Annotated in this window: 54 protein-coding genes, 2 tRNA genes and 1 pseudogene (2 of these 57 running past the window's edge); 28 read left to right on the forward strand and 29 right to left on the reverse strand. The window is 39.9% G+C overall.

Annotation, left to right across the window (positions count from 1 at the left end; translation table 11 throughout):
- Window positions 1-483, reverse strand: the 5' portion of a protein-coding gene (locus GY065_RS09165; protein ID WP_202984080.1) for a nucleoid-associated protein. The gene continues 573 nt to the left of window position 1, outside the view; 483 of the gene's 1,056 nt are visible here — the first part of the coding sequence; it begins with the start codon at window positions 481-483; its stop codon lies beyond the left edge, outside the window.
- A 58-nt stretch (window positions 484-541) separates the two neighbouring features.
- A complete protein-coding gene (locus tag GY065_RS09170) occupies window positions 542-1,705 on the reverse strand; it encodes a sugar transporter (protein WP_174833875.1) in 1,164 nt (387 codons plus the stop codon).
- A 553-nt stretch (window positions 1,706-2,258) separates the two neighbouring features.
- Here GY065_RS09170 and GY065_RS09175 point away from each other — a divergent pair.
- Window positions 2,259-3,035, forward strand: a complete 777-nt coding sequence (locus GY065_RS09175) for a hypothetical protein (protein ID WP_174833876.1) — start codon at window positions 2,259-2,261, stop codon at window positions 3,033-3,035.
- Between the two features lie 172 nt (window positions 3,036-3,207).
- Here GY065_RS09175 and GY065_RS09180 read toward each other — a convergent pair whose 3' ends face one another.
- Window positions 3,208-4,011, reverse strand: a complete 804-nt coding sequence (locus GY065_RS09180) for a PoNe immunity protein domain-containing protein (RefSeq protein ID WP_174833877.1) — start codon at window positions 4,009-4,011, stop codon at window positions 3,208-3,210.
- Window positions 4,012-4,091: 80 nt separating this feature from the next.
- A complete protein-coding gene (locus GY065_RS09185) occupies window positions 4,092-5,957 on the reverse strand; it encodes an NACHT domain-containing NTPase (protein ID WP_174833878.1) in 1,866 nt (621 codons plus the stop codon).
- A 193-nt stretch (window positions 5,958-6,150) separates the two neighbouring features.
- On the opposite strand from GY065_RS09185, the gene GY065_RS09190 reads away from it, so the two are divergent.
- Window positions 6,151-7,848: a formate--tetrahydrofolate ligase gene (locus tag GY065_RS09190; RefSeq protein ID WP_084547645.1), complete on the forward strand. Its 1,698-nt coding sequence runs from the start codon at window positions 6,151-6,153 to the stop codon at window positions 7,846-7,848.
- A gap of 505 nt (window positions 7,849-8,353) precedes the next feature.
- Here GY065_RS09190 and tal read toward each other — a convergent pair.
- The gene (gene tal / locus GY065_RS09195) at window positions 8,354-9,409 is read right to left on the reverse strand and encodes a transaldolase (protein WP_174833879.1); all 1,056 of its coding nucleotides are present in this window, start codon (window positions 9,407-9,409) and stop codon (window positions 8,354-8,356) included.
- Window positions 9,410-9,615: 206 nt separating this feature from the next.
- Between tal and GY065_RS09200 the strand changes: the two genes are divergently transcribed.
- The 8 genes from GY065_RS09200 to GY065_RS09235 all read left to right on the forward strand — a co-directional run bounded on the left by GY065_RS09200 (window position 9,616) and on the right by GY065_RS09235 (window position 15,152).
- Window positions 9,616-10,590: an SIS domain-containing protein gene (locus GY065_RS09200; RefSeq protein WP_174834002.1), complete on the forward strand. Its 975-nt coding sequence runs from the start codon at window positions 9,616-9,618 to the stop codon at window positions 10,588-10,590.
- Between the two features lie 41 nt (window positions 10,591-10,631).
- On the forward strand, window positions 10,632-11,165 hold the full coding sequence (gene kdsC / locus GY065_RS09205; RefSeq protein WP_174834003.1) for a 3-deoxy-manno-octulosonate-8-phosphatase KdsC: 534 nt from the start codon (window positions 10,632-10,634) through the stop codon (window positions 11,163-11,165).
- Window positions 11,162-11,746 carry an LPS export ABC transporter periplasmic protein LptC gene (gene lptC / locus GY065_RS09210; RefSeq protein ID WP_174833880.1) on the forward strand — a complete coding sequence of 195 codons (585 nt, stop codon included), beginning with the start codon at window positions 11,162-11,164 and terminating at the stop codon, window positions 11,744-11,746. The genes kdsC and lptC overlap by 4 nt, the downstream gene beginning before the upstream one ends.
- A gap of 40 nt (window positions 11,747-11,786) precedes the next feature.
- On the forward strand, window positions 11,787-12,230 hold the full coding sequence (lptA, locus tag GY065_RS09215) for a lipopolysaccharide transport periplasmic protein LptA (protein WP_244621519.1): 444 nt from the start codon (window positions 11,787-11,789) through the stop codon (window positions 12,228-12,230).
- A 9-nt stretch (window positions 12,231-12,239) separates the two neighbouring features.
- Window positions 12,240-12,983, forward strand: a complete 744-nt coding sequence (gene lptB / locus GY065_RS09220; RefSeq protein ID WP_174833882.1) for an LPS export ABC transporter ATP-binding protein — start codon at window positions 12,240-12,242, stop codon at window positions 12,981-12,983.
- A gap of 6 nt (window positions 12,984-12,989) precedes the next feature.
- On the forward strand, window positions 12,990-14,366 hold the full coding sequence (rpoN, locus tag GY065_RS09225; RefSeq protein WP_174833883.1) for an RNA polymerase factor sigma-54: 1,377 nt from the start codon (window positions 12,990-12,992) through the stop codon (window positions 14,364-14,366).
- 64 nt (window positions 14,367-14,430) lie between these two features.
- Window positions 14,431-14,763: a ribosome hibernation-promoting factor, HPF/YfiA family gene (gene hpf / locus GY065_RS09230; protein ID WP_100116024.1), complete on the forward strand. Its 333-nt coding sequence runs from the start codon at window positions 14,431-14,433 to the stop codon at window positions 14,761-14,763.
- Window positions 14,764-14,948: 185 nt separating this feature from the next.
- Window positions 14,949-15,152, forward strand: coding sequence for a glycine zipper 2TM domain-containing protein (locus GY065_RS09235; protein ID WP_174833884.1), 204 nt, complete (start codon window positions 14,949-14,951; stop codon window positions 15,150-15,152).
- A gap of 64 nt (window positions 15,153-15,216) precedes the next feature.
- Here the strand turns inward: GY065_RS09235 and GY065_RS09240 are convergent, their stop codons facing one another.
- Window positions 15,217-16,782, reverse strand: a complete 1,566-nt coding sequence (locus GY065_RS09240) for a TerC family protein (RefSeq protein ID WP_174833885.1) — start codon at window positions 16,780-16,782, stop codon at window positions 15,217-15,219.
- A 277-nt stretch (window positions 16,783-17,059) separates the two neighbouring features.
- On the opposite strand from GY065_RS09240, the gene yihA reads away from it, so the two are divergent.
- Complete coding sequence (yihA, locus tag GY065_RS09245; protein WP_174834004.1) at window positions 17,060-17,707, forward strand: ribosome biogenesis GTP-binding protein YihA/YsxC; 648 nt, start codon at window positions 17,060-17,062, stop codon at window positions 17,705-17,707.
- A gap of 132 nt (window positions 17,708-17,839) precedes the next feature.
- Here yihA and GY065_RS09250 read toward each other — a convergent pair whose 3' ends face one another.
- The 13 genes and pseudogenes from GY065_RS09250 to hisB all read right to left on the reverse strand — a co-directional run.
- Window positions 17,840-19,270, reverse strand: coding sequence for a cell wall metabolism sensor histidine kinase WalK (locus tag GY065_RS09250; RefSeq protein WP_084553809.1), 1,431 nt, complete (start codon window positions 19,268-19,270; stop codon window positions 17,840-17,842).
- Between the two features lie 42 nt (window positions 19,271-19,312).
- A complete protein-coding gene (locus tag GY065_RS09255) occupies window positions 19,313-19,996 on the reverse strand; it encodes a response regulator transcription factor (RefSeq protein WP_100116019.1) in 684 nt (227 codons plus the stop codon).
- A 163-nt stretch (window positions 19,997-20,159) separates the two neighbouring features.
- Window positions 20,160-21,968 (reverse strand): PglL family O-oligosaccharyltransferase, encoded by a 1,809-nt coding sequence (locus tag GY065_RS09260; protein ID WP_174833886.1) that lies wholly within the window; start codon window positions 21,966-21,968, stop codon window positions 20,160-20,162.
- 103 nt (window positions 21,969-22,071) lie between these two features.
- Window positions 22,072-22,839 (reverse strand): twin-arginine translocase subunit TatC, encoded by a 768-nt coding sequence (gene tatC, locus GY065_RS09265; RefSeq protein ID WP_303831950.1) that lies wholly within the window; start codon window positions 22,837-22,839, stop codon window positions 22,072-22,074.
- A gap of 13 nt (window positions 22,840-22,852) precedes the next feature.
- The gene (gene tatB / locus GY065_RS09270) at window positions 22,853-23,329 is read right to left on the reverse strand and encodes a Sec-independent protein translocase protein TatB (protein ID WP_174833887.1); all 477 of its coding nucleotides are present in this window, start codon (window positions 23,327-23,329) and stop codon (window positions 22,853-22,855) included.
- A 9-nt stretch (window positions 23,330-23,338) separates the two neighbouring features.
- A complete protein-coding gene (tatA, locus tag GY065_RS09275) occupies window positions 23,339-23,539 on the reverse strand; it encodes a Sec-independent protein translocase subunit TatA (RefSeq protein ID WP_174833888.1) in 201 nt (66 codons plus the stop codon).
- A gap of 84 nt (window positions 23,540-23,623) precedes the next feature.
- Window positions 23,624-23,971, reverse strand: a complete 348-nt coding sequence (locus GY065_RS09280) for a phosphoribosyl-ATP diphosphatase (protein ID WP_174833889.1) — start codon at window positions 23,969-23,971, stop codon at window positions 23,624-23,626.
- Window positions 23,972-23,983: 12 nt separating this feature from the next.
- Window positions 23,984-24,400 (reverse strand): phosphoribosyl-AMP cyclohydrolase, encoded by a 417-nt coding sequence (gene hisI / locus GY065_RS09285; protein ID WP_174833890.1) that lies wholly within the window; start codon window positions 24,398-24,400, stop codon window positions 23,984-23,986.
- Window positions 24,401-24,451: 51 nt separating this feature from the next.
- Window positions 24,452-25,219 (reverse strand): imidazole glycerol phosphate synthase subunit HisF, encoded by a 768-nt coding sequence (gene hisF / locus GY065_RS09290; protein ID WP_174833891.1) that lies wholly within the window; start codon window positions 25,217-25,219, stop codon window positions 24,452-24,454.
- Window positions 25,220-25,250: 31 nt separating this feature from the next.
- Complete coding sequence (locus GY065_RS09295; protein WP_174833892.1) at window positions 25,251-25,529, reverse strand: hypothetical protein; 279 nt, start codon at window positions 25,527-25,529, stop codon at window positions 25,251-25,253.
- A gap of 202 nt (window positions 25,530-25,731) precedes the next feature.
- The gene (gene hisA / locus GY065_RS09300; RefSeq protein ID WP_174833893.1) at window positions 25,732-26,469 is read right to left on the reverse strand and encodes a 1-(5-phosphoribosyl)-5-[(5-phosphoribosylamino)methylideneamino]imidazole-4-carboxamide isomerase; all 738 of its coding nucleotides are present in this window, start codon (window positions 26,467-26,469) and stop codon (window positions 25,732-25,734) included.
- A 49-nt stretch (window positions 26,470-26,518) separates the two neighbouring features.
- Window positions 26,519-27,166 (reverse strand): imidazole glycerol phosphate synthase subunit HisH, encoded by a 648-nt coding sequence (gene hisH, locus GY065_RS09305; RefSeq protein ID WP_174833894.1) that lies wholly within the window; start codon window positions 27,164-27,166, stop codon window positions 26,519-26,521.
- 540 nt (window positions 27,167-27,706) lie between these two features.
- Window positions 27,707-28,297 (reverse strand): annotated as a pseudogene (gene hisB, locus GY065_RS09310) (imidazoleglycerol-phosphate dehydratase HisB); the annotation flags it as partial.
- A 243-nt stretch (window positions 28,298-28,540) separates the two neighbouring features.
- Between hisB and GY065_RS09315 the strand changes: the two are divergent.
- The 5 genes from GY065_RS09315 to GY065_RS09335 all read left to right on the forward strand — a co-directional run bounded on the left by GY065_RS09315 (window position 28,541) and on the right by GY065_RS09335 (window position 33,658).
- A complete protein-coding gene (locus GY065_RS09315; protein ID WP_174833895.1) occupies window positions 28,541-29,500 on the forward strand; it encodes a PhoH family protein in 960 nt (319 codons plus the stop codon).
- A 205-nt stretch (window positions 29,501-29,705) separates the two neighbouring features.
- Window positions 29,706-30,548: an SDR family NAD(P)-dependent oxidoreductase gene (locus GY065_RS09320; protein ID WP_174834006.1), complete on the forward strand. Its 843-nt coding sequence runs from the start codon at window positions 29,706-29,708 to the stop codon at window positions 30,546-30,548.
- Between the two features lie 49 nt (window positions 30,549-30,597).
- Complete coding sequence (locus tag GY065_RS09325; RefSeq protein WP_174833896.1) at window positions 30,598-31,218, forward strand: TetR/AcrR family transcriptional regulator; 621 nt, start codon at window positions 30,598-30,600, stop codon at window positions 31,216-31,218.
- Between the two features lie 170 nt (window positions 31,219-31,388).
- Entirely contained in the window at window positions 31,389-32,381 is a 993-nt protein-coding gene (locus GY065_RS09330) for an MDR family oxidoreductase (protein WP_174833897.1), read from the forward strand.
- Between the two features lie 278 nt (window positions 32,382-32,659).
- Entirely contained in the window at window positions 32,660-33,658 is a 999-nt protein-coding gene (locus GY065_RS09335; RefSeq protein ID WP_174833898.1) for a hypothetical protein, read from the forward strand.
- A 381-nt stretch (window positions 33,659-34,039) separates the two neighbouring features.
- On the opposite strand, the gene GY065_RS09340 is transcribed toward GY065_RS09335, so the two are convergent.
- Window positions 34,040-35,098, reverse strand: a complete 1,059-nt coding sequence (locus GY065_RS09340; protein ID WP_174833899.1) for a hypothetical protein — start codon at window positions 35,096-35,098, stop codon at window positions 34,040-34,042.
- A gap of 316 nt (window positions 35,099-35,414) precedes the next feature.
- On the opposite strand from GY065_RS09340, the gene GY065_RS09345 reads away from it, so the two are divergent.
- The 5 genes from GY065_RS09345 to GY065_RS09365 all read left to right on the forward strand — a co-directional run bounded on the left by GY065_RS09345 (window position 35,415) and on the right by GY065_RS09365 (window position 39,784).
- Window positions 35,415-36,020, forward strand: coding sequence for a nucleoside triphosphate pyrophosphatase (locus GY065_RS09345; RefSeq protein WP_174833900.1), 606 nt, complete (start codon window positions 35,415-35,417; stop codon window positions 36,018-36,020).
- Between the two features lie 34 nt (window positions 36,021-36,054).
- Window positions 36,055-36,297 (forward strand): hypothetical protein, encoded by a 243-nt coding sequence (locus tag GY065_RS09350; RefSeq protein WP_174833901.1) that lies wholly within the window; start codon window positions 36,055-36,057, stop codon window positions 36,295-36,297.
- 209 nt (window positions 36,298-36,506) lie between these two features.
- A complete protein-coding gene (locus GY065_RS09355) occupies window positions 36,507-37,130 on the forward strand; it encodes a LexA family transcriptional regulator (RefSeq protein WP_174833902.1) in 624 nt (207 codons plus the stop codon).
- 10 nt (window positions 37,131-37,140) lie between these two features.
- The gene (locus GY065_RS09360; RefSeq protein ID WP_174833903.1) at window positions 37,141-38,538 is read left to right on the forward strand and encodes a 3'-5' exonuclease family protein; all 1,398 of its coding nucleotides are present in this window, start codon (window positions 37,141-37,143) and stop codon (window positions 38,536-38,538) included.
- Window positions 38,522-39,784 (forward strand): Y-family DNA polymerase, encoded by a 1,263-nt coding sequence (locus GY065_RS09365; RefSeq protein ID WP_174833904.1) that lies wholly within the window; start codon window positions 38,522-38,524, stop codon window positions 39,782-39,784. The genes GY065_RS09360 and GY065_RS09365 overlap by 17 nt, the downstream gene beginning before the upstream one ends.
- A 223-nt stretch (window positions 39,785-40,007) precedes the next feature.
- On the opposite strand, the gene GY065_RS09370 is transcribed toward GY065_RS09365, so the two are convergent.
- Genes GY065_RS09370 through GY065_RS09380 form a run of 3 tightly spaced genes read right to left on the reverse strand, consistent with a single transcriptional unit; the run spans window position 40,008 to window position 46,043 of the window.
- Window positions 40,008-43,334: a DEAD/DEAH box helicase family protein gene (locus tag GY065_RS09370; RefSeq protein WP_174833905.1), complete on the reverse strand. Its 3,327-nt coding sequence runs from the start codon at window positions 43,332-43,334 to the stop codon at window positions 40,008-40,010.
- A 28-nt stretch (window positions 43,335-43,362) separates the two neighbouring features.
- Window positions 43,363-44,547: a restriction endonuclease subunit S gene (locus GY065_RS09375; protein WP_174833906.1), complete on the reverse strand. Its 1,185-nt coding sequence runs from the start codon at window positions 44,545-44,547 to the stop codon at window positions 43,363-43,365.
- Window positions 44,544-46,043 carry a class I SAM-dependent DNA methyltransferase gene (locus GY065_RS09380; protein ID WP_174833907.1) on the reverse strand — a complete coding sequence of 500 codons (1,500 nt, stop codon included), beginning with the start codon at window positions 46,041-46,043 and terminating at the stop codon, window positions 44,544-44,546. The genes GY065_RS09375 and GY065_RS09380 overlap by 4 nt, the downstream gene beginning before the upstream one ends.
- A gap of 892 nt (window positions 46,044-46,935) precedes the next feature.
- On the opposite strand from GY065_RS09380, the gene GY065_RS09385 reads away from it, so the two are divergent.
- Window positions 46,936-47,481 carry a cysteine hydrolase family protein gene (locus tag GY065_RS09385; protein ID WP_100116470.1) on the forward strand — a complete coding sequence of 182 codons (546 nt, stop codon included), beginning with the start codon at window positions 46,936-46,938 and terminating at the stop codon, window positions 47,479-47,481.
- A gap of 326 nt (window positions 47,482-47,807) precedes the next feature.
- Here GY065_RS09385 and GY065_RS09390 read toward each other — a convergent pair whose 3' ends face one another.
- The 6 genes from GY065_RS09390 to GY065_RS09415 all read right to left on the reverse strand — a co-directional run bounded on the left by GY065_RS09390 (window position 47,808) and on the right by GY065_RS09415 (window position 51,137).
- Window positions 47,808-48,431: a YiiX/YebB-like N1pC/P60 family cysteine hydrolase gene (locus tag GY065_RS09390; RefSeq protein ID WP_174833908.1), complete on the reverse strand. Its 624-nt coding sequence runs from the start codon at window positions 48,429-48,431 to the stop codon at window positions 47,808-47,810.
- Between the two features lie 32 nt (window positions 48,432-48,463).
- Window positions 48,464-48,871 carry a DUF4878 domain-containing protein gene (locus GY065_RS09395; protein ID WP_174833909.1) on the reverse strand — a complete coding sequence of 136 codons (408 nt, stop codon included), beginning with the start codon at window positions 48,869-48,871 and terminating at the stop codon, window positions 48,464-48,466.
- Window positions 48,872-49,559: 688 nt separating this feature from the next.
- Window positions 49,560-49,635: transfer RNA gene (locus tag GY065_RS09400), tRNA-Lys, on the reverse strand.
- Between the two features lie 2 nt (window positions 49,636-49,637).
- Window positions 49,638-49,713, reverse strand: a tRNA-Asn gene (locus GY065_RS09405).
- Window positions 49,714-49,938: 225 nt separating this feature from the next.
- The gene (locus GY065_RS09410) at window positions 49,939-50,130 is read right to left on the reverse strand and encodes a hypothetical protein (RefSeq protein WP_174833910.1); all 192 of its coding nucleotides are present in this window, start codon (window positions 50,128-50,130) and stop codon (window positions 49,939-49,941) included.
- A 320-nt stretch (window positions 50,131-50,450) separates the two neighbouring features.
- Window positions 50,451-51,137, reverse strand: a complete 687-nt coding sequence (locus GY065_RS09415; protein ID WP_174833911.1) for a hypothetical protein — start codon at window positions 51,135-51,137, stop codon at window positions 50,451-50,453.
- Between the two features lie 255 nt (window positions 51,138-51,392).
- On the opposite strand from GY065_RS09415, the gene GY065_RS13630 reads away from it, so the two are divergent.
- From GY065_RS13630 to atoS, 6 genes are all read left to right on the forward strand, one after another.
- Window positions 51,393-51,524 carry a hypothetical protein gene (locus GY065_RS13630; RefSeq protein ID WP_371731958.1) on the forward strand — a complete coding sequence of 44 codons (132 nt, stop codon included), beginning with the start codon at window positions 51,393-51,395 and terminating at the stop codon, window positions 51,522-51,524.
- 261 nt (window positions 51,525-51,785) lie between these two features.
- Entirely contained in the window at window positions 51,786-52,442 is a 657-nt protein-coding gene (gene atoD / locus GY065_RS09425; protein WP_025331310.1) for an acetate CoA-transferase subunit alpha, read from the forward strand.
- Window positions 52,443-52,454: 12 nt separating this feature from the next.
- Entirely contained in the window at window positions 52,455-53,111 is a 657-nt protein-coding gene (locus GY065_RS09430) for a 3-oxoacid CoA-transferase subunit B (protein ID WP_025331311.1), read from the forward strand.
- Between the two features lie 5 nt (window positions 53,112-53,116).
- Window positions 53,117-54,463 carry a TIGR00366 family protein gene (locus GY065_RS09435; protein ID WP_084565342.1) on the forward strand — a complete coding sequence of 449 codons (1,347 nt, stop codon included), beginning with the start codon at window positions 53,117-53,119 and terminating at the stop codon, window positions 54,461-54,463.
- 19 nt (window positions 54,464-54,482) lie between these two features.
- Window positions 54,483-55,664 carry an acetyl-CoA C-acetyltransferase gene (locus GY065_RS09440; RefSeq protein WP_174833912.1) on the forward strand — a complete coding sequence of 394 codons (1,182 nt, stop codon included), beginning with the start codon at window positions 54,483-54,485 and terminating at the stop codon, window positions 55,662-55,664.
- A gap of 212 nt (window positions 55,665-55,876) precedes the next feature.
- On the forward strand, window positions 55,877-57,671 hold the 5' portion of the coding sequence (gene atoS / locus GY065_RS09445; protein WP_174833913.1) for a two-component system sensor histidine kinase AtoS. Its footprint extends 26 nt past the window's final position; only the first 1,795 of its 1,821 coding nucleotides appear in the window; its start codon is at window positions 55,877-55,879; the stop codon falls past the right edge of the window.

Below are 57,671 nucleotides of genomic sequence, written 5' to 3' on the forward strand. Positions count from 1 at the left end.
TAATCCTTCAATATCAGCTAAATCATAACCATTCTGCCGGTCTTCAACTTTCAGAATTTTCTGCTTGTTTTCTGATTTAAAGATACCAATACAATCCACTACTTCATCATCTACCGTACAGTCAGCAAGATAAAATACGCCCAATTCTCCGGGCTTAATTTGCGGATGGTTACTTTTATCATACAGATAACGCCCCATGTTTTTAGACTGATTAATAAAATCATCAATATCTGTATGCTCAAACATGGCTTTGATAATGGTATAAACCGGATTGAGCTCTAAATCAGGAAAAAAATGAAACTGATACAACTCATCAAATTTAAAATTGGAAGTAATTAATTTATTAAGTGTTTCTTCCACATTTTCATAATTACTTAATTTATCACACAGCCGCACACCATCCGCAGTACTTTTGTTGCCAACACTGTGTATGATCAATCTACTAATCTTTCCAAGAACAAATTTCGGCATAGATTCAAACATTCTTATAATCAATAAACAAAATTAATAAGCGCTGGTTATACCTGCGCTTATTTGCTTTTTACCAAGCTTTTCTGGATAACAAGAAAAAAAGTATTAACGCAAGGAGAACAAAAATAGCACCAACCAACCCAATATAATGAGTTGACAGTTTCACTAATACCTGGCTGCCGACAAAGGCACCTCCACCAATACCTATATTATAAATGCCTGAATAAACAGACGTGGCAATGTCAGTCGCATCAGGCGCTGCATCGATCACTTTACTTTGCATGACCATACCAATAATGGTAATGGCTAATCCCCATATCACCCCTTGTATCATCGCGGTGTAGAGACTAAATGAGCTAAAATAGAGTGATAATAAGCACGCCATCAATAATATCACGGGGACAACTAATATCGCTGTTGGATATTTACTTGCGTATCGAGTAAAAATAACACTACCAATCATGCCCGAAAATCCAATAACCAATAAAAGATGGACAACAATTTCCTGACTGAATCCGCCCACTTTCATCATAAATGGTGTGATGTAAGTATAGGCAGTAAAATGTCCTGTGATAATAATAGCTGTTAATAAGTAAATATTGAGTAAGGCCGGGCGTTTTAACACTTTTGGCAGATTTTTGATTGAAATGGTATTAATACTGGGGACTTTAGGAAGTAAGTAAATCAATAAAACTAAAATACCAAAGGCAATGCCGCCAATACATAAAAACGTCACACGCCAACCGACTAATTCCCCTATTTTGGTACCAATAGGAATACCGAGCACCGTTGCCATTGATGTGCCAACTACAATAAAACTCATTGCTTTGGCTTTTTTGCCATTCGGTGCCAATTGTACAGCCAAAGGCGTGGTAATAGCCCAAAATACAGCATGTGCACAAGCGATACCAATACGAGCTGTCATTAAGCTATAAAAATTCCAAGCAAAGCCAGCTAATATATGACTGCCAATAAATAAACAAAACAGCAAAATAAGGAGTTTGCGACGCTCCATTTTGGATGTTAATACGGTTAAAGGTAAAGATAGTAATGATACCGCCCAAGCATATATCGTTAATAACAACCCTGCATGAGCGACATCCATCGAAAAGCTTTCTGCAATATTAGGCAGTAAACCAACCGGTACAAATTCGGTAGTATTGAAAATAAATCCAGCAAAAGCTAAACAAAAAATCGACGACCATATCTGAGAGCGCTTTTTAGCATTGTTCATGATTTTACTTAACGACGGGATAAATTAATTGTTGGTAATTATAACTGGAGATTAACCATTAAAAGCTCAATTGGTATGCTAGCATTAACGCCAGCAATAAACTTATCAATCAATTAAAATTCAGTAATTTATCCTTGTCACTTAGTAATACATAATTTTTAAAATTGTTTGAAACAAATTTTGTTGTCAAAAACTATTAAATCAATAAAAGAATTAATCATATTAAATATTATTTTTAACATTTCTTGATTTCTTTATAAGTTTTATAGATTAACCTTGATATTATTAATTTTATGTAATTATAATACCGATGAGTTCACGAGCAATGATCACAGGGTCTCTTGCTGCTTCTGATAAATTCGATTTTGAGGTTAAGAAATCAAATCTTGAGCTATCTGAGATTGCATCAATCTAAATATTTAAATGACTTGAGAGATGATTTTGAAATGGACCTTGCGAATTCGCCACAAAAGAGAGATTGAAAAATATCTTAAGCTAAAAAATTGATAATATAGATTTTGGAAGTTCTTTTTTTAATTAATGAAAAACGACAATGAAATTTAAACTAATATTAATTACCTTGTGCATTATTTTTTTCGGAACTTCATCTGCTGAAAAATTAAATTTTAATATTGATCATAAAGTCATTAACAGTGCAAAATTTGATAATGGATTTGGCGCTCAAAACGACAGAAATTTCATTCAAAAAGACAGAGATTTCATTGAACTTTATCAAGATAATAATCTTATTACCAAAATTCCAAGTTTTGATGAAGATGGAGGAAATCGTTTTAAGAAGATATTAACCCGCTACGAAGGGAATAATATCATCAGGGTAATTACTTATTTCCCTGATAGAGGTCATTTTAGAATATATTACGATATAGGATTTAATAAAAATAAAAATTTATTTATGCTAAATAAAGTAAGTTTCGAAATACAAGAGTGGTTATCTGAGACAGATGCTAGAACTATTTATTGTTACCATCAAATCAATCAAGAGGTAAATGAGTTAATGAACAGTGATGATTGGTTTCATAAAATACGACCTTCCGCTGATGGATGGGAAGACGGTACAGTAAAAGGAAATTGTATTGTGAGCAATAAAATCGTTGAATACGAAAATGCTTATATTGTAGTTAAAAAATCCCATTTATTGAGTAAACCAGATATAAATCATCGTACAAAAATGTATTTAGTTAAAGGAGATATAGTTAATTTATTAAAACAGGATCATGATTTTTATTATGTGGAATATATTAATTCGAAAAATAAAGCCACAAAAAAATGGCTTCATTGTTCTGCTCTAGAGGCTTGTAATAAATATTAGTTACAATATAATTTTTTTTTATTTATTTAATTGATTTTAAATCACTGTTTTTATTAAATTGAAAATTTAGATACGATTTTTAAGATAGAGTTTATCTTGTAAAGCAGACTATAGACTTTCTAGTTGGCTAATATAATCGGGTGGAGAGTCACATACCAGCCCCTTTGTGCTATTAAGATATCAATTGACTACGCGCATATGCAATCATATCTTTAGGATAATAAATAAAGCGGTGCAAAGTGCTATCGTCAATATTTTTTAGATATGCTACCGCTGCAGCTTCAAAACACCAGTAGCCAACAAAAGAACAACAATCTCGAGAATCGCCTTGTTGATTTAAATGACTATCTATGTATTCATATCCAGTTTCACGTAATCCATCGTACCAAAAGCGTAAATATTCGTCTAAAAATTTTAATGTGTCTTTCGGTTTTTCGGCATGAATGGCTTTATAAAGTGGATTACGAAAAGATAATTCACTCGGTGTTTCTTCTTCAGTAATAGGATAATCTGGAATTTTCATTGTAATTAGACTATCTATCGATTTTTCTCTATTTTCTTGATCATAATCGACGGCTTTTACTATGGTTTCAAACCAATCAATACGTTCATATAAAATACATAAACCTAATAAATTTGACAGAGTTTCAGTTTCAAAATATTCCGTTAATATAATTATCATCATTTTATTATCTGGATTGGCAATATTATATCTGTCTACATAATCATTTGAGTTCTTTATAAGTTTTATAATGTATTCCATTTTATTAAATAATTCATTACAACTCTTTCCTACGGTATAATCTAAACAAAATTGTTGATATTGCAGTTCTACCATAAACTCAGCATAACCATCTTTTTCTCTTTTCATATCGCTATCAACTCTACTAATTAGTTTGTTGAGCCTTTTTTGAAAATAATGGTAAAAATCTTCATCTAATAGTTTTTGACGACGTTGTTGTTCAAATTCTGACATAATTATTTCATCTCCTAAATTTATTTTTTATTCGGTTTTTTCTGCTTAAAAGTTTATCCTGAAATAATATTTTACAAATTTCAGTTTTTAAAAATTTCTTTATCCATTATTAAACGCTGTTTTCTTGTTCTGGATAATATATCAAAATAATAATCATTTAAACTTTCTTTTATAAGCTGAGCATATTTATTACAATCAAGTTCAATTAATGTTTTTCTGTCTAGTCTAATTATCATTCTTTTAAGTGTATTATCATTATTTAAAATTCTTGCTATACATGAATTATATTTACTAGTTACTTTTAATATATCATTACTAGAAAAATTTATAGAATAATTAGATATAAACTTTACATATTTGTTGTCGACTTTTCTCAGAATGAATTTATTCAATTGCCATTTATTATTCAATTCTCTTTCTTTATCATTATCAGGTATCAATAATAAAGAATAAGAAATAATTGATAAATAAAAATTATCATTATCTGAGTATATACTTAAAGATTCATTTAATTGTTCAAAAATCTTCTCCGGTTCATTTTCTGCATCAATGCTTTCAAAATATTCATTCAATATTGTTAATTTTTTTAATACATAATCTGTTTCAAAATAATCATGATCCATATCATCAATCAACGCGATAAGATTTGCTTTTGCTAATGAAAAAAGACCATCAATATTATCCAATTTGTTTTCTAATTCATATTTTCTATCATTCACAATAAGCTTAGCAAAAAAATATTCCTGAAATGAACGATGGATAAATTCAAAATAATCACCATCCTGTAAGAGTAAAGACACTGAATGTACAAAATCATATCGAATATCATTTTCTTTATAAATGCTATCTAAACTCACTATTTTTAAAGCTGAATTTATATATTTATCAACCTGTTGAAAATTAAAACCATATTTTTGCCTCTGATAAGTCAGAGCACAAAAATACATAAAAACCTTTTCTAAGTTTTCATGGGATAACTTGCTTTTTAATGGTCGGTGAAATCGTCCTTTAGACGCATCGTGTTCTTTAATCAGCACTTGAAAACATTTTTCATAGAAAATATGCCTTTTAGCCGGAATATCGCCATATTCATCAAATGTCAGTAACATCATTGATGCTAATAAAGGATTTGAAAGAAATTCTTCATGTTCTGCAAATTTATCTTCCGTTAAAAACTCAAGAAACTCTGTTTTTCTTTCTTCAACATAATCAATTTTTTTAATAAATGATTGGCATTGGTGATAATTAAAAGGAAGCAGATGCGCAACATAAAAATTTTCCCACGTTGTGAATTCATTCGGTCGGCTTGTCACTACAAAGGGGCAATCCGGGTATTTTAAAGTTAATTTGATTATTTCCTCTTGAATATTGCTTTGTTGCGAATCACTTACTTCGTCCAAACCATCAATTAAAAAATAAAATAAGCCTTTTTTTAAACCATATGTAAATTGTTCTTGGGTAAAACTATCTGAATATGTCACGATAGATTCATATATGCAATCAAGTAATGTTTGAATACCTGATGATATACTTCTTAATTCAAAAAAAATGGGATAAAAATTGACCTGATTATCAATTAATTCTTTATAGATTTTTTTTAGAAAAATCGTTTTACCATTTCCCGCATAGCCTGAAATAATAGTTCTGTGTAAATCGGTGGATATTGATGATTTTATTTCATCTTCTTTTAAAATATCATCATCTATTTTAAATTGCAGTGGCTCGTAAATTTTATCCAGTTCCGTAGGTTCATCCCGTTCCAGTAGGGTACGCACATAAGCGCATCTTTGGTAATTTGCTTTTATATATTCAGGCAGCCCTTTATTTAGTTTCATTTCAAGATTTTTATACTTAGCAACACAATATTTAGTAGCTTTTTTTGACATAGCGATTAAAAATTTCGTTATGTTTGAATCCATTTCTTGAGTAAACAGGTCTTTATCCATAATTTATATGTTTATTTAATTTATATTTAAGATATTAATATTATATATTATTTAACATTGAGAAAAATCTAAGCTTTTTAACAGAAATGCGCTATATCTGAAATTAAAATAAATGCTATTTGTTTTCCATTTAAAATACAGCAATAATACTCTGTTTACAAAAACTGACTTATTCAATTTCTAAGGATTTTTTATGTCTACCCTACTCCCCATCACCGAAATTGCCCGCAACAGCAGCATTCCCGAACAATACCTTATCCCTTACGGCCATGAAGTAGCCAAAGTAGATTTAAAGGTGATTCAGCCGGATAGCAAACAGGGTAAGCTGGTGCTGGTGTCGGCCATTACCCCGACACCGCTGGGAGAAGGTAAAACAGTAACCACTATCGGGCTGAGTCAGGGGCTGAATTTTATCGGCAAGAAAGCGATTGCCTGTATCCGCCAGCCCAGTCTGGGGCCGGTATTCGGGGTAAAAGGCGGGGCAGCCGGCGGCGGTAAAGCACAGGTTTTGCCGATGGAAAAGCTGAATCTGCATTTAACCGGTGATATTCACGCTATTACAGCGGCTCATGATCTCGCCTCTGCAGCACTGGATGCACGCTTATACCATGAAGAACATCTGGGCGAGGAGTTTACGGCACAAACCAAGCTGCCGCGGCTGAATATTGATAAAAACCGGATTGTCTGGAAACGGGTAATCGACCACAACGACCGTGCATTGCGCCGGATTAAAGTAGGTGTGGGCGGTGGTGTTAATGGTGTGGAGCGTGAAGACGGGTTTGAGATTTCTGCTGCGTCCGAATTAATGGCGATTCTGGCGCTGGCGACGGATTTACAGGATATGCGCCAGCGTATCGGGCGGATTATTCTGGCTTATGATACTCAGGGCAATCCGGTTACGGCAGAAAAACTTCAGGTAGCCGGTGCGATGACAGTGTTACTGAAAGATGCGATTAATCCGAATCTGATGCAGACAGCAGAACAGACCCCAGTACTAATTCATGCAGGACCGTTTGCCAATATTGCCCATGGTAATTCTTCGGTGCTGGCGGATATGGTCGGTCTGCAAGTGGCGGATTATGTGGTAACAGAAGCTGGTTTCGGCTCTGATATGGGCATGGAGAAATTCTTTAATATTAAATATCGCCAGACAGGTGTGGCGCCTTCATGCGTTGTATTGGTAGCCACGGTACGCAGTCTGAAATCGAATAGCGGCCGGTTTAATATTAAGCCGGGTCAGCCATTACCGGCAGAAGTTACTCAGTGTAATGTTGAACTGCTGGCTGAAGGCAGTGCTAATCTGGGCTGGCACATTCAGAATGCGAAAAGCTATGGCCTGCCTGTGATTGTGGCTATTAATCGCTTCCCGTACGACCATCAGGAAGAGCTGGATTTTGTACGCCAGTATGCGCTGGAACACGGTGCCTGTGCATGTGAAATCAGTGATGCGTTTACTCAGGGTGGTGCGGGCACTCAGGCTCTGGCTCAGCATGTAGTCGCTGCCTGCAATCAGGAAAATTCGGTTAATCTGCCCTATGCTGACAATATGCCGCTGCCGGAAAAAATTCAGACCATGGTGAAGAAATACGGAGCGCGTCAGGCTAATCTGTCGGCACAGGCTTTGCAGAATATTGAAGAAATCAAACAGCTTAAGCTTGATCATTTACCGTTATGCATGGTGAAAACACCATTATCTATCAGTGCAGACCCGAATCTGAAAAATGTTCCGACAGATTTTGATGTTGAAATTGCCCGTTTACAGGTATCGGCCGGGGCAGGCTTTATTCGTGTATATGCGGGTAATGTGATGACTATGCCGGGGCTGGGTACTCTGCCTGCTTATCAACAGATTGATATTGACGCTGAAGGCAATATTGTCGGTTTACATTAAAATTTAACAGAGCTGCCGGCCGGTTGCCGGCTGAGTGACAATTCATGCTTATGCCAAAAGAGTTTTATGCTTTTGTGGCATTTTTATGTATATTAGTCTGAATTCAACAACCATGAACATCTGAGCCTTGGATAAAGATTATGGATTATGGCCAAAAGCTGGCTGCAATACCGATTATAAGGTTAAGATTAATTCAGCGCGGCTTATATGGTATTGTTCTGATTATTACTTATGTTTAGATTATAAATTATAGTTGTTATTATTAATTTTAAAGTTGAAAATCATTAAATATAAATTTAAAAATTAATTTATTTATCTATATTTTAAATTATCAAGTGTGATTTATCATTTAAATTAATATTTTTTAAGTTTTATATTACAAATGTATTTTCAATATGCTTTTTTTAATCTAAAATTATAAAAAGCTTACCGATTATTCTGATAAGTCTAACCGGTAAGCCACAATTCAGATTTACGTATGGTTGTTGTGTTTTATTTATTCCGTTTAAGCCAGAGGTTGCAGTAATGCATCGAATGCATCCACAAACTGTTGTAAGCCTTCTTGCTGTAAGCGCACTGCTAGGGATTCAAGATTAATACCCAGCTTCTGAATTTCAATCAGTACGTTTTTAGCCTGCTGTACATTCTGTGTCAGTGTGGCATCGGCATGTCCATGATCGATAAAGGCATTAAGCGTGTTGGTGGGTACGGTATTAATGGTGTCAGCACCAATAATATTTTCTACATAGCAAACATCGGAATACGCCGGATTTTTAGTCCCTGTGGATGCCCAGAGCAAACGCAGTGGTGCAGCCTGCTGTGCAGCCAGATCGGTAAATTCACGGCTCTGGATAAATTCCTGCCATTCAGCATAAGCTGTTTTGGCCAGTGCAATAGCGGTTTTACCCTGCAAAGATTCCGGCAGAGTAATGTCCAGAGCACTGTCAATGCGGGACAGGAAAAAGCTGGCGACTACCTGAATACGGTTAACCGGCAGATTTTGTGCCAGACGCTGGCGAATGCCGGCAGCGTGTGCCTGCCATGCTTTGCTAAGCTGGGTTTTAGAAAACAACAGGGTCAGGTTAACATTAATGCCCTGTGCAACCAGTGTGGTTAATGCCTGTATTCCGCTGTCTGTGGCTGGTACTTTTATCATGACATTGGGTCGGTTAAGAACTTCCCATAGTCGCTGGGCTTCAGTAACGGTAGCCTGAGCATCATCGGCCAGATCTGGCGCCACTTCAAGGCTGACAAATCCGGCTTTACCCTGACTGCGTTCATACAAGGGCAGACAGACATCACATGCAGCCTGTACATCGGCTACTGCCAGTTGTTCATAACGCTGTTTGGGGGACAGCGGCTGCTGTTTTAGCTGGTTAATATCATTCTGGTAAAGTGTATCGCTGGCAAAGGCTTTTTGAAAAATGGCCGGATTGGAAGTCACGCCACTGATACCCGCCTCAAGCATGTGTGCCAGTTCACCCGACTGAATCAGATTCCTGGAAAGATTATCCAGCCAGATTTGCTGTCCCAGTGTATTGACTTGTGCTAATACGGCCATATTATTTCCTTATGGTAAATATATGCAAGATATGTTTTGTTAAGGTTAATCAATCGATTAAACCGGTTATTCATGAGTTATAGATTACTCTAACGAGGATGGCGTAATTTGACAAGTTCCGAAGCAAACAAAATAACCGGTATCAGGTTATAATCAGGTTAAATTTATTGTGTCTTCGTTTGCTTGTTATTGCTGCTGATGGTGTTATGAATTTACAGGATAAATATTTAGACTGGGGCAAAGAAGTTTTTGCTATTGAAGAGCAGTCGATACGTGAAGTTGCCAATAGTTTGGATGAGCATTTTGCTGAGGCAGTAACGACTATTCTCGACTGCCGCGGACGGGTGATTATCACTGGTATGGGCAAAAGCGGCCATATCGGGCGTAAGATTGCCGCTTCAATGGCATCTACCGGCACACCGGCTTATTTTGTGCATCCGGCTGAAGCAGGACACGGCGATCTAGGTATGATTGTTGATGGCGATGTGCTGATAGCATTATCCAATTCCGGTGAAAGCGAAGAAATTCTGGCACTGATACCGGCCATCAAACGTAAGCATGTGCAGCTGATCTGCATAACCGGTAAAACCAGTTCAAGCATGGCGAAACATGCGGATATCCATTTATGCGCTCATGTATCACAGGAGGCCTGTCCGTTAGGGCTGGCTCCAACATCCAGCACGACGGCGGTAATGGTATTGGGTGATGCACTGACGGTGGCACTGCTGCGTGCGCGCCAGTTTACCCCTGAAGATTTTGCGCTGAGCCATCCTGCCGGCAGTCTGGGTAAACGTCTGTTGTTAACGGTAGCTGATGTTATGCATGGCGGCAAAGATATGCCTCTGGTACAGGAAGATACGCCTTTGCGTGAAGCCATTGTTACCATGAGTGAAAAAGGTCTGGGAATGCTGCTGGTAGTCAATACTGCCGGAGAGCTGTGCGGTTTATTTACAGACGGTGATTTACGCCGTTTATTTCAGGATAACCGGGAATTAAAAGAATGGCTGATGGTCGATGTAATGGGACATGCACCTAAAACCATCACTGCCGACCGGCTGGCAACGGAAGCACTGAAAATCATGCAGGCGAATAAGGTGAATGGGCTGGCTGTAATTGATGCAAATAACCATCCGGTTGGTGCGCTGAATATGCATGATTTATTACAGGCACGGATTGTTTAAATGCGCAAGAATGTTATGACTGAGGAATGCCGATGAATACGATGATGTCTGCCAGTGCGGTGGTTGAAGCTGCCCGGAAAATCAGGCTGTTTATTATGGATGTAGACGGCGTACTGACTGACGGTCGTATTTTTATCCGTGATAACGGCGAGGAAATCAAAGCGTTCCATACGCTTGACGGCCACGGATTGAAGATGTTGCACCGCCACGGCATTCAAACGGCAATTATTACCGGACGCGATGCACCCTCTGTCGGTATCCGAGTACAGCAGCTTGGCATCGGACATTATTTCAAAGGTATTTCAGATAAACGCAGCTGTTATCAGCAATTATTGCAGCAGCTTGGTTTAGATGAGCAGCAATGTGCTTACATCGGCGATGATGTCGTAGACTTACCGGTTATGAAACATTGCGGGCTGGCAGCAGCAGTACCCGGTTCTCATCCTCTGGTATTACAGCATGCTGATTATATTACCCGTGCGTCCGGCGGAGCCGGTGCAGTACGTGAAATCTGTGATTTATTACTGGATGCACAGGGCTTTCTGGCTCAGGATATGGCGGAGTATCTTGCATGAATGTGATTCGCAGCCGCAGTAACTGGGCATTTCCGCTGATTCTGGCAGTAGCCCTTGGCGGCATAAGCTTCTGGCTAGACCGGATTACTGAGATCAAGACAGTGGAAATTCCCCTGAATCCGAAAGAGCCTAAGTATGTGATTAATTCGATTGACGGTGAACGGTTTGATGAGCACGGTCAGTTAAGTGAAACCATTCACGCCACAGCTGCTCGGCAGTTTCCGCAGCAAACTGTTATTTATGTCGATAATCCCAATATGGGATTATATACAAACGGCGCAGAGCTCTATCGTATTAAGGCCAATACCGGACAGTACTATACCGACAGCCGCAAAGTAGATTTACTGGGACAGGTAATCTGGCATAAAAATCCGGTAGGAAATGAACCGGCAGGACAGCTGGAAACCAGCGTATTGCATGTTGATACACAAACTCAGGTAATCAAAACTGATGCGCAGGTTTCTTATCAGTATGGTATATCCCGCGGTATATCACAAGGTTTCGAATACGACAAACAACGCGGTTTTCTGAATTTACCCGCACGCGTAAAGGCTATTATTTATGATCCGCACTCTCATTAACAGCAAAGCTTTAGCAGCCTTATGTCTGCTTACCGGCAGTATGCACGCATGGGCGCTGGCAAGTGACCGGCAGCAACCTATTCAGATTGAGGCTGATCAGGGTTCTCTGGACAAACAAAATCAGACAACCGTATTTAGCGGTAATGTTCAAATGCGGCAGGGCAGTATGTATATGAATGCAGCCCGTGTCACTGCACATAAGGATAATTCCGGTAATCAGACAATTATTGCAGATGGCAAACCTGCCAAGTTTGGTCAGAAACTGGATAAAGACGGCATGGTAACCGGCCAGGGAAATAATGTACACTATGAAAGCCAGAGCGGCATTGTTACGATTACCGGTAATGCTCAGATAAACCGCGGTGGTGATATGGCTCGCGGCGGCGTGATTGTTTATAACACCAATACCGAAGTTTATACTGTTAAAAGTGCGCCTAAAGAGCGGGTACACATTATCATCCAACCGCAACAGAAAAAGAAATAAACCAAGCTCATGAATGTAATGCCTACTGTACCGCCAAGTCAGCTTCATGTCAGCGGTCTGCAAAAAAGTTTTAAACAGCGTCAGGTAGTTAATGATGTCGCACTGGAAGTCAACAGTGGCGAGGTAATCGGTCTGCTTGGCCCGAATGGTGCTGGCAAAACTACCAGCTTCTATATGATTGTAGGTCTGATTGCAGCTGATGGTGGCAGTATCATGCTAGATGAGCAGGAAATTACTCACCGTCCGATTTATGAACGTGCACGATTGGGTTTAGGTTATCTGCCTCAGGAAGCTTCGATTTTTCGTAAAATGACAGTAGCCCAGAATATCAAAGCTATTCTGGAAATTAACTATCCGCCGGAAAAACGAGCCGAACAGCTGGAGCTGCTGCTGGCCGACCTGCATATTGAGCACCTGCGCAATAACACTGCACAGTCTTTGTCCGGCGGTGAACGCCGTCGTGCTGAAATTGCACGGGTTCTGGCCATGAACCCGCGCTTCATTCTGCTTGATGAACCATTTGCCGGCGTTGATCCGATTGCAGTGATCGATATTCAGAATCTGATTTCTTTCCTGAAACAGCGTGGTATCGGCACACTGATTACTGACCATAATGTCCGTGAAACTCTGCGTATCTGTGACCGGGCATACATTATTAATCAGGGCAGTGTACTGGCTTCCGGTGTCCCGGAAGAGCTGGTTAATAATGAACAGGTACGCGCTGTTTATCTGGGTGAGCATTTCGAGTATTAACTGCATATGCAAAAGCCAGCTACTCATCTCCGACTCAGTCTTACCACCCGCCTTAGTCCGAAACTGCAACAATCGTTACAGGTGTTGCAGCTGTCTACGCTGGAATTACAGGAACTGGTTGCCGGCTGGCTGGAGGATAATCCTTTTCTTGAGGAAGTAGAAAATACACCTGAAGACAGCTTTTCCGATACTCAGTATGTACAGCCGCCACAGCCGGGTATTAAGCAAGCTGAAAGTGATGTCTGGGACACGCTGGCCGACAATCCTGATATGTATGAATTGCTGCGCCGGCAAGTATGTGAATACGATCTGGACAAAGTGACAGCAGCACGGGTTTATTTTCTGATTGAGAATCTGAATGAACAGGGTTATCTGGACAGCAGTTTAACTGATCTGGTAGAAAACGCACCGCTGGAATGGCAACTGGACGAAACAGAGCTGGAACAGGCGCTGACGATTCTGCAGCAGTTTGAACCTACTGGTGTTGGCGCTCGGAATTTACAGGAATCGCTGTTGTTGCAAATGGATAATTTGTCAGGCGAATCAGCCGATGTCAATGAAATCCATACTTGCGCGCGCTTACTGATTAACAAACATTTTGGTCAGTGGCTGAGTACCCATCAGTTCAGACAACTTTGCCGGCAACTGCCTCAGTTTTCTGTGAACACACTTGAAGCGGCCTGTAAACTGATTGGTACGCTGAATCCTTATCCCTGTTACGGATTACCTGATCGTAATGGTATTCTGTCTGTCCGCCCTGATATGGAAGTTTATATCAATAAAAGTGGTAATTGGCAGATACGCCTTTTGCATGATACTTTTCCTCAGCTGAGAATAGAACCCGGTGTTGAAGAATGGTTAGAGCAAAAAAACACTGAGATGGATGCCTTGTGTAAAAACAAATGGCAGGAAGCACAAACCTGTCTTCACAGTTTGCAGATGCGTAAAACCACTTTGCAACGTCTGGGCGAATGGATTTTGCAGCAACAGCAGGATTTTTTCAGTTTTGGTTCTCTGGCGCTAACGCCCTTAACCATTAAAGAAACAGCTCAGGCTCTCGAACTGGCAGAAAGTACTGTTTCACGGGCAATCAATCAGAAATACCTGACCTGCTCACAAGGTGTTTTTCCTCTGCGCTATTTTTTCAGTCAGTCTGTTGCAGCAACGGATGATGGAACAGGTAACAGTCAGACAGCAATTAAAACACTGCTGCAAAGTATGATTAACGAAGAAGACCCGAAACACCCCTACTCTGATACACATTTGGTAAATCAGCTGGCTAAGCAGGGTATTAATCTGGCCCGGCGCACAGTCGCAAAATACCGTGAGGCCTTGAAAATTCCTCCGGCGCACCAACGTAAAGTACAATACAGTAATCATTAATTTTCAGTTAACTTCCATAAAATTTATTCTGTTTTTCCCTAAACCCTTTAAAAAGGATCAGGCTATGAATCTGAAATTTATCGGACAGAATCTTGATGTTACCGCAGCGCTGAAAGACTACACACTGAACAAGCTGGAACGTATTAGCCGTCATGCTGATCAAATTATCAGCGCAACTGTTACTTTCTCTGTATTTAAAGTTCAGAAAAAAGCTGAAATTGATTTGCATCTTTCCGGTAAAGATATCCATATTGAATGCCTGGATAATGATATGTATGCTGCTATTGATTGTCTGATGGATAAACTGGACAGAGCTGTGATTAAATATAAAGAAAAAAAGCAGCCTTCACGTCAGACACCTGAAATATGTGCTGATCCGGCCACCGAAATTGAATAACCGGCAGACATTTTAATAACATTAATAAATTGTATTTATGATTCCAGCACAGTTTTTTGCTAATCTGGTTTGCTAAAGGTATATAATCAACTTTGAAATAATATTTTTGCTGTTAAATAGTTTATAAGTAATATCAACTTTAACTGACACGCAATTCTTTATTCTGAATAGAAAGAGGTATTAACATGAAATTGAATTTAAAAACACTGGCATTAGTTGCCGCAGTAGCTGCCTCCCTTTCTGCCTGTGAAAATATGACTCCGGCTCAGCGGCATACTGCAACAGGTGTTGTAGTGGGTGGTGTAGCAGGTAATCTGTTAGGTAAAGACACTGGTGCTACTTTAGGCGGAGCAGCTCTGGGTGGCGTTATCGGCAGCCAAATTAAATAAGCAAACTATTTTAATGTCAAAAGCCTGCTGTTCTCAGCAGGCTTTTTTATGGCTATTAACCGGGTTATTCAGATTCCGGCTGTTCAATTTTGCTGATACGTACCCGTTCCAGACGGTGTCCGTCTTTGTTCAATACTTCAAAACGGTAACCGGCATAATCAATGGTATCTCCGACATCCGGAATATCTTGCATTTCTTCCATAATTAATCCGGCTACAGTATGGTACTCAGCGTCTTCCGGTAAGGTAGGCAAATGCAGGTGCTGAGCCAGAATGGCATATTCAAGACTGCCGTCTACAGTAACGCTATGATCGGCATTTTGCTGGATACTGGGTGCATCAGCACGCTCATACTCTTCTGGAAAATCACCGGCAATCGTTTCCATTAAATCTTTCATGCTAACCAGTCCGAGTACAGCACCAAATTCATCAACTACCAGCGCAATATCAGCACTTCGCGAACGAAACAGCTCCATAGCATCAAGTACAGTGCTGCTGTCCGGTAAGACCAGCGGCTGTCGTAACGCAGCCTGAATATTTAATTGCTCTCCGCTCAATAACTGGTTAAGTAAATCTTTTTTATTCACAAATCCCAGCGGCTCATCAATTCCGGCCTTTCCTACTACTACCAGCCGTGAAAATGGTGTGCTTTGTAATTGTTGGCACTGCTGCTCACGCGGCTGAGATAGATCCAAACGTTCAATATCACTGCGCGGTGTCATGACACCCATTATCGGACGCTCGGCCAGAGTAAGCACGCTGCGAATCATGGATTTTTCATTTTCTTCAAAATGTTCATCATCATCAGTTTGCATACCATTTTTAGCCAGCTCTTTTTCACGCAGGCCCATCATACCAAGCACGCTGTCTGCGGTTCGGTAACGCCAAGAGCGGCCAATCATATCGTTACGGCGGGTATTCCGAGTAGAAATCTGATTAAATATCTCAATCAGAATAGAGAAAGCAATAGCGGCATACAGATAACCTTTCGGTATTTCAAAGTGTAAGCCTTCAGCAATCAGGCTGAACCCTATCATGAGTAAAAAGCCCAGACACAGCATCACTACTGTAGGATGGCGATTTACAAACTCTGTTAATGGTCCGCTTGCCCAAATCATCATTGCCATAGCAATAATTACGGCCAGCATTGCCACTGTAATGTGTTGCACCATGGCGACAGCAGTAATTACTGAATCAAGTGAAAATACCGCGTCAAGCACGACAATTTGTAATACCACACTCCAGAAACTGGCATAAACGGAGACATTGGTAATTGACGCCATAGCAGTATGCCCTTCCAGCCGTTCATGTAACTCAGTTGTTGCCTTATAGAGCAGGAAGAGTCCGCCACCGAACATAATCAGATCTTTAACTGAAATGGCAAAACCGCTGATATGTACAAAGGGCTTGGTCAGGGTAATGATAAAAGACATCAGTGCCAGCATCAGAATGCGGATCAGCACTGCCAGAGACAAACCAGCTATACGGGCATGGTCGCGCTTTTTCGGACTGGCTTTATTCGCCAGTATAGCTACAAATACAAGATTATCGATACCCAGAACGATTTCGAGAATTATCAGGGTAATCAGCCCTACCCATGTGGCCGGTTCTCCTAACCAGCTAAAATCCATTTTCTTTTCCTATGTGTTAAATACAAACAGGCAGCCTGCTACATGAGCAAGGCTGCCTGAAATCAGAGAAAAACACGTCTACATGCAACAATACAACTGCCCGAGACCCCGTCTTCCATCTGAAAGTTTCCTTAAAATAATCTTAATTGCAGTTTAGCAGTATAAAACAAAAAATCAAGTGCCCCTAAGTTAAAATCAGCGTTAACATCAGTAGCTAAATCCGGATTAAGCTTAAAAACATGGTATGCTACTACCTTACTATTTTTTTTATGTATCCATGAATCTGTTTCGTCACGCCTGCTTTTATACTACCGTTAATCATCTGAAAGACCTGCCCGCAACCAGTGCAGAAATTGCTTTTGTCGGCCGCAGCAATGCAGGTAAATCAAGCGCAATCAATACACTGACTAACCATACTCGTCTGGCCTATGTATCCAAAACTCCAGGCCGTACCCAGCACATTAATTTTTTTGAACTGACTAATGGCGGGTTTATGGTGGATTTACCCGGTTATGGTTACGCTCAGGTGCCTGAGGCAATCCGCAGACATTGGGTGACACTGCTGGGCGATTACCTACAGACACGAAAGCAACTGATCGGGCTGATTCTGATTATGGATGCCCGCCATCCGCTTAAAGAGCTGGACAAACAGATGCTTGATTTTTTTGCGGTAACCCAGCGCCCTGTTCATATTCTGCTCTCCAAGGCAGATAAATTATCAAAAAATGATCAGATTAAAACCTTGGCCAGTGTTAAAAAAGCGCTACAACCTTACATTGCCCGCCAGCAAGTTACGGTACAACTGTTCTCCAGTCTGAAAAAGCAAGGTATAGATGAGGTCAATCAAATTGCCACTGATTGGTTTACCCAACAAACTAATCTGACAACAGATGCAGACAAACCAGACCAGAGAACCACAGATTAATAGTTATCTGTTGCACTATGCATCTGCCAGGCTAAAACCATATCGATATTGAAATTTAAATAGTAGCGTTTTACATACAACTACAACGTATTCTTTGGAGAGAACCTGCCAGCCGGATAAGTATAAATAACTTTATCCGTTGGCTACAGGCAACTGATTTTTATTTTTCTGGCGGTTCCTGTTTCTGCCCGGCGTAAATTTAGGCAGTAAAAAATGCATACTTAAACCTTTAGGCTGTTGATTATCTGCATAAATTTTACCATGGTGGCGATCAATAATGTGTTTGGTTAACGCCAGTCCTAAACCTGTACCCGGTTTGTTAGCACTGCTGTCTGCACGATAAAAAGCAGTAAAAATATGTGGTAACTGATTTTCTGCCACACCGGGTCCATTGTCACTGATATCAACCTGCCATTGCTGTTTACCACCCTCATGCAGATAAACCTTAATTTCACTACCGTCAGGACTGTAATTAATGGCATTACGCACAACATTATCAAAAGCCCGATATAAATAGCTTTCATTGGCTTTTACCATAGCAGTATCAGGAATATCACACTGCCATGATAAAGTTTGCTGATGCTGCATAGCTATGGCCTGATTGTCTTCCACGATTTGTTTGATTAGTGGCACCAAAGACAAAGGTTCGAGCGTAATAGGCAAATCAGAAGTTTCCAACCGTGATAAGGTAAGCAGTTCACCTACCAATAAATCCATACGCCCCAGTTCACTTTCCAAACGCTGCAAGTGTTGTTCCTGTTTTTGTGGCTGTACGTGAATTAAACCAATAATTGCCTGCATACGTGCCAGCGGGGAGCGCATTTCATGCGATACATGGTGCAGCAGGTGACGTTCTTTTTCCACAAGCTTCTGCAGTTTATCTGCCATATTGTCAAACTGCACGGCTAGAGAATACAGTTCATCACGACGTTCTGATAGCTGATGAGAAACACGGGTCTGCAAATTCCCGTGAGCCAGACGATCCATCCCGCGCCATAAGACACGGATTGGCTGGGTAATATTATTAGCCAGTATATAGGCTGTTAATAAACCTACAACAATAATAAAGCTGAGAATAATAAATTCGTGCCAGACTGGTGCAATGGGTAAACCGGGAATAAAAAACGGGCTTGGTGGACGAGGAGTACGTTCATGGTTCCAGCCGCGAATCATAAACAGATACTCTTCACCCAGTGAATTATAGGCAATCTGTACAAGTTTTGAGTGCGGATGTGACAAAGCGAACTCATGTGCCTTGTCAATATCCTCAGGATCAATAGGGCGTCCCAGAATGTCGTTCTTGTTATCACCGGTAATAACATACAGGTTTTCGCCACCCGGACTATTCCCCCACTCAACCAGTTGTTCGCGTATACCGGCATCACCACGTGCCTGAAACGCATTCATGGTGCTGCTCAGCAGATTTTCTTCAAAATTGCGCTGTTGTTTAAACCGTGTTTCGGCTAAAGTATTTTGTACCAGCCAGAATGAGGAACTGGCCACAAAAATGGCACAAACAATTACAGCACAAAAAGTAGCAAAGATACGAGGAAACAGTTTCATAAATCAGAACAGGCTGTTTTCCAACAGCCTGTATCCACTGGTTCAGTTTTTTACAAACAGGTAGCCAAGACCACGCACAGTCTGAATCAGACTGGCATTGCCCAGCTTATGACGGATACTGGATATATGAACGTCAATACTACGATCAAATTTAGCCAGTTTCCGGTCCAGTGCTTCCAGAGACAATGTCTCCTTACTCACCACCTGTCCGGCATGACGCATCAGAACTTCCAGCAGATTGAATTCAGTACTGGTCAGCTCCAGTGGTTCATCTTCAATAGTAACCTGACGTTTAGCCGGATAAAGTACTACACCACTGGCTGCAATACTGTTCGGAATGCCATTCTGGTCATTGTCATGACTCTGATGTGTGCGACGGAGGATGGCATTGATACGTGCCAGCAATTCACGCGGCTGACAAGGTTTCGGCACATAGTCATCCGCACCCATTTCCAGACCGATAATACGATCAATGTCATCACCTTTGGCGGTTAGCATAATGATCGGAATTTTGCTTTGTACCCGTACCGTTTTCAATACATCCAGACCGTTCATTTTCGGCATCATGGAATCCAGAACCACTACATCATACTGACCGGTTAAAATTTCTTTAACACCGGCTTCACCATCAGCAACACGACTGACTTCCAGACCTTCTGCTGTCAGATACTCAGTAAGCAGTTCAGTCAACAAATTATCGTCATCAATTAATAATACGCGATTCATATCATCCTCCTAAAATGGAAGTGCATTGTCTGTATTGACTACAGACGAATTTACTATATTTACACTTTGTATCTTAACATGTAGGTTGAGATTATCTTTACAATAACAAGGCTTTTGCTCATTTTTTCATTAAAAAGCACTATGTTAAATATCTGTCTGAACTCTACAAACAATTCATTTTTTGTGCGCTTTGCTGCTGATATTTCAGGCAATCTTGCTGTAATTGTGGTATTACTGCCACTGCCTGAGGCTGCTGCTTTATTTTGTTTATAAAATTGGGAACAAGGCTGGGATAATAATGACTTATATGACTGAACCACTGTTTTGCCACCTTATTCTGATGTTCCTGTTCTAAGTAAAGTCCGCGTATGAAAGTGTTGCTATAAGGACGATACCGGCCAGCCTGCAATGCTGCTTCTTTACCCCATAAAGGTAAAGAAGAATCAGTAACATTCAACTTTTCGATAATTGCCATGTCTACATAATAACGAAGAAAGTACATTTGATTACGCAAATCATGCATACGGCTTACTTGTTCAGCCTGGGGCAGATTACGTTCAGCACGCACTTTTAAAAAACGCTGATAGTTCATCATTTGCCACAGAAGCAGAACCATCGAAATCAATACCACTATGGCGCAGAACTGATTTACGCGACCGGACGCCGGACGGCAAGACCGTTTCAAGTCTTCCTGTGATACAGGAGTTAGTGCCATAAACAAAACAAACACAGCAAGAAAATAGCTGTACCACAGCGGATATTCCAGCATGCTGTGGCATAAAGACACCAGAATCATACTGATCAGCACAATTGATGCCGGATTAAATCCCTTACGTAAATGAGGCCAGATAACCCAAAAAAAGCAGGCACTGACAATTAGCAATCCAACTATGCCTGTTTCAGCCAGTAATTGTAGTACCAGATTATGACAATGAGTAAACAGCACGGTATTTTCATACTGACGAAAACCATTCGGATAAACATCTACAATGGCAAATCCCTGATATGAATAACTGCCCCAGCCATAACCAAACCACGGTGCACTTTGAAATATCAGCCAGGCCTTATGCCACTCCATTTGCCTACCTGACCGGGCAAATCCACCTTGTTCCAGCCTTGCTGTTCCGGATTGAAAATTAATATGCAGCAACATGTCAAATAATGGACTTAAAATCAGCTGAAACAGCAATACCAGACCTATGGCAACAGCCAGCATCAGCAACAGGCGATTCGCTGCAGAGCCGGCACGCCAGCGCCAAAAAAATAGTGACAGTCCTATTACTAGTACATAGACAACAATCGTCCGTGAACCGATCAGTCCCATGATGCCGGTAAACCAGATTAATAAAATCCATACCAGCCAGTTAGGCAGACGCCGCTGTTCCCATAAAAAGCACAGTGCCAGCACGCCCCACATCAGGTAATGCCCGAGATGGTTGCGCTGAGCCAGCTGACCATAGATGTAATGATTGCCCGGACCACGCAATACTCCCGGTATCCAGTCAGCAATACCGGTAAACTGCATCACACACACGATTGACTGTAGTAGTACACCCAGCACAAGAGCCTTCGCCAGAATAGTGACAGCCTGAGTCTGGCCTATGCGAATCACCCATGCCCGTGCAGCCCATGCGAGTAAAGCCATTACTACAAATACCAGAGCAGTCAGATCAGACTGGCTGATATAAGTAAGATGCATAATTCTTGCCTGCAGCATCAGCAAATAAGCAAGTACCAGCAGACCGATGCAGGCAGGAGGAAATGAAAATTGAGTTCTGCATATCAGTACTGTTGATCCGATCAGACATAAAGCAAAAAATAACGTCCCGGCTTCCAGATAAAAGCTTGACAGCGTACCAACCCGCCAGCTCGACATAAATGGCAAGACGCACAAGGTCAGCATCCCCAACCACCATATCAGCGTGGACGGACGGTAAATATTCGGACACGAATCAATTTGTGACTGATTCATACAACTCTCCAACGAATAACATCATTAGCCGGCTTATATTATTTATAAACAGGCTGCCAGAAAATTTTCAGGCAGCCTGTTATTTCAGATAAAGTGAAAAAAACTAATCTTTTTCAGAATGAACTGACAAAGCCGTCTCTTTTCTCTTACCACCCAGACAGCAACAAACCAGAATTCCCACTTCATAAAGAAGAATCAGCGGAATAGCGAGTAATGTTTGCGACAGCACATCCGGCGGAGTCACAATAGCAGCCACAACAAAAGCACCTACCACCACATAGGCGCGGGCTTTTTTCAATTTCTCCACCGATACTATTCCGATCCTGTTTAGTAAAATTACCAGAACAGGCACTTCAAATGTTACTCCGAATGCTACAAACATACCCAGAATAAAAGACAAATATTTATCTATATCAGTTGCCATGCTGACACCGGCCGGAGTAATACCGGTAAGAAAACGGAAAATAACCGGAAAAACCAGATAATAAGCAAATGCCATACCCAATGCAAATAATAAAACACTGGCAATCAGCAAGGGCAGAATCAGGCGTTTCTCATGTCTATACAAACCCGGTGCCACAAAAGCCCAGATTTGATACAACGTATGCGGAAGTGTCAGAAGAAATGCCGCCATCAGTGTTACTTTTAACGGCACAAAAAACGGGGCAATCACTTCTGTGGCAATCATATGCTGACCAGCCGGCAAATTTACTATTAAAGGCTCAGCCACAAAAGTATAAATTTTTTGTGCAAACGGCACCATAATCACAAAACATAACAACAGAATTCCCAGAATCCACATCAGACGGCGACGCAATTCCAGCAAATGATCAATTAGCGTCAATTCAGTATTTTCTTCAACCTGCTTCACAATCGCTTATCCATCAATGTCGGCGTACCCGCAGTTTAGGTGTTATGCTGTGTTTTGGCCGCATATCCCGCCGGCGTTGTAAAGCCTGCCGGCGTAATGATACCCGATGCAGTAATAGTGCATCCCTTACAGGCTGATAATAATCTTGTGACAACTCAGCTAAGGCAGGCGTACTATTCGTTTCAGTCTGCTGCTCATCTTCATAGAGCTGACGTTTAAGCGCATCTACTTCACCGCGAATACTATGCACATTGGCATTAATATCTTGTTCAAACGAACGGGCAGCCGCTTCAATGCTGTCACGTGCCTGCCTGAATTCTGCCACACCGGCCTGCTGACTTAGTTCGGTTTTAACATTATTAATGAAATTCTGAATGCGCCCGACCCACAGACCGGCACTGCGTGCTACCTTGGGCAGCCGCTCCGGTCCGAGTACGACCAGCGCCACAACAGCAATCAGTAAAATTTCACCAAACCCCAAACCAAACATAAATGCTTTCTATGCTTTGCTGTCGTCTTTATTATGTTCGATTACATCATCATTTTTTACGCTTTCCCGGTCACTCTCGTTCAGGCCTTGTTTAAAATCGTGTACAGCACCGCCAAGATCTTTACCAAGATTACGTAATTTTTTGGTACCAAAAATCAGTACAACAATCAGTAGTACCAAAGCCCAATGCCAAATTGAAAAACTGCCCATGATGTTATCCTTTACTTCAACTGCCTAAAAAAACATGCGCCTGCTGTTTACTCACAGCTGCGCATATTTAAAATTCCATTGTAATTACTGTGGCTGGCGACTGGCTTTTTCAGTCAGACCAGACACATTTTGCCGCTGCTGCAATTCCTGCAATACATCTTCAACCCGAATCTGATGATAAGTTAATAACACCATAGTATGAAACCAGACATCAGCAACTTCTTTAACTAAATGCTGTTTATCCCCGTCCTTGGATGCCATTAATACTTCACCGGCTTCCTCAATAACTTTTTTCAGGATTTTATCTTCACCGGCATGTAATAACTGAGAAACATAAGAAGTTTGCGGTGAAGCTTCACGTCTGCTGTCCAGCACATCAGCCAGTTCAGTTAATACCTTGGAAAAATCCGCTGCTTCCGGCACTTGTGTCATCCTGCTTCCTCTTTAATCAGTCTGTGTATGTCCATTGGCAGGACGTGTATATATTTCATTTTCATTTTTGATAACCGGATCAGTGCTCTGCCAGTCACCATCATGATAAACACGATAAAAACAGCTGGCGTGTCCAGTATGACAAGCAATACCTCCGGACTGCTCGACCAGCAGCACTAATGCATCACCGTCACAATCCAGCCGCATTTCATATACCTTTTGCGTATGCCCGGACTGTTCGCCTTTCATCCATTGCTGCTGGCGTGACCGGCTGTAATAATGAGCCAGACCAGTAGTTACTGTCTGACGCAAAGCTTCGGCATTCATCCATGCCACCATAAGAACGCGCTGAGTATGCCTGTCCTGCACTACCGCGCAAACTAGACCTTTATCATCCCACTTTATCGCATTCAGAAGCGTATCAAACACTGCAATTGTCCTTATTTTCAGGTAAACATACAACCACTATCAGCAGCCAGATTAGATACGCATTTCAATACCGGCCTGTTTCATGGCTATCTTGGCATCCTGAATACGTACTTCACCAAAGTGAAAAATACTGGCAGCCAGTACTGCATCAGCATGACCTTCCTGAACACCTTCTATCAAATGTTCAATATTGCCTACACCTCCCGATGCAACAACAGGAACCGACACAGCATCACTTACAGCCCGGGTTAACGGTAAATTAAACCCTGCCCGGGTACCATCACGATCCATACTGGTCAGCAAAATTTCACCGGCTCCGCGCAAAGCCATATCCTGTGCCCAGGCTATAGCATCCAGTCCGGTATGCCGGCGTCCGCCATGAGTAAAAACTTCCCAGCAGGTATTTTCGGCATTAACTGCTTTAGCATCTACCGCTACAACAATTGCCTGATTACCGAAAAATGCACTCGCTTCACTAACCAGTTCAGGGTTGGTCACTGCTGCAGTATTAATTGATACCTTATCAGCACCGGCATTAAGTAAGCGGCGCACGTCTTCAACACTGCGTACGCCGCCTCCTACTGTCAGCGGAATAAATACCCGGCTGGCTACCGCTTCAATAACATGTAAAATCGTATCACGATTATCTGAGCTGGCGGTAATATCCAGGAAAGTTAGCTCGTCAGCACCTTCATCATTATAGCGCTGAGCCACTTCAACCGGACTACCGGCATCACGTAAAGAAACAAAATTAATTCCCTTAACTACCCTTCCGTTATCAACATCCAGACAGGGAATAATACGTTTGGCTAAAGCCATAATGCTATCTTTCTCTGCTACTGAGCAGAAATTATTTACTTAGCCAGTGTTCAACCAGAGTAAAAATATGGCTCTCAAAATAATAGTATCCAACACTTACCACTAATGAATAAACCACGGCACTGGTAGTACTTACAGCAATAATATCAAACAACCACAGGGCGATAAATACGAATAACCAGTGTGCAACCCATGTCAGTAACCAGGCATTGTTAACATCCGGCCAGCTTTGTTGCATCAGGCAACTGAAGCCCATCATCACCATAGTGAATATACTGGCTTCAAAAAAACTCTGCTTTTTGCGATTCATTGTGAATAATAGCCATAACACTATTATTAGTGAGCCCAAGATACTAAGCATTAAATTATCTCCTTGATTACTGCACAGTTACAGTTAAAAACTCAGATCACATACCAATATCACTCTGCCTCTAAATGATTATTATCAAACTAAAACAAAATCAGATTATTACAAGATATCTTGATATGTGTTTTAAAAAAAGCATAATTTACTATTTACACTGATCTGCCATTTGCTGCGCTGCGGCCAGATCAAGTGAGCCTTCATAAATCGCGCGTCCTACAATAGCTCCGGCAACTCCTTGCCCGGCTACAGCACATAAAGCTTCCACATCTTTCATACTGCTCACCCCACCGGATGCAATAACCGGCACAGAAGCAGCCTGTGCCAGCTTAACTGTGGCATCAATATTCACACCACTCATCATTCCGTCGCGACCAATATCAGTGTAGATAATGCTGTTAACACCATCATCCGCAAACTGTCTGGCCAGCTCAGTAACATGAATATCTGTCACTTTCGCCCAGCCATCAATGGCAACCATACCATCTTTGGCATCCAGCCCGACAATAATTTGTCCGGGGAAAGCTGCACATGCCTGACGCACAAATTCGGGATTATTCACAGCTGCTGTACCAATAATGACAAAACTCAGTCCCAGCTGCAGATATTGTTCAATTGTATGCAAATCACGAATGCCACCACCAAGCTGCACAGGCACATTATCTGCTACCTGTTCAAGTATCGCTTTGATGGCGGTCATGTTTTCTGGTTTTCCGGAAAAAGCACCATCTAGATCAACCAAATGCAAACGACGTGCACCCTGCTGACACCAGTGCACAGCCATCTGTGCAGGCTCATCAGAAAATACAGTGGCTTTTTCCATCAGCCCCTGTTGAAGACGTACACACTGTCCGCCTTTTAAATCAATTGCTGGAATCAATAACATATTAAATTCAAATATACTGACGAGTTAAACACCGGTACCTTTACTTCAATTAAAACGTACCATCCCACCGTAAAAAATTACCCAGCAGCTGCAAACCGGCCGCATGGCTTTTTTCAGAATGAAACTGCGTAGCAAAAACATTATCTCTGCCTACTATACAGGCAAAATCACCGGCATAATCAGCCGTACCCAGAATAATTGACGGATCCTCTGGTCGTAGATAATAACTATGAACAAAATAAAACCATTCATCCTGAGCCACATCGGCAAATAAAGGATGCTCTTGCATCTGATGTACACGGTTCCAGCCCATATGCGGTATTTTCAGTGGTCTGCCATCAGTACTTAGTGCAGCCTGAAAACGCGGTACCGTACCCTGAAACCAACCTAATCCGGCCGTATTACCCTCTTCGCTACATTCAAACAGCAATTGCGCGCCAACACAGATACCAAAAAACGGTTTGCGCCGCAATCCGTCTTCCAGTGCATCAGCCAATCCGCTCCGCTGCAAAGCAGCCATACAGTCCGGCATAGCCCCTTGACCAGGAAAAATAATTTTATCAGCCTGATATACCTCATCCGGTTCGGTTGTTAGAATAACTTCCGCCTGCATCTGCTGTAACTGGTTTGCTGCCTGTACAGATTTCAGCACTGAATGCAGATTTCCCATACCATAATTGACAATGGCTACTTTCATCTTCATATCTTTATAAAATCAACTGAACATACCTGCAGCAAAAGTTTATCCGGAGTCCGGTTATCACTAACGGGCTGCCTGCAAAGAAACAGCTTGTTATCATACATGAACACCGGATAGCTGAAAATCTGAAACTGGCAGATTATGATACCTAGCCATAATCTTGCTAAAAAAACGCATATTTATCAGTAATTATGCTGATTATTTCCATATTATTCATCAGAATTTTATTATCCGGTGACTGATTTCATTTATTTTTATCCGTTAAATTCAATGACAACTGACCGTAAAAAAAATAATCCTGAAGATATAAATAACCGGCATATTCATCAGCAATTGATTGCACAAGCCGATAGAAACTGTAATCAATCACTTCCAACACAACATAACATAACATAACGTATATAAGACAGCCATCAGTAATTGTGATTTGCAAAATAAATTATTGCAGATAGTTTCATAATTACTCGTACAGATCGACATAAATAAATCTATCCGCCAATGTATACACACCAGCGGATTAGAATCTATACAAAACCATTATGCAGTCAGCGTCCCTTTCGTCGACGGCATCACCCCTGCCATTCGCTCATCCTGAGTAACAGCCATTCGCAAAGCACGCCCGAACGCTTTGAAAATCGTTTCTGCCTGATGATGAGCATTCAAACCACGCAAATTATCAATGTGCAGGGTCATCATGGCATGATTCACTAAACCATGAAAAAATTCACTGAACAAATCCACATCAAACCGGCCGATTAACGCCCGGGTAAACTCTACGTTATACACCAGACCGGGACGACCGGATAAATCCAGCACCACCCTGCTCAAAGACTCGTCCAGCGGCACATAACTGTGACCATAACGCGTAATACCGCATTTATCACCCAGTGCCTGTTTTAACGCCTGTCCCAGCGCAATACCAATATCTTCAACAGTATGATGATCATCAATATGCAGATCTCCGCGACAACGGATATCCAAATCAATCAACCCATGGCGGGCTATCTGATCAAGCATATGCTCCAGAAAAGGCACTCCGGTATCAAAATTTCCTACACCGGTGCCATCAAGATTAATACTTATTTGTATTTTTGTTTCACTGGTATTACGCGTAATTGTCGCAGTTCGCATGCAATGTTCCATTTCAAAATTATTTATATATGCAGTAGTATAAATTGCCTGCGGCATTTCTCCACTACACCTACAATCTATATCAACTCATTTCTGCCGGCAAGGTCAGCCGGTGTTTTCTTTTCAGCAAACACAAAAAACACGTTTATCAGATAAAATATTATCAAATCATCCTCTCTTGCTTTCGATCAGCCTGACTACATATTAAAATCAATATTTATCTTTTTATTTATTGTAATTATGAGTCAAACCAGCCATTATCAGTTACATCAGATAGACAATATTTCTCTGCAACGCCTGTGCGGCGTATTAGACCAGCACATTATCAGTCTGGGCAAAGCTCTGGATCTTGAAATTACCCGTCGTTTTGACCATTTTACCTTAAGCGGAGAACATATCAGTCAAGGAGTAAAAGCATTGGAGAATCTGGCCAGCATAGCGCGTGAGCGCGATATCAGCGATAGTGACATCCATTTAGCTGCGGTAGAAGCCAAAACCACCATCCAGGAAAATTCAGACCACCATGAACCCAAAGTCTGGACACTGCGCACCCGCCGCGGCAACATCAGCGGGCGCACCCCGCGTCAGAACGGTTATATACAGGCATTATTAAAACATGATGTCGTATTTGGTTTGGGTCCTGCCGGTACCGGTAAAACCTATCTTGCCGTCGCTGCCGCAGTGGATGCCATTGAAAAACATCAGGTAGAACGTATCGTACTGGTTCGTCCAGCTGTAGAGGCCGGAGAAAAACTCGGATTTCTGCCGGGCGATCTGGCACAAAAAGTCGATCCGTATCTGCGTCCCCTGTATGATGCCCTTTATGACCTGATGGGCTTCGACCGTGTGACCAAACTACTGGAAAAAGGGCTGATTGAAATCGCACCTTTAGCCTATATGCGCGGACGTACACTTAACGGGGCTTATATTATTCTTGATGAAGCCCAGAATACCACACCAGAACAAATGAAAATGTTCCTGACCCGTATCGGCTTCGGAGCCAAAGCAGTGATTACCGGTGACATCAGCCAGATCGACTTACCTAAAAATATCAAAAGCGGTCTGAAAGATGCGCGTGAAAAACTCAGCAACATTGAGGGGATTTATTTTCACGTATTCACTAGCGAAGACGTAGTACGCCATCCGTTAGTACAGAAAATTGTCGACGCTTATGATGAAGCAGCTGAAAAAGAACAGTAATCTTTTGATTAATGATTAATCTGAGCACACTGATAACACAATAAAATAATTTGATTACCGGTAGAAACTGTAGATTCCGCACAGACAGGAAAATGATATTTTCCCGCCTGCTGCCAACAGCATAACTGTCAAACAACCCGGACATATCCATTTTCCGGCATGTTAAACTACATCCGGTAAATAAATTCCAACCGACATAAATATGATGAAAACTATTCTGATCACAGGCTGTTCCAGTGGTATCGGGTATGCAACCGCTCAGCTTCTGCGACAAGACAACTGGCGCGTTTATACAAGTTGCCGTCGGGCAGAAGATGTAGAGCGCTTACGTTCAGAAGGTTTTCACAGTCTGCAACTGGATATTACCAATGATGAACAGATACAGGCAGCTATCGAAACCGTAATAGCCGAATTCGGCCACCTTGATGCTTTATTTTGCAATGCCGGTTACGGTCAGACAGGCGCAGCCGAGGATCTTTGCCGGGCAGCCTTACAGGAACAGTTTAATACCAACGTATTCGGCACATGGCAATGCATCAACGCAGCAATGAAAATTTTCCGGCGTCAGCAGCATGGCCGTATTCTGGTAAATTCCAGCATACTGGGCTATGCAGCCATGCCATGGCGCAGTGCTTATACCAGCAGTAAATTTGCACTGGAAGGACTATGTGATACATTGCGTCATGAAACTCATGCCAGTGGTATTTATATCAGCCTGCTTGAGCCCGGACCGATCACCAGTCGCTTTCGTCCCAATGCACTGATTAAATTCAAACAATATATAGATGTTGAAAACAGCGTGCATCGTGCCGCCTATCAGGCTCAGCTCAACCGCCTTCAGGCTGCCGGTTCTGTCGCACCGTTTACACTGACTGCCGAACAATGCGCCCGGGTCTGCGCCCGTGCACTCAATGCCAGCAAACCTAAAGCACGTTACCCGGTTACCGTACCGGCACACCTCTTCTGGTATCTGAAAAAATTCCTGCCCATCAGCTGTCTGGACTGGCTATGTCGCACTGCCGTCAGAAAACAGGGAAAATCAAATTGACCCCTGCCACAGCCATTTGTTCCAACCAGCCCGCAAAAATTTTATAACAATGACAGAATTATTCAGTACACCCTCATTATCCCGCAAAGGTAATAACACCAGAATCGCCCTTATTCGCAGCGGCGTAGCTGCCATGACCACACACGGCTACATCAGTGCCAATATTGAAAGCATACTGAAACAGGTAGGCGTACCCAAAGGTTCTTTTTATCACTATTTCAAGAGTAAAGAAGAGTTTGGCACAGTCATACTCGAATACTACGACCACTTTTTTACTGAAAAACTGGAACAACATTTATTAAACCAGAATATCTCTTCCGCACTGGCCAGAATTAGTGCATTCTGCACAGATGCCAAAACCAGTATGGCCAAATATCATTTCAACAGAGGTTGTCTGGTGGGTGAACTAATGCAGAATGAATCTCTTCTGCCACAAAATTATCCTGCTTTACTCAACAACATCCTGCACAACTGGCAGGAAAAAATGACATGCTGTTTGCAGCTGGCACAACAGCAGCAAGAAATCAGTTCACAAACAGACTGCACAAAACTGGCTTACTTCTTCTGGCTTGGCTGGGAAGGTGCAGTCAGCCGTGCCAAACTGCTCAAAAATGCAACGCCGCTGGATATTTTTACCGAACAGTTTTTTAATCTGATAAAAAACCATTAATCAGCTTCCAATATTTGTTGCCAGCCATAATTAATAATACTCTACTTAACTGAAATTTAATCAAAATCCCTTATACTTGGATAGATTCGGCAATAATTGCTTACAACTAGACAACCGGTCTATAATAAAAATAGACCATTCGCCTAGTTAACAATAACAGGAATATTATCATGCCATCCAAAGCCATACTCTTAGAAAAAAATCAGACTGAATTTTCCTGCAACATCCAAAATATTAGTGAAGACACCCTGTTGCAACAACCAGGTGATACCCTAATTGAGGTGCAGTATTCAAGTTTGAATTATAAAGATGCCCTGGCTATTACCAACAGCGGACCTGTAGTACGGCAGTGGCCGATGATTCCCGGTATAGATGGTGTCGGAACCGTTATTAGCACCAGCAGTAAGCATTTCAAATCCGGAGATAAAGTGATTTTAAATGGCTGGGGCTGTGGAGAAACCCACTGGGGCTGCATGAGCCAGCGTGCTTTTCTCAATGCAGACTGGCTTATCCCCCTACCCGCAAGCATAACTGCCCGACAGTCCATGATTATCGGAACCGCCGGATATACAGCAGCCTTGTGTGTACAACGTATACTCGAACACGGCATTACTCCCGAACAGAGTAATATTCTGGTTACCGGAGCCACCGGCGGTGTCGGATCAGTGGCGATTATGTTACTCACCCAGCTGGGCTATACCATTACCGCAGCTACCAGCAAAATCAACGATACAGATTATCTGCAGCAACTAGGTGTGCAGCATATTATCGACAGCAAAACCTTGTCTGATACAGGCAAACCATTACAAAAGGAACAATGGTCGGCAGCCATTGACGTGCTTGGTTCTCATAGTCTGGCTAATATCTGCGCACAAATCCGGTATGGTGGCATTGTTACTGCCTGTGGACTGGCACAGGGTATAGATTTTCCGGCCACAGTTGCGCCATTTATTTTGCGAGGTATCACTCTGGCAGGTATTGATAGCGTCATGGCATCACGGGCAAAACGTATTGCAGCCTGGGAATATCTTGCCAAACTCTTGAGTACCAGATTACTGGAACAAATTACTCAAACCATTTCATTAAATGAATGCCCGCAAATAGCTAGAGACATGATAAATGGTAAAATTAAGGGCAGATATATCGTCGATCCCTGCCTTTAAATTCATAAAGAAACCTTATTAGTCTGTAATTCAATAAACTGATAAAATTTTGCATTAAAGGTCTATGATAGACGTAAAGCATTTGGGCATGCCTCTGCTGCGGTTAATTTACCTGAAACAATTAATAACACTTATAGCTGAGCTTTAAATAAAAATTTGATTAACGTTACTCTGTTTATGGTAATTGTTTAGCGGTATTAACAAAGATGAAGTTTCCTGATGCGACAAATAACTTGATTACAAAGTTTCCAGAAAGTTATCTAAGGGGAAAAATATAAATGATTAAAAAAATTTTCTATTTATTAAGTTTATTGATAATTGTTTTTCCTGCTTACACTCAAAAAATTAAGCAAGAGAGAGCCATTCCTCGTATTGATCAACTTGCCCCTCCTTACTTATCAACAATTTTATTACTTAGTCCATGTTTAGATATTAGCTTATTAGGCTTTCCTGACAGTGATAATGATGATGAGACTATTAGGATGGTAGAAGAGGAAAAAGCGAAATATCCAGCTAATACGTGCAATAATCCTGCATTAGCAAATAAGTTATTTAAGGCACGCTTTCTTCAATATTCCACTATTACATTAGTCAATGATCCTTGGAATTTAGATGTAGAAATTGTTAAGCAAAATAAGCTGATATCGCAATGTAAGGATACCGCTTGTTTAGATAAAGTATTGGATGCCATTATTAGTCAATTATATCCTCTGTATGTCAATCCCCCTCTCCCTCCTTCACAAACAAGTAAGGAGTTATGCCGTAGTATAGATGATTTATCTAATGATAAAAAAATGGATTTGGTTATTAAAAAATTAGTGGCGCGTTTAAGTACTGATGACAACTGTGGTAGTAAAGATTTTTCAAATTTTGGAGATAATCCTATCGATGAGGATAATTCCAAACCACATACTAATGTGCTTTTTGATGTATGCAAATCGAACATTGGTGACCTGTTCACTGCTCAATGTAAAACGTTTGGTAATCAGGTTGATGCAGAAACATGGATTTATTTATTAAAACCCAATAAGAAACCCAAACTATTATTTAATGCTTATAGTGGTCCTGATTACGATTTAGACTCAACTTGTAACGGTATGCCAGATTTTGTTACAAGTGCTAGATATAGCAATGCAGAGCATCAAATTGTTTATTACCGTTATAACGGTGAACAATATGAAGCTGCATATAGTTATATGGAAGTAGGTATTAGTAGTGATGATAACAATATGGTCATTGCTGATCTTATTGAAAAGAACGAAATAATTTGCAAATAAATAATAAAGATTATTCAAAACAGCCTTATATCAGTATAACCAACAATAATTATAATATTAATGTATTTTATAAATGTAAATATACCGTTGTTAATACATAAACCAAGTAGAAAATTATGCTATACCCTTTTTTATCCTAATCATCTACATAACTGATTAAACATTTAAATAGTATACGTATCAATCATATCATTCAGCCTCATAATCAATATTCATTGAATATAAAACTTATAAGTGACTAGATTAAAATTAATTAATTTTTAAAAGAATTTATAACTCAATCCCGATATATTTTGTTAATAAAGGCATTAGTTCTTTAATTACAGAAGTATTTTCTTTTTTCAACACCATCAATGGGATTATGAGCAATTATTAAACACACTAGTGTCTATTATCACAATTAATAGGTATATATTGATTCCCAATAACTTTAATACTACCACAACCAAATATTACAGCATCTTCAAGCCCAAAAATAACAAGCGGTGTATCAACAAATAATTTACCAGTTACGCCCATTTCGAGGTTTTTTTGATCGTTTTCAAAGCTTGAAAGCATTGTACTTTCATCGTTCTCATAAAAAGTATCCAGCACTACTTTATTCGTTTCTGGCTCTACTATAATTAAACGGCGAATAAATATACCATCGTTATCAGTACTATCTTTATCATGCAGCCGATCTTGCATATAATATCGATATCCATAAGCTTCACTTAAATAAGTATCGCCAATAGCCAGATCGTAATAGTGTTCAGCGAAATTTTTTATAATATACTTATCAACAGATTTTGTTGTTTTTGGAAACATTGATTGATCAATTTTTTTCCAAGTTAAAAACTGGAGCGCTTCATTAGTGAAGGGGTTTTGAGCTCCGATAGAAACCAAAACAGACTCTGAATCTTTAAATAATTTAATTTTATTTAAGGGAATATCAAACCCCAGCATATAATCCATGAAATCAAAAGGTGCATCGTTCTCATCTCGATATATATTAATACGTGCAACAGCTTTAAGATCTTTGACTGGTAAAGTGATTGTTTCGCCTGTTAAATAGTCATGCAAATAAAGATTATCTGTTTCATGTAATTTTAAATCAGTTAGAAAATTTTCCCGATATTTATCTAATATTGTATAACTAATTTTATTATATTCATCACCAGATTTCTTAGGGATAATAACTTTCTTTGGTTTATAGGGATAAATATCCGACGACGAAACATTATAGGGATAAATATCCGACAACGAAACAAAAGCTACTCCATCTTCCTCATAGTTATACATTGTAAAAATATTAAGTTTGGTATTTTCCTTCATAACTGATATTACATTGGGATTAGCATAAATATTTTGTATTGAAGAAAAAACTAAAAGAACAGGGATTAATAATAAGATTATTCTTTTCCTTGTATATTTCCTTAACTGGATTATTATTTTTTTCACAATTTGCCCCTACCCGCAATCGAACCTAAAAATGTCTTTATAAAAAGCTCGTTCTATCTATTTAACTATGAGGTCATATAGGGCATTAGTTTACTAAAACTGGTAAAAAAATAATACCAATTAAATAAAGAAATTTTCTATCAGCTACAGCCTATATAAACCATTTTACTTCAGTATAAAATAGTATTTTTATCTAAAAATCAACACATCTTCAGTACTACGTCTGAAAATACCATATACTACTTAATGTTATCACGGAAAATGGTAAAATAAGCAGATAGAATTTATACCATATTGCATTTATTTACCAACATCCATGAATCCGCTAACCGTCTATCTTGCATCAGGCAGCCCGCGCCGGCATGAAATCCTCATTAATCTTGGCTACCATGTATTGCGGCTAAATGCAGAGATCGATGAGACCCCCTATCCAGATGAAAACGCCACAGATTATGTTCAGCGCATGGCAAGCATGAAAAACCGTGCAGCACTCAATGCTTGGCAGCAAAGCAAACAACAGCCACCAGAATTTCCCCTTATCAGCGCCGATACCACCGTCAGCCTGAATAATCTGATTCTCGGCAAACCGGAAAATATCAACGATGCAACTCGCATGCTTAAACTGCTGTCAGGACAACAACATCATGTCCATACAGCAGTCTGCATCTATTGGCAAAACCAAATCTTTCAGACCCTGCAAACCAGTACAGTCAGTTTTGCCGCCTTAAATGATGAACAGATTGCCGCTTATATTGCTACCGGTGAGCCATTGGATAAAGCCGGAGCTTACGGTATTCAAGGGCTGGGTGGAATGCTGGTCGAGCATATCAGCGGCAGCTTCACTGGCATCATGGGTTTGCCTGTATACGAAACTACTCAGCTGCTCACCCAATGTGGCTGTACACCATTTACCCGATCATAATAAGCAGAATTAAATCAGCATCCGTACAACTATCATGAAAATTTCTCTTCCACTATTCATTCTTACACTTATCTGCCTGACAGCCTGTTCACATAATGAGAGCACACACAGCGTCAGTGAAGCTGCGGCTATCACCGCTTCGGATATCCAAAGTACTCACCTGGAAACCACCACTACCCTGGACCGGATTGCGGATGAAATAAACTCAGCCAGTAACGCTTCAGGCTCAAACAGCCATCCGGCCCGTCCTGCCTCCCTGCCTGCACAACATCAGTAAACTTATTGTCTGCCATCACAATTTATCTGCATTCGATAACATCAATACAAACCAATTCAAAACTATAAAATAAGTTAGCTTTGATTAGTATGGGTAATATCCGACAGCATAACAGCTAAAAAACAAACCATTACCAGCCATCCGCAGCAAGCATAATTGACGCAGAAAAATCAAAAATCTACCATTCTTGATTAAATAACTTAATCAAGATGAGCACAATTGTGGTTGATACAGCAGCAAAACACAATCAGCATGGCGGCGTAAGAGCCGGCGCCGGACGCAAAGCCAGAATTGCTGGACCCAAAATAGTCAAACGCATTCCCGTCAGCCTGATACCGGCAGTAGAACACCTGATGAATCAGCTGGCCGTTACCCCGCTGCGACCGGCACAAAATCTGCCTGCCGACTGCTGGAAAATAGCCGACAACCTTACGCGGCTCAACATTCCCTTAGCCACCGAAACCATTCCCGCCGGCTTTCCCAGCCCGGCAGAACCCTATATCAGCGATTATCTGGATTTCAACCAGTACCTGATAAAAAATCAGGCTGCCACCATTGCCGTACGCTGCGGTGGTGATTCTATGCAGGATGCCGGCATCAGCCGTAACGATTTGCTTATCATCGACCGCTCCCTCACACCCAAACACCGTGATATCGTCATGGCCGATTTAGGTAATGAATTTACCATCAAACGGCTACACAAACTGGATAACAGCCGCATCGAACTACATTCCGAAAACAGCAGCCAGTCTTATCCCAATTTCAGCCTAAAAGAAGGCGATACCCTTGCCATCGTCGGCGTCGTAACCTACGTTATCAAACACATCCGCTAACCCAGAAACCATGTTTTCAGATCAGCAACTTGCCTTTGTCGATATCGAAACTACCGGCGGACGCACCACCAGTGACCGTATTACCGAAATCGCGATTATTTACACAGAAGCCGGACAGCAGCAGCCACAAACTTTTCATACCCTGCTTAATCCCGATACCAGCATTCCGCCTTTTATTCAGTCTCTTACCGGCATCAGCAATAAAATGGTAGAAAAAGCACCTTATTTCGATAATGAAATTGCCGACCGGCTGGCAGCCATCTTCAAAGAGCGAATCTTTATAGCGCACAACGTGCGTTTTGATTACGGCTTCATCAAAGCAGCTTTCAAACGTCTGGGCAGAACATTCAACCCGCAGCAACTGTGCACCGTTAAACTGTCACGTCTGCTTTATCCCGAACACAAACATCACGGACTGGACAAAATTATTGCCCGCCACAACATCGACATGCAAAACCGTCACCGGGCCTTTGCCGATGCCCGGGCTATCTACGACTTCTGGCAACAGCTCAGACACAACTTTCCCGCGAACATCCTGCATCAGGCCTGTAAAACCATCATGCAGCGCCCCAGCCTGCCCGCTCACCTGCACAGCGATGTTCTGGATAACATCAGCGACGATTACGGCGTGTACCTTATTTATGGTGACAACGACATTCCTCTGTATATTGGCAAAAGCAAACAAGTTAAAACCCGCCTGATGAACCATTTCAGTCAGGATGTACACAACAGCAAAGAAATGAGCCTGTCACAGCAAGCCAGAAAAATCGACATTATCCCCTGTAGCGGTGAACTGGATGCCCTGCTCACCGAATCAGCCCAGATTAAGCAGCGCCAGCCCATCCTCAACCGCCGCCTGCGCCGCCAGAAAGACCTGTTCAGCTTCCGGCTGAATACCAATACTAACGGATACAATACCCTGAGCATTGTTCCCATGCGCCACGTTCAGCTTAACCGCGAACAGCACTATTACGGCCTGTTTCACAGCAAAAGCGATGCACAGAAAAGCATTAAAAACATCATCAGCAATACCGATCTGTGTCTGCAAACTCTGGGGATAGAAAAAGGCAGCAATAACCGCCCCTGCTTCCGCTATCAGCTGCATCAGTGCAGTGGTGCCTGCATCAACAAAATTACCGCCGACATGCACAACCTCAAACTTGCACTGGCCTTACAGAAACTTAAACTGGCTGCATGGCCGTTTAGTGGTTACGCCTATATAAAAGAACAGCACAAATACCACATCTTTCACCACTGGATTTATCTGGGCAGTGCCGGCAATACCGACGAACTGCAAACCTTGCTCAATCAGCCGCAAGGACAGCTTGATCGCGATATCTATCAAATCATCCGTCAGCATAAACATCTGCTGCAAGCCCTGAATCCTGCCCATGTTTGCCCTGATTGACGGCAATAACTTCTATTGCTCCTGTGAAAGAGCCTATCGCCCCGAACTCAGGCAGCAACCCGTTATCGTACTGAGCAATAACGATGGCTGCGTCATTTCCCGCTCCAATGAAGCCAAAGACATGGGCATCAGAATGGGTGTACCTTACTTTCAGATTCAGCACCTAGTGCGGCAAGGCAAGCTAATCGTCTTCTCGTCCAACTACGAACTGTATGCCGACCTGTCGCGACGCATGATGAGTACCATTGCCTCACTGGTACCAGCCATTGAAATCTACTCAATCGACGAATGCTTTGCCAGCCTGCACAGTCTGAATAACCTGCATCAGCTCGGCCACAATATCCGCTCCCGTATCCAACAATGGGTAGGTATACCGACATGTGTCGGCATTGCCCCTACCCGTACACTAGCTAAGTTTTGTAACCATCTGGCCAAACGCCACCGCCATCATTTCAATGGCGTTATTGTCTGGACAGACTGGAATCAGAATATCAGACAACGAGCTCTTGCCAGCGAGCCGGTTACCGAAATCTGGGGTATCGGCCGCAGAACCGGCCACAAACTCGCCGCCCAAGGCATTCACACCGCTCTGGATTTCATCAATGCCCATACCCCAACCTTAAGAAAACAATTTGGTGTTGTACTCGAACGTACCCAGCGGGAAATGCAGGGAATTCCCTGTAGCGAACTCATCACAGAAGAAGCCAGTCGTCAGAATATTGTCCGTAGCCGCAGCTTCGGCAACATGGTCACCAATCTTGACGGTTTACAGGCGGCCATCAGCCATCATATTACCGCCGGAGCAGCCAAACTGCGCGAACAAAACAGTCAGGCACATATCATTGGTGTATTTATCTACACCAACCGCTTTCGCCACGACCTGCCACAATACAACGGCTACCGGATTACCAAATTGCCTCAGGCCAGTAACGACACACTCACCCTCAACCACATTGCCCAGCACCTGTTAAATAACATCTACCGTTCCGGCTACGAATATAAAAAATGTGGAATTGAATTGAGTGGCATCGAACCAGTGCACACATTCCGGCAGTTAGATTTACTCTGCCACAGCCAGCACAATCACCGCCCTGAACTAATGAGTGCATGGGACAACATCATCAGCCGCTACGGCCGCAGCAGCATCCAGCTTGGCAGCGAACTACAATCCGGCGACTGGCTCATGACCCGAACCCAGCTAAGCAACTGCATCACAACCAGATTTCCAGAAATATTAACTATCTGAATACTTTACACAGACTATCCATAACCAAGATCGTTTTTTAGAGAATAGGTTTTCAGTACAGATTAGGATTTACAGATGGTTAAATCAGTTAACAATGTCATATTCGATACATTGTTATTTTTTGTCAGAATGAAAGATACGTTATATCGAGACGAAAAAAACTAATTCACTATTACTAAAGTTACTAAAGTGTATTTTTAGGTAGTTTTATTTGTATCTTATACTAACTCGCAACAATAACTGAGTGTAAGGTATTAACATATTTTGAAATAAAGGCTACATTATCGCCAAACACTTCCTGCCAGTCATAGCTGTCAAAAGGTGACTCATTGATCAATACATCAGTAGTGATATCACCATTTTCATTCACATAATTTATAATGGTTTTTAAATATTCTTGCTGTTGTGAATTAAGCTGATTATCGGATAAAAATTGACTAAAACGTTTTTCAGCGGCTTGTTTATCCAAACCAACAATAGAACGTATAAAGGCAGCTACATTACCGCCTGCTAGAGTATTAAAAGTAAATTTATTATATTCCTCTCTTGTTCCAAGTTCATTCCATAATACTTTTTCAAGTTCAACAGTATCAGCACGAGTAATAGGCTCAAGATTACGTATTTTTTGAATAACGGGATTCCAGGAGTTTTCAATTAAATAATCGATAACACGTTGTTTGTAAGTTTTCACAGAAAATAAGCTTTCTGTTTCACCTATATATTCAATAAAGTCTTCAATATCTACATTAAATGTTTGACCATTAGCATCGTCCTTTAAATGCTTAATTAAATCACGCAACTCAACACGCACATACTCAAGTTTATCCAGTTCTAGTGTTTGCCAGAAACTATCTGTTAATACCTCTTTAATAATTGCTATTTTCTCTTTAATCTCTTTAATAGTACCTTTCTCATAGAGTGCCCGTACTAAATTAATGACACTCTTTTGGCTTTTACTTGCTTTTTTAGATTTATTCAATAAATTCAGTTGAATATTAAATAGTAATAAATCAAATTTCTTAGCGCTTTCATCTTCTTGGGTAGGGCTTAATATAGGAGCAATATAGGTTTTTAACTCATTAAGGTCTAACAGAGAAAGATACTGCCAGCTATCAGCTAACCTAAACTTATCAACATATAAACGGTTTTTTCTTACATTAATATGATTTGGATTAAGTGTTTCAATCTGCCCTTTCAATTCGGTTTTTAATGCATCATGCAATTGCCTTGCATATTCATCCTCTTGATATTTAGTGGATTGCAACTCAAAAGCAATTTCGGATTTTAAGCAAAAAATTCTATCTGTCAGCGATTGCGTGGCTTTTGCATCAGCACCCTGTGGATTAAGACTAAAAAACTCAAAGTTTTGGCAATAATCAAAAATATAAAACTCTTCTTTATTTGCACCTGTGCCGAAGATATCAGGGGATAGCCGGGTGCCACGACCAATCATCTGCATAAATTTAATCTTGGATTTTACTTCTTTAAAAAAGACTAAATTTAATAAATCAGGAATATCAACACCTGTATCCAGCATATCTACAGATATGGCTATTTGTGGATCTTTATCTCTCACTTCGAAACGTTCAATCAGGTTCTGTGCATAATTAACCGAATAATCAATTAATACACAAAACTCAGCACCGTATTGCGGATACAATCTTTCAAATCGTTCAACGATTTGTTTGGCATGTTTATGGTTGTAGGCAAAGATTATGGTTTTACCAATACGCTCACCGCTTTGTACCTTTAAGCCATTACTCATTAAATCTTGCAATACTTTATCAATAGTATTGTCATTAAAGATATAGTTAAACATTTCTCTATTAGCAATATCACGTTTATAGTCTTCATCTTCTATATCGTGAATAGTGGTTTCGTATTCCCATACTTTTTCTAGCTGATCCTTTTCGTCTTGGCTTAAATCATCATACTTTATACCTTGTCGCAAATGCTTAGAATGCCTTTTAAAACCTCTATAAGGAACAAGATATTTATCAGCAATGGCCTCTTCTAATTCATAACTAAAATTGGGAATGCCTTGCTCAGCCTCAAATACTTGATAGGTACTGCGATCTATATCTTCCCTGGGGGTAGCAGTTAAACCTAACAATAACGAATCAAAATAATCGAAAATAGCACCAAAGCGTCCAAAAATAGAACGATGTGCCTCATCAACAATTATTAAATCAAATCGCCCAATAGATAACGCTTTAGTATCACTATCTATATGCTTAATCATCGTATGGTAGGTAGAAAACATAATACGCGCATTAAGGTCGCGTTTTTTATTAGAACGGTCAGATAAAATACAAGTAGTTACAGAGGGCAAAAGCTTAGTAAAATTTTTATGAGCTTGTTTAACGAGTGCAGTACGGTCTGCTAAAAAAAGTACATTTTTAATCCAGTTATTACGATATAGCAACTCAATCAGCGAAATAGCTACCCGCGTTTTGCCTGTCCCGGTAGCCATAACTAATAAAGCGCGGCGATGCTTTTTATTAAAATGCTCACATACCACAGTAATCGCCTGTTTTTGGTAACCTCTATTGGTAATTTCATTTTTGATTGTCAGATCGGTTATATCCTTACGTTTTTTACGTTGAATAAGTAGTTCTAACTCATCAATAGTGTGAAAACCAAACACTAATCTTGAGGGATAACCTAAGCCGTCTATCAGATGGGTTTCATAACCATTGCTACAATAAATAACAGGGCGCTCACCATATCTTTTTTCTAAACAATCTGCATAAAGTGTAGCTTGATGCTTACCTACAGACACGCTCTTACTGGTCTTTTTGGCTTCAATTAAGGCTAAAGGAACACCATTACGACCAAATAACACATAATCTACATGGCCTTCGCCTGAATTACTTGGCATACCTTCTACAAAAATTTCAATACAGGCTTTACTAGGCGTTATAATATTTTTCTTTGCTAAAACTTCCCAACCCGCTTCACGCAATTGTTGATCAATATAGAAACTGCGTGTTTCCGCTTCGGTAAAATATTGGGGATTTTTAGCATTAAGCGTACCGTATTCTGCTATTTGTTCACGGTATTTATGAATAACCTTTTTTTTGGGTTCTACAAAAGTTGCCGATGCTTTACTAATACTGCCTTTATTTTCTGTAAGGAGCGTTTTATCAAAAGTCGCCACATCAGTAACTTCACCGAGTTTTACTAATACGGCACTGACAAAACTATGCAGATTTAATAAAGAAAATAATGACTCTTTCGCCGTAACCTTTTCTAAATGGGCAGCATTATTACCAGCTCGGCGAATATAATGCAAAGCAACCATTAACTCATTATCATTAATAAAACGGCGGAAGTCTTCATTATCCACTAATTCAAACAGACTACTACGTTTAGGGATAGCCCAATTATGTAAGATATAGATGATCTTAACGGTATATTCTAAGGCAAATCTTGCATTAAGCGCTGATTGCTTAGGGTCGCTTTTTTGATTTACTTCAGCTTCATGACAGTAGTTATATAACTCTGCAAAATCAGATAAAGTACTCAGAAAATCAAAGTTCCGTTTCATAATTAGGGCGCTCACCTAACGAATTTAGTTAATTAAAATATTTATCCATCGTGTAATCAAATAGAAGTTGTGTATCTGTGATTGATTGATTAATTAATGCTTTTTGTTGCTCTATGGCTTCTATTTTTTCAGCAAATTGGTTTTGTAATAATAGCGGTGGGTAAAGTATAGATATCGCTTTAATCATTGACAAATTTAGATTTTTCTGACGGATACCTCTTTGCTCTTTTTTATATTCTTCCTTGTTTATTTGGATTGAATAATATACATAAATCGTATTACATAATTTTGTATTTATAAAAGAAAAAGCGATTGCTTGATTACAAGCCATTTCTCTTTTATTTATAGACGATTTAAGAGCAGCTGTATCATACATTCCTAGAAGTAATGAGCCTTTTCTAATTAATTTTGCATTAGAGTTTCGAATAGCTTCTTCATTAATATGCTCAATGGTATCATTAATAAAAAGAGAATTAAGTTCCCCTGAAGTAACCCAAGGTATACTTCCCTTAAAATATAATAAGTTACTCCTTAAAGGGGTTCCTCCACTTGCCCAGTCTCCTAACTCTTCTAACCTTCTCATCTCCCACTCTTTTTCATTCTTTATAGGATCACCAAACATATCATAAAAAGTAGCTTGAGCAAGTTTATCCAGTTCTGCAAGCTGTTCTTTCTTTTTGGTAATAATATCGCTTAGTGTATCTAGTTCTTTTACTATCTTTTTTTGAATAGGAAGAGGGGGCAGAGGAACAGAAACAGACTTATACGCTTTCAAATCTAGATTTCTAATTCCTGTTGTATTAGATTGCAACTTCTCTGTTTTTCCTGTCCTATAAAAATGTAGTAGAAACATATATAGAAATTTATAAAAAATAATTCTTTGATCTTTTATTCTTAAAACAGAAGTAAAATTACTAAAAGAAAAATCTCCCTCTAGTATTTCAAATGGAACAATTCTTCCAACAGGTTGCTTAGGGCCTCCTCCTGACTTTTCAAGAATTAAATCACCAAAAAACAGTTTCCTAGAAGAGTATTGTTTTTCTTCAACCTCTAGGTATTCAATATTAATTGAGTCTAATTTGCAATCTTTTGTAAAGTTAGTATTCCTAATGACTCCAACTTTTATAAAAGGTTCTTTTTTTCCTTTCCACAATCCATTTATAGAATCACATAAATTGCACAATTGCATTACTTCCCAACTATCTTTATTCATTCTTTAATTAACCCTTCATAGCTAGCAATTGCTTGATCTATTTCAATCTGTAGTTTTTTAATACGAGCTAATACTAGTTCAGGTTTTTCATAGTCTATTTTTACCCGTTCCACTTCTTTATATTTATTAATCGTTAAATCATAGTCATTAGTCACTATTTCGGCTTTAGATACAAAAAAAGATTGCTCTTTACGGGTACGATTGGCTTCATTTTCTAAACCATTATAACGGGCAATAATATCAGGAATATCATTGGCTTCTATTGGGCTGCGTTTATCATCTAAACTATAGCCATCAGCACGCATATCATAGAACCAAACTTTATCGGTACCGCCTGAATCGGTTTTCGTAAAAATCAAAATAGCAGTAGAGACACCTGAATACGGCTTAAATACGCCTGATGGCATAGAGATAATAGCTTCAAGTTGCTGGTTATCTACTAACTCTTTACGAATGGCTAAATGTGCTTTACTGCTACCAAATAATACACCATCAGGCACAATAGAAGCACAACGCCCGCCTGATTTTAAAATACGGGTAAATAGACTTAAAAAAAGTAGTTCGGTTTTTTTAGTTTTGGTAATAGTTAATAAGCTCTTATCTACCACTTCATAATCAAGGCTACCTGTAAAGGGTGGATTAGCTAATACCAGTGAATAAAGATTTTTATCTTGATTATCTTCGGAAAGGGAATCTTGATAGTTAATATTTGGGTTATCTACCCCATGCAACATCATATTCATGGCGCCAATACGTAACATGGTCTGATCAGTATCAAAACCATGGAACATAGTGTTTTTATAATGTTCAGCATTTTCTTTTCTGGCTAATTCCTTTTTATAATGCTCGCTAATATACGTGGCTGACTCAACAATAAAGCCTGCTGAACCCATAGCAGGATCACAAATATTATCCTTAATAGTGGGCTTCATTAGCTGTACCATCATACGAATAATATGACGAGGAGTCCGAAATTGGCCATTAGTACCACTAGCTGCCATTTTCCCTAAAATATATTCATAGACATCGCCCATAGTATCTTTATCATTCATGTCGAGGTTATCGATACCATCTACAATTTTGGACAAAGTACGTTCGTTAGGGATCATAAAAATGGCATTAGCCATATAGCGACTAAAAACGCTATCTTTACCTGTACCTAGTGTTTTAATAAACACAAATACATCATTGCGAACGATATTAAACATTTTTGTGGCATTAAAATTTTTAAATTTGTGCCAACGTAAATTTTCATATGGAAGCGTTTGTTTTGTCTCTATATTTTGCCAAAGTTCACCTTTTTTAAAAATAGGATCTTTAATTGTTCCACCTAGTATCTGAGCATTCGCTTCTCTTTTGAGCTGACTGTCATCCAGCATTTTTATAAAAAATAGATAAGTCATTTGCTCCAATACAGCAATAGAGCTAGTTAACCCTGCACTCCAAAACGTATCCCAAATACTATCAATTTGACTCTTATGGTCTCCTGTAACCATCTATATACCATCTAATATATTACTTATCTTTTATTCTAGAAGAAAAAACCAATTCACTAAAGAGTTAATTGTTAATCTCTTACTTCAATGGTTTTTATTACTATTTTTTATGCTCGGATATTGATTTAACCTATTAAAAATTATTACATTTTATATTAAACTATAGTAGCTTTTATATATCTTCTCCTGCCATCCTCAGGACCCAAAGCCATATTAAGTAAAAGCTATACTTCTTTTTCAGTATAACTTTGTTTGATGTAGTATTGAATCATATCCTGAGCCACAGCATATCTCAAATCATGAAAAGCCTTACTAGATAAGGCGTTTAGGCGAATTATTGAAAGGCTGTCTATCTTAATAGACAATTATAGACACTGAAATTTTTTGTGAATTTTTTAATGTTTAACTAATAGTGTTTTCAAACGAAGAGTCAATCTCTATTAATGCATCTCCAAATCTAACTCAGATTTAATTCTGATTTAGATTTGGAGAGAGGATGAACTAAACGTAAACGCAATAGAAAACATCAAAATGCCTAAGCAAGTATAAACAAAACTACGTATCAGTTTGTATATACAGATAAATACAAAATGTACTTATTAAAAAAATGATTTACTTTAAATTTGTACTTCAATTAAGTATTTTTAGGTAATTTTCAATCACTTTATATCGATAATATAAACATATAATCATATGTTTTTTTATAGTATTTAAGACAATTCAGGATGTCTATAGATTAAGCATTAGAACGGACACGAGATTCGAACTCGCAAATTCAACCTTGACTAAAAAATTATACAAACACCAATAGACACAATAAAATAAAATCAGTTTAACTTATGATTTATAATTTACAGAGCTCAGACAACAATAACAATTTGAAGAATGACATATGAAAGCACTTATTTCAATCGATTATACCAACGACTTTATTGCCACAGACGGAGCACTGACAACCGGTCTGGCAGGACAAGCCATAGAAAACGAAATGGTAAATCTGACCAGAACGTTTATCGAGCAGAAAGATTTTGTGGTATTTGCAATTGATGCGCACGAGCCTGATGATAAGTACCATCCGGAAAATAAATTATTTCCGCCGCATAATATCATAGGTACCAACGGTCAGAATCTCTATGGCTCATTAAAACAGTTGTACACAGCCAATCAGACCAATCCGCAAGTTTACTGGATGAATAAACGCCACTACTCTGCATTCAGCGGAACAGACCTGGATTTACGCCTGCGTGAAAGAAATATTACTGAAATACATTTAACCGGCGTATGTACTGATATCTGCGTATTACATACAGCGGTTGATGCATATAACCTCAATTATCAGATTGTCGTGCATCAGCATGCTGTTGCCAGCTTTGACCCTGTAGGACATTCATGGGCATTAAAGCACTTTCAGAATACTTTAGGTGCTACCATAATCTGAGCATTTACCTCCCCTGCTTCTGTTTAATCTGTCCTGAAATCACAAAATGTATAAAAATAAATCAGAACTGACTTTATTCATAGAGTCTTAATTTCGACAGTATTATTATGTTTTTTAAATATATTTACCATTTTAAGCATATAATCTATAGTCAAACCATAATCAAAATTTTTGAATGAATATTCTGAAAGGAATAACAGCAGTAATCTGTATAGCTATACAGATTACTAAACATACATATTCATGTTAAAAAATCTGATTTAAATCTTTAATGCTATATAATAGAAATATATTTTATATTAAACAATAATATATCAACCCAAATTTCAGTTATTCTTAATCTGATAAATTACTTTGGTATCGGGATAATTAACAAATGCCTGAGGAAACAGATATTCACCCTCAAAAAACGGCACCGATATATAATTCCATTCAGGTTTAAATGACGGATGAAATTGAGCAATTGAGTCAAATAGTAATGTTGTGCAATATAAATGAGATTCGTTTTTGTTATCTAAGACAAAAGGTTTTCCGCGCTGGTTCAAAACTTGTGCAGCAATCCGTTGCTTTTCTTGCTTATTCAAAAATAAAGGTCTTATAACCGCACCTTTCTGAGCCAATACCGGACTAAAAAAATGTTCTAATTCAGAAATCATCACCTGATTTGAAACTGATTCTCCGTCATCTGTTGTAGCATGGATAACTAAAACCTTAGGCTGTAATTGCACAATCATCCCAATGTGTGAATACTCACTTTTTCCCAAATAACGAATCCATCGACTATCATTCGTAGTACCTAAACGCACAACCCAGTCACCAACTTCGAGTAAGGGTAAATCCCGGATCAAGCGTGGATATGAAGGAGGATGTCTTTCATAAATAAATGAAGCAGAACCACCGGTCAGCAGAATCAGGCAAATCATTAAAAAATATATTAAATATCTATACATAATAAAACCTGCTTTAAGCAGGTCTTCATCGGTTAACCTTTTACCTTCCAGCCATCATCTGTTTTAATTAAATATACATTTTCCTTTTTTATTTGTTCTGTATTTTTGAAAGTTACACCTATTTGAACATGTGCTGATTTTTTATCATCGTCATATTTGACATCCTCAATGGATATATTTTTCAACCCGCCATTTTTATCAGCAGCTTCTTTGGCATGCGAAACAATCAATTTAATTTTTCCAGATAATATATCCTCTACTCCTGCTTCTTTTTTATCTTTTTCACTAAGATAAATCATGGAAATTACTTTTTGGCTGTCACCACTATATACAGCTTCAGTAAATGCTTTTGCAGCAGCTTCTGGTGAAGAATTACCACCGCATGCAGCAATTGCTAAGGTAATAAATAACCCTATCAATAAACTCACAATTTTCTTCATATAACTTCCCTGTCAATTTGTTAATAAATAATAATTTTATTAAATATAAACCAATTTTTCTTAATTAATCAACAAATATATTTACATATTGAGTTTCATAATTTTTTATCAGTTTTGATACGATAAATTTTGCCTATGATTTAATCAGAAAATGACTACCAAGAATAATTATTACTACAAATATATTTATCAAACTATTTTTTTATCAAAACTATTTTAGGAAAATGATGAAAAAGTACATCAATTGCTATAAATAAAAAAGATAATATAACCTGATTGCCAGAGGGTTATCCGAAATTGTGTGCAGTACCACTAAGAATAAATAAGGCTAGTTGTTTCAAATTAAATAAATCAGAGATTTTACTACCATACATTTAAATTTATTTCTAAAGAAATGGTTTATCAATAATTTAAAGTTTGAAGAAAATTTTATGTGAATGATTTGGCTAGGCCAGATAAACCAGTTGACTAATCTAATACAACAAATATTACACCAGAGCTTAATCGGAATAACAGACTAATCATCCTCGTGGCAGGTATAAACATATATTGATGTTAACTTGAAAGAATTAGATAAATAGCAATAAATTTAGGCAGATAAATAACAAGAAAATTTAAAGTAATGCTATTATGCTGAATAAGCTGTGCTAAATAACTTAGCAATATAATAAAGAAATGGAGAGGATATTGGTGGGTCGTGAGCGATTCGAACGCTCGACCAACGGATTAAAAGTCCGCTGCTCTACCGACTGAGCTAACGACCCTTTGGCTCCCCGACCAGGGCTCGAACCTGGGACCTGCGGATTAACAGTCCGTCGCTCTACCGACTGAGCTATCAGGGAAAGGAAGAGCGCATTATAGGGGGCGATATTTAACTCGTCAAGCTTTTTTAGGCATTTTAAGCCTGAAAAAGAGTTCAATAAGTACAAATCATTGGTAGTTCTATATATTTAATTGCAAATATAGTTGTATTACTTAAATTGTATTTGCTTATATACTCTAATAAATGTATTGAGGTTCTGCGCTTATGTGCTCTGACTTGAAAATGAATAGAATACTTTTGTTACCTATCCGGCCAGTGCAGCAGCACAGGCAGCTATTCTGATTAAGAATGTAATCAGACACCAATTTAGAATGTCGATTATGGTTTTCTGATCGCCTGTGCTGATATTATTTTTATGATATAGAGTGATGGCTTGCCGGTCTGATGCTTTTCGATTTCGGCAATTACGGATACCCTGATTGTATCCACACATCATGATTAATCAATCTAATCAGCAGGACATCGGGCCGACTTCTCAGATAATGTTTCAGCCAGTCATCTTTCTATTTATTCACTAAGGCAATAGCTGGCAAAATTAATGGGCGAAGTTTCGGAATCCAGACCCATTCCATACTTGCGAGACTGGATATCCTATAAGTTTATCAGATAGTGATGTTATCGCTTAAATGGTAAATTATCACCAGCATAGTTTTAAAAACTAATAATCTTATTGTTGTATCGTCATAAAAATAAAATGTTCCAACACAAACATTCTATTTTATCGATTTTATCATTATAAAATGTGTCTAATCATTGTCATGGGCATATAAGTAAAGCATCCGTTTTAAATGAACAATAATATCCTCTGGCCCACAATTCAAAATAAGGTTTAAAAATATCGCAGTTTAAATCAGTTTTGATAGCCGGATATTGCAAATAATAGCTAAGCCAATAGTCACAAGCTATTGAATAATATGCTTCACTCAGAATTGATAACAAGTCATTACTATCTATATAATCAGAAATATAATCACTCAATGCATCGTAAATATAGTCTTGCGTATCATCTATAGACTCATCAAGCTCTTCCCGTGATTTAACGATTTCCACATTTGTGATACCTGCCATTAATTCTGTAAACTCGTTATCATTATTATATTCTGATAATGCCTTAATATTATTTATAAACTGATCTCCGAGTTGCATTAGCTCTTCATCGGAACACACGATTGTTTCAGGCACAAAATATCCCGGAATAATTCCTTGCTTTAAACATTCACGAACCTTTTGTTCCACTAATTTATAAACAGGTAATATACGCTCTCTCAGCAAATCACCGTCAGGCAGAGGACTAAATACAGCTTCTACACCTGTCCCGTCAGGCATAAAACATTGAAAGATGCCATATAAATTATCTTCCAGATGCTCCGGATGATCGGCTTCTCCGATAAAGTTTAAAGCTGGTATGGTTCGCAAATAATTAAAATACTCTAATTTTTCCATTATCATTCTCTGTTTTTATTTAATAAATTAATATTAATATCATGCATTTATACTGATTAGTTACTTACCTTTTCTGATGTATTTTATCGTCAAATTTGACGGTAAGATTGTGGTTAATCTGTATGCTACTACAGGCACCAAGACCCGATATTATTAGTATACGCTGAACTGCAAAACAGTAACCATAACTGAAAAAATGAAATGAAGTAACTAACTTTCTTTGCTGGTAGGTGCTCTCATACCGGTTACCTGCTGATTTACTTTTATCATCATGGATTTAATATCATCATTAATACCATTAATCTGATTTTTCTGACGGCCGGTGTTTTCTTACACTGTATGCACCATGGCGAACATACACATTGCGTATTCAATATGGGATATTAACGATCAGAAATATATGCAGTATCCCAACGATAAAAATGATAAAAAATAAAAATAATTTTTTATGTGCAATTTTTTTTGCACGCAAGTGCAATTTTCTGCGCCAAATTTATTCAAAACCCTTTTGTCATATAAAATTTATTTTTACAAATCAATATTTTATTATTTTATTTTCATTATTCCAATCTGGTATACAAATTGCAATAGCAAAGTGGCTTGCTTTTAAGCATAGATGAATTTTTAACGTGTAACAAGGAGCCGTTGATGCAAACAAAATTAATCACTACCGATAAAATCCGGGATTTTCTTAAAGACGGTATGACGATTATGTTTGGCGGTTTTATGGGGTGTGGTACGCCGTCAAAGATTGTGAATGCAATTCTGGAATCGGGTATTAAGGATATAACACTTATCGGAAATGATACAGCTTTTGTAGACACTGGTGTCGGACCGCTGATTAACAATAATCAGGTCAGAAAAGTGATTACTTCCCATATTGGCACCAATCGTGAAACAGGCAGAAGAATGATTGCCGGTGAGATGGAAGTTGAGCTGGTACCTCAGGGTACGCTGGCTGAACGGATTCGCTGCGGCGGTGCCGGATTGGGCGGAGTTTTAACACCTACCGGAGTGGGTACGATTGTTGCTGAAGGCAAGAAAGTTTTATCAGTTAATAATCGTGAGTATTTACTTGAGCTGCCAATCCGTGCTGATTTAGCCATCATTCATGCGCATAAGGCTGATTACAACGGTAATCTGGTCTATCAGTATGCTGCACGTAATTTTAATCCGCTGATTGCTACCGCTGCTGACACGGTGATTGCTCAGGCTGATGAACTGGTAGAAGTTGGCCAGATACATCCTGATGCGGTGATGACACCGGCAGCATTAGTTGATTTTATGGTTAGCACTAACGATTAAGGAATAAAGACAATGGATAAAAAAGAATTAATTGCTCGCCGTGTTGCTCAGGAATTACGTAACGGGGATGTTGTTAATCTGGGGATTGGTTTACCAACTCAGGTGGTGAATTACTTGCCTGAAGGTATCAATATTACGCTGCAATCAGAAAATGGCTTTCTGGGGCTGGGACCTAAAACAGTTGATGAACCGAATATTGTTAATGCAGGCGGTCAGCCTTGCGGCATTGTTCCCGGTGCGGCAATGTTTGACAGTGCATTTTCTTTTATGCTGATTCGCGGCGGTCATGTCGATGCCTGTGTGCTTGGCGGACTGGAAGTTGACCAGCATGCCAATCTGGCTAACTGGATGGTACCGGGCAAAATGGTGCCGGGTATGGGCGGTGCTATGGATCTGGTTACAGGTGCGAAAAAGGTAATTATTGCCATGGAACACTGTACTAAAACCGGGGAACCGAAAATATTGCCGGAATGCACTTTGCCGCTTACGGCGAAAGGTAAAGTCAGCATGGTTATTACTGAGCTGGCTGTATTTGAATTTATAAACGGTCAAATGTATCTGATTGAAACCGCTGAGGGTGTGGATGTTGATACTGTAAAAGCGCATACCACGGCAGAGTTTATTGTTGCGGATAATCTGAAAACGATGTCCATTGCTACAGGGGCATAAGTTTTATGATTTCACGTTTATCCAGACATACGACTAATCTGGTCAGTAAATATCTGCCTGACCCGCTGATATTTGCTTTACTGCTTACTTTTATCATTTTTTTCATGGCCTGGGGATTAACTGATTCACAGCCTCTGGGTCTGATAAAAATGTGGGGGGACGGCTTCTGGAATTTGCTGGCCTTTGGTATGCAGATGGCTCTGATTGTGGTTACCGGCCATGCCTTAGCCAGCTCACCCCCGGTGAAATCTGTTCTGGTATCTATTGCCTCTCTGGCCAAAACTCCTACACAAGCAGCCATGCTGGTTACTTTTGTCGGCTGCATTGCCTGTATTTTAAACTGGGGGTTTGGTCTGGTTGTAGGTGCCATGCTGGCAAAGGAAGTGGCCAGACAGGTTAAGAATGTGGATTATGGCTTACTGATCGCCTGTGCTTATATTGCTTTTATGACATGGGGTGGCGGTTTGTCCGGATCAATGCCTTTAATGGCGGCAACTCCGGGGAATCCTGTTGCACACTTTATGATTAGTGACACTAATCCGCAGGGTATTGTGCCGATTTCTCAGACCATGTTTTCAGCCAGTAATATTTTTATTACTTCTATGCTGATTATCTGTTTACCTCTTCTGGTGCGGTTTATGGTCAGAACTGACGGTAAGGTGAATGTGGTTAATCCTGAGCTGCTGGCACCGGAACCCGATTTTCAGCGTAAGCTTGACCGGAAAACAGCTACCATAGCTGAAAAAATGGAAGAAAGTAAGCTGCTTTCTTTGCTGGTAGGTGCTCTGGGTATCAGTTATCTGCTGATTTACTTCTATCATAATGGTTTTAATATCACCATTAATACCGTTAACTTGATATTCCTGACGGCCGGTGTTTTGTTACACCGTACACCTATGGCGTACATGCGTGCTGTCTCCAATGCAGCCAGAAGCACAGCTGGTATTATCATCCAGTTTCCGTTTTATGCGGGTATTCAGCTGATGATGGAACATTCCGGTCTGGGTGGTCTTATCACTGAATTTTTCATCAATATTGCCAGTAAGGATACCTTCCCTATCTGGACGTTCTTCAGCTCCGGCATTATTAATTTTGCCGTACCGTCAGGTGGCGGCCACTGGGTTATTCAAGGCCCGTTCGTGATTCCTGCCGCACAGGCTCTGGGTGCTGATTTAGGTAAATCTACGATGGCAATTGCCTACGGCGAACAATGGATGAATATGCTGCAACCATTCTGGGCATTACCTGCACTGGCTATTGCCGGTCTCGGGGTGCGTGACATTATGGGATATTGTATGACAGCGCTGATATTCACTACGCCGATATTCCTGATTGGTCTGTACTTTTTCTAGTTAAAAAAGGGAGTTTATTATGACAAAAACCGTAATCGTCAGTGCTGCACGCACCGCCATCGGCAGTTTTAATGGTTCACTTGCCTCTGTCAGTGCCATTAATTTGGGGAAAGTTGTTATTGACGAAGCTTTAAAACGTGCTGCACTGGATGCCGGTGCGGTAAATGAAGTGATTATGGGTAATGTGCTTCAGGCCGGACTGGGACAGAATCCTGCCCGGCAGGCTGCACTGAATGCAGGTATTCCCAGCAGCGTACCGGCTTTTACTGTAAATAAGGTATGCGGCAGCGGACTTAAATCAATCGTACTGGCCACACAAAGTATTTTAACCGGTGACAATGATATTGTTGTCGCCGGCGGTATGGAAAATATGTCTCAGGCACCCTATCTGCTTGGCAGTAAAGCCCGCTGGGGGCTGAAAATGGGTAATGCCGAACTGTACGATACCATGGTGAATGACGGATTAACCTGTGCTACCAATCATTACCATATGGGAATTACGGCAGAAAATATTGCTGTACAGTATTCTATCAGCCGTGAGGAACAGGACGAACTGGCACTGCGTTCTCAAAAGCTGGCTACGGAAGCTAATAACAATGGTGACTTTGAAGCAGAAATTGTTCCGGTCACCATCAGCTCACGCAAGGGCGATATTATCTTCAAACAGGATGAATATCCCAAAGCAGACAGCACTGCGGAAGGTCTGGCAAAACTCAGACCGGCGTTTAAAAAAGACGGTACAGTGACTGCGGGTAATTCTTCCGGTATTAATGACGGTGCCGCTGCTCTTGTGCTGATGTCAGAAACCAAAGCAAAAGAATTAGGCTTAAAACCACTGGCATATATTCGCAGCTATGCTTCTGGCGGCGTTGATCCGAGCATAATGGGAATGGGTCCGGTACCGGCAACCCGGCTGGCTTTACAAAAAGCAGCACTGCAGCTGTCTGATATCGATTTAATCGAAGCAAATGAAGCTTTTGCTGCTCAATTCCTCGGCGTCGGACGCGAGCTGAATTTTGATATGGACAAAACCAATATTCATGGTGGTGCCATTGCCCTGGGTCATCCTATTGGCGCCAGCGGTGCACGTATTCTGGTTACCCTGCTTTATTCCATGCTTCATCGTGATAAACAGCTGGGACTGGCAACATTATGCATTGGCGGCGGACAAGGTACGGCTGTTATTCTGGAACGCTGTTAATGATAATCCGGTCAAACTAAGAGTAATTTCTGGTTAACAGACATATGATTAGGTTAAACAGTCAGGTGGTAATGAGTTTATCCGATATCGCCTGACTTGTTAATTTGCATAATTCATCTGATAATTTAAAATTAATTCAGATAAATATTTTGGCTGTGTACCAGCCGGATATTAAAAATATTTTATTGATAATTATGGATATTTGAGCACTTATGAACACCAGCTTCCTTCAGCGCCTATATCCGGACCGAATCAGTGCCCGTATTTTTTTACTGGTGACCTTCCTATCCTGTTTTTCAATTTTTGTCTGTGCCGTTCTAATTGATAAAGAAGGGCGCGAACTTCTCAGACAGGAAAAAAGCCATAAACTTTATGCCATTACCAAAACTCTGGATTTGCTTTTAGGTGATGCTTACCAGCAGGTGGATAAAAGCCTGCCCCGAACACAACAAATTACCCAGCTTAATCAGTATCTCTCTCCTAAAATTGAACCGCTGCTGAAAGATATGCCGAATATTGCAGCCGGTTATTATCATAAACAATTAGATGCCATTGTGTTGTATGCCCCGCAGTCAGCCTATGGTGTGAATGTTGGTAAATCTATTCCGGCTGAGCATAAAGGGCGTGAAGTTATGACCAGCGGCCGGCATATGATTGAAACCGGCCAGCAAGTCCGCGGCAATATCATGAATGCCATGATTCCCATTGTGCGCAATAATCAGATAATTGGCTATATCTGGGCTAATGAAACTTTGGATGACATTGAAAAGCAGGCGTTTGTATTTGATAAAAATGTCATTATTATCAGCCTGATCTGTATGCTGAGCTGTATTTGTATTGCTTCTGTTTTATCCAGAAAACTGAATACTGATATCAATATAATCAAACAAGGGCTGGAAAAACTCCCCTTCTCGCTGGACAGTCGTCTGCCAGTTATACGCGGTGAGCTGAATGAAATTGTCAGCGGAATTAACAGTCTGGCCGAAAAGCTCAGAAAAACCAAAACTATCAACGAGCTGATTCTGGAAAACACACTGGATGCAGTTATTACTGTGGATAATAATGGCTTTATTACCATGTTAAATCCGGCTGCAGAAAAAATCACCGGCTATCAGCTGGAACAAGTCCTTAGCCGGCCATATTCAACCATAGTTGATGATAAAAATTTTCAAAGTCCTTTACTGGATACTTTATATAATGGTATCGATCATGTCGGTGTGGAAGTAGATTTCCCGGTTGCCCGGCAAATTATCCGAATCTCAGCCAGCACCAGCCATCTGAAAGATCATCAGGGTAATATTATTGGTGCCGTCGTTATTTTTAAAGATATCACCGAACGGGAAGAAGTAGAAAAATTAATCCAGCAAACCGAACGCCTGGTGGCACTGGGCGAGCTGATGGCAGGCATTGCCCATGAGATCCGCAACCCGCTGGCTGCAGTACGCGGTTTCGTGCAATATCTGCAAAATGATTTACCCCGTGCTGAGCAAAATGAATATCTTGAGATTATTCTGAAAGAAGTGGATTCGATTAATCAGGTAATTCAGCAGCTACTTGATTTCTCAGTACCCTCAAAAAATTATTATGTTTCGGTGCAATTAAACGACCTGATTAATGAAGTACTGGTACTGGTTAATTCATCTCACCGCTCAAATAACATCGTCCTGACTCTTTCATTAGCCAGCCAGTTACCGCCATTGTATCTGGATAAAGAATTAATCAAACAGGCAATACTGAATTTATTAATCAATGCCATTCAGGCAGTCAGTGATCAGGGTAACATTGAAATCTCTACATTAATGTCTGCTAACCAAAAGTATCAGTTAATCCGGATAAAGGATGATGGTGAAGGCATTAAAAGCGAAATAATGGATAAAATCTTTACGCCGTTTTTTACCACTAAAATTTCTGGTACCGGGCTGGGTCTGGCCATGGTTGAGAAAATAGTTTCCTCACATAAAGGGCAAATTAGCATTAAAAATAATGAGCACAGCAATGGTGTTACGG

The sequence above is a fragment of the Snodgrassella sp. ESL0323 genome, assembly GCF_013346865.1.
Lineage (GTDB): Bacteria > Pseudomonadota > Gammaproteobacteria > Burkholderiales > Neisseriaceae > Snodgrassella > Snodgrassella alvi.

Bases quoted from the DNA above. Each gene is read 5' to 3' on its own strand.
- GY065_RS09170 (WP_174833875.1), bottom strand. From the start codon at position 1,705: ATGAACAATGCTAAAAAGCGCTCTCAGATATGGTCGTCGATTTTTTGT.
- GY065_RS09175 (WP_174833876.1), top strand. From the start codon at position 2,259: ATGAAATTTAAACTAATATTAATTACCTTGTGCATTATTTTTTTCGGA.
- GY065_RS09180 (WP_174833877.1), bottom strand. From the start codon at position 4,011: ATGTCAGAATTTGAACAACAACGTCGTCAAAAACTATTAGATGAAGAT.
- GY065_RS09185 (WP_174833878.1), bottom strand. From the start codon at position 5,957: ATGGATAAAGACCTGTTTACTCAAGAAATGGATTCAAACATAACGAAA.
- GY065_RS09190 (WP_084547645.1), top strand. From the start codon at position 6,151: ATGTCTACCCTACTCCCCATCACCGAAATTGCCCGCAACAGCAGCATT.
- tal (WP_174833879.1), bottom strand. From the start codon at position 9,409: ATGGCCGTATTAGCACAAGTCAATACACTGGGACAGCAAATCTGGCTG.
- GY065_RS09200 (WP_174834002.1), top strand. From the start codon at position 9,616: ATGAATTTACAGGATAAATATTTAGACTGGGGCAAAGAAGTTTTTGCT.
- kdsC (WP_174834003.1), top strand. From the start codon at position 10,632: ATGATGTCTGCCAGTGCGGTGGTTGAAGCTGCCCGGAAAATCAGGCTG.
- lptC (WP_174833880.1), top strand. From the start codon at position 11,162: ATGAATGTGATTCGCAGCCGCAGTAACTGGGCATTTCCGCTGATTCTG.
- lptA (WP_244621519.1), top strand. From the start codon at position 11,787: ATGCACGCATGGGCGCTGGCAAGTGACCGGCAGCAACCTATTCAGATT.
- lptB (WP_174833882.1), top strand. From the start codon at position 12,240: ATGAATGTAATGCCTACTGTACCGCCAAGTCAGCTTCATGTCAGCGGT.
- rpoN (WP_174833883.1), top strand. From the start codon at position 12,990: ATGCAAAAGCCAGCTACTCATCTCCGACTCAGTCTTACCACCCGCCTT.
- hpf (WP_100116024.1), top strand. From the start codon at position 14,431: ATGAATCTGAAATTTATCGGACAGAATCTTGATGTTACCGCAGCGCTG.
- GY065_RS09235 (WP_174833884.1), top strand. From the start codon at position 14,949: ATGAAATTGAATTTAAAAACACTGGCATTAGTTGCCGCAGTAGCTGCC.
- GY065_RS09240 (WP_174833885.1), bottom strand. From the start codon at position 16,782: ATGGATTTTAGCTGGTTAGGAGAACCGGCCACATGGGTAGGGCTGATT.
- yihA (WP_174834004.1), top strand. From the start codon at position 17,060: ATGAATCTGTTTCGTCACGCCTGCTTTTATACTACCGTTAATCATCTG.
- GY065_RS09250 (WP_084553809.1), bottom strand. From the start codon at position 19,270: ATGAAACTGTTTCCTCGTATCTTTGCTACTTTTTGTGCTGTAATTGTT.
- GY065_RS09255 (WP_100116019.1), bottom strand. From the start codon at position 19,996: ATGAATCGCGTATTATTAATTGATGACGATAATTTGTTGACTGAACTG.
- GY065_RS09260 (WP_174833886.1), bottom strand. From the start codon at position 21,968: ATGAATCAGTCACAAATTGATTCGTGTCCGAATATTTACCGTCCGTCC.
- tatB (WP_174833887.1), bottom strand. From the start codon at position 23,329: ATGTTTGGTTTGGGGTTTGGTGAAATTTTACTGATTGCTGTTGTGGCG.
- tatA (WP_174833888.1), bottom strand. From the start codon at position 23,539: ATGGGCAGTTTTTCAATTTGGCATTGGGCTTTGGTACTACTGATTGTT.
- GY065_RS09280 (WP_174833889.1), bottom strand. From the start codon at position 23,971: ATGACACAAGTGCCGGAAGCAGCGGATTTTTCCAAGGTATTAACTGAA.
- hisF (WP_174833891.1), bottom strand. From the start codon at position 25,219: ATGGCTTTAGCCAAACGTATTATTCCCTGTCTGGATGTTGATAACGGA.
- GY065_RS09295 (WP_174833892.1), bottom strand. From the start codon at position 25,529: ATGAATCGCAAAAAGCAGAGTTTTTTTGAAGCCAGTATATTCACTATG.
- hisA (WP_174833893.1), bottom strand. From the start codon at position 26,469: ATGTTATTGATTCCAGCAATTGATTTAAAAGGCGGACAGTGTGTACGT.
- hisH (WP_174833894.1), bottom strand. From the start codon at position 27,166: ATGAAAGTAGCCATTGTCAATTATGGTATGGGAAATCTGCATTCAGTG.
- GY065_RS09315 (WP_174833895.1), top strand. From the start codon at position 28,541: ATGAGTCAAACCAGCCATTATCAGTTACATCAGATAGACAATATTTCT.
- GY065_RS09320 (WP_174834006.1), top strand. From the start codon at position 29,706: ATGAAAACTATTCTGATCACAGGCTGTTCCAGTGGTATCGGGTATGCA.
- GY065_RS09325 (WP_174833896.1), top strand. From the start codon at position 30,598: ATGACAGAATTATTCAGTACACCCTCATTATCCCGCAAAGGTAATAAC.
- GY065_RS09330 (WP_174833897.1), top strand. From the start codon at position 31,389: ATGCCATCCAAAGCCATACTCTTAGAAAAAAATCAGACTGAATTTTCC.
- GY065_RS09335 (WP_174833898.1), top strand. From the start codon at position 32,660: ATGATTAAAAAAATTTTCTATTTATTAAGTTTATTGATAATTGTTTTT.
- GY065_RS09345 (WP_174833900.1), top strand. From the start codon at position 35,415: ATGAATCCGCTAACCGTCTATCTTGCATCAGGCAGCCCGCGCCGGCAT.
- GY065_RS09350 (WP_174833901.1), top strand. From the start codon at position 36,055: ATGAAAATTTCTCTTCCACTATTCATTCTTACACTTATCTGCCTGACA.
- GY065_RS09355 (WP_174833902.1), top strand. From the start codon at position 36,507: ATGAGCACAATTGTGGTTGATACAGCAGCAAAACACAATCAGCATGGC.
- GY065_RS09360 (WP_174833903.1), top strand. From the start codon at position 37,141: ATGTTTTCAGATCAGCAACTTGCCTTTGTCGATATCGAAACTACCGGC.
- GY065_RS09365 (WP_174833904.1), top strand. From the start codon at position 38,522: ATGTTTGCCCTGATTGACGGCAATAACTTCTATTGCTCCTGTGAAAGA.
- GY065_RS09370 (WP_174833905.1), bottom strand. From the start codon at position 43,334: ATGAAACGGAACTTTGATTTTCTGAGTACTTTATCTGATTTTGCAGAG.
- GY065_RS09375 (WP_174833906.1), bottom strand. From the start codon at position 44,547: ATGAATAAAGATAGTTGGGAAGTAATGCAATTGTGCAATTTATGTGAT.
- GY065_RS09380 (WP_174833907.1), bottom strand. From the start codon at position 46,043: ATGGTTACAGGAGACCATAAGAGTCAAATTGATAGTATTTGGGATACG.
- GY065_RS09385 (WP_100116470.1), top strand. From the start codon at position 46,936: ATGAAAGCACTTATTTCAATCGATTATACCAACGACTTTATTGCCACA.
- GY065_RS09390 (WP_174833908.1), bottom strand. From the start codon at position 48,431: ATGTATAGATATTTAATATATTTTTTAATGATTTGCCTGATTCTGCTG.
- GY065_RS09395 (WP_174833909.1), bottom strand. From the start codon at position 48,871: ATGAAGAAAATTGTGAGTTTATTGATAGGGTTATTTATTACCTTAGCA.
- GY065_RS09410 (WP_174833910.1), bottom strand. From the start codon at position 50,130: ATGATGTGTGGATACAATCAGGGTATCCGTAATTGCCGAAATCGAAAA.
- GY065_RS09415 (WP_174833911.1), bottom strand. From the start codon at position 51,137: ATGGAAAAATTAGAGTATTTTAATTATTTGCGAACCATACCAGCTTTA.
- atoD (WP_025331310.1), top strand. From the start codon at position 51,786: ATGCAAACAAAATTAATCACTACCGATAAAATCCGGGATTTTCTTAAA.
- GY065_RS09430 (WP_025331311.1), top strand. From the start codon at position 52,455: ATGGATAAAAAAGAATTAATTGCTCGCCGTGTTGCTCAGGAATTACGT.
- GY065_RS09435 (WP_084565342.1), top strand. From the start codon at position 53,117: ATGATTTCACGTTTATCCAGACATACGACTAATCTGGTCAGTAAATAT.
- GY065_RS09440 (WP_174833912.1), top strand. From the start codon at position 54,483: ATGACAAAAACCGTAATCGTCAGTGCTGCACGCACCGCCATCGGCAGT.